Source organism: Brevibacillus sp. FSL K6-6036, from assembly GCF_037964015.1.
Classification (GTDB): domain Bacteria; phylum Bacillota; class Bacilli; order Brevibacillales; family Brevibacillaceae; genus Brevibacillus; species Brevibacillus borstelensis.
Genome location: NZ_CP150173.1, coordinates 3,767,661 through 3,825,191, shown reverse-complemented (window position 1 = coordinate 3,825,191; position 57,531 = coordinate 3,767,661). Strand labels below are relative to the sequence as shown.

The 57,531-nt window shown below is 52.8% G+C and carries 57 protein-coding genes and 1 riboswitch (2 of these 58 running past the window's edge); of the genes, 44 read left to right on the top strand and 13 right to left on the bottom strand.

The genetic code is table 11. The features are described from left to right. Window positions 1–174, top strand: partial view of an aspartate/glutamate racemase family protein gene (locus NST37_RS19195; RefSeq protein ID WP_024983903.1) — the end only. Its footprint begins 531 nt before the window's first position; 174 of the gene's 705 nt are visible here — the last part of the coding sequence; its start codon lies beyond the left edge, outside the window; the stop codon is at window positions 172–174. Between the two features lie 112 nt (window positions 175–286). Here NST37_RS19195 and NST37_RS19190 read toward each other — a convergent pair whose 3' ends face one another. Beyond that, entirely contained in the window at window positions 287–1,204 is a 918-nt protein-coding gene (locus NST37_RS19190) for a LysR family transcriptional regulator (RefSeq protein ID WP_024983904.1), read from the bottom strand. Window positions 1,205–1,348: 144 nt separating this feature from the next. Between NST37_RS19190 and NST37_RS19185 the strand changes: the two genes are divergently transcribed. Further along, entirely contained in the window at window positions 1,349–1,822 is a 474-nt protein-coding gene (locus NST37_RS19185) for a DinB family protein (RefSeq protein ID WP_003388922.1), read from the top strand. Between the two features lie 80 nt (window positions 1,823–1,902). Here NST37_RS19185 and NST37_RS19180 read toward each other — a convergent pair whose 3' ends face one another. Then, window positions 1,903–2,286, bottom strand: coding sequence for a helix-turn-helix domain-containing protein (locus NST37_RS19180; protein ID WP_003388923.1), 384 nt, complete (start codon window positions 2,284–2,286; stop codon window positions 1,903–1,905). Between the two features lie 141 nt (window positions 2,287–2,427). On the opposite strand from NST37_RS19180, the gene NST37_RS19175 reads away from it, so the two are divergent. From NST37_RS19175 to NST37_RS19075, 21 genes are all read left to right on the top strand, one after another. After that, a complete protein-coding gene (locus tag NST37_RS19175) occupies window positions 2,428–2,946 on the top strand; it encodes a DJ-1/PfpI family protein (RefSeq protein ID WP_003388924.1) in 519 nt (172 codons plus the stop codon). A gap of 270 nt (window positions 2,947–3,216) precedes the next feature. Beyond that, window positions 3,217–4,305: a putative 2-aminoethylphosphonate ABC transporter substrate-binding protein gene (locus NST37_RS19170; protein WP_024983905.1), complete on the top strand. Its 1,089-nt coding sequence runs from the start codon at window positions 3,217–3,219 to the stop codon at window positions 4,303–4,305. A gap of 13 nt (window positions 4,306–4,318) precedes the next feature. Continuing rightward, entirely contained in the window at window positions 4,319–5,368 is a 1,050-nt protein-coding gene (locus NST37_RS19165) for an ATP-binding cassette domain-containing protein (RefSeq protein ID WP_031931878.1), read from the top strand. 5 nt (window positions 5,369–5,373) lie between these two features. Next, window positions 5,374–7,206 (top strand): putative 2-aminoethylphosphonate ABC transporter permease subunit, encoded by a 1,833-nt coding sequence (locus NST37_RS19160; RefSeq protein WP_339185662.1) that lies wholly within the window; start codon window positions 5,374–5,376, stop codon window positions 7,204–7,206. A 100-nt stretch (window positions 7,207–7,306) separates the two neighbouring features. Further along, entirely contained in the window at window positions 7,307–8,104 is a 798-nt protein-coding gene (gene phnX / locus NST37_RS19155; protein WP_024983908.1) for a phosphonoacetaldehyde hydrolase, read from the top strand. After that, the gene (phnW, locus tag NST37_RS19150; RefSeq protein ID WP_122957880.1) at window positions 8,101–9,243 is read left to right on the top strand and encodes a 2-aminoethylphosphonate--pyruvate transaminase; all 1,143 of its coding nucleotides are present in this window, start codon (window positions 8,101–8,103) and stop codon (window positions 9,241–9,243) included. Before phnX ends, phnW begins: the two co-directional genes overlap by 4 nt. 268 nt (window positions 9,244–9,511) lie before the next feature. Continuing rightward, window positions 9,512–10,297, top strand: a complete 786-nt coding sequence (locus tag NST37_RS19145; RefSeq protein ID WP_024983910.1) for a DeoR/GlpR family DNA-binding transcription regulator — start codon at window positions 9,512–9,514, stop codon at window positions 10,295–10,297. Window positions 10,298–10,388: 91 nt separating this feature from the next. Beyond that, entirely contained in the window at window positions 10,389–10,772 is a 384-nt protein-coding gene (locus NST37_RS19140; RefSeq protein WP_024983911.1) for a VOC family protein, read from the top strand. A 125-nt stretch (window positions 10,773–10,897) separates the two neighbouring features. After that, entirely contained in the window at window positions 10,898–11,560 is a 663-nt protein-coding gene (locus NST37_RS19135; protein ID WP_339185661.1) for a CoA pyrophosphatase, read from the top strand. Window positions 11,561–11,580: 20 nt separating this feature from the next. Beyond that, window positions 11,581–12,648, top strand: a complete 1,068-nt coding sequence (locus NST37_RS19130; RefSeq protein WP_251237544.1) for a nitronate monooxygenase — start codon at window positions 11,581–11,583, stop codon at window positions 12,646–12,648. A gap of 384 nt (window positions 12,649–13,032) precedes the next feature. Further along, a complete protein-coding gene (locus NST37_RS19125; protein WP_031931873.1) occupies window positions 13,033–13,683 on the top strand; it encodes a hypothetical protein in 651 nt (216 codons plus the stop codon). Between the two features lie 105 nt (window positions 13,684–13,788). Further along, window positions 13,789–15,171, top strand: a complete 1,383-nt coding sequence (locus NST37_RS19120) for an extracellular solute-binding protein (RefSeq protein ID WP_051925342.1) — start codon at window positions 13,789–13,791, stop codon at window positions 15,169–15,171. 107 nt (window positions 15,172–15,278) lie between these two features. Continuing rightward, window positions 15,279–16,163 carry a sugar ABC transporter permease gene (locus NST37_RS19115; protein ID WP_039070491.1) on the top strand — a complete coding sequence of 295 codons (885 nt, stop codon included), beginning with the start codon at window positions 15,279–15,281 and terminating at the stop codon, window positions 16,161–16,163. Continuing rightward, window positions 16,163–16,996, top strand: a complete 834-nt coding sequence (locus NST37_RS19110; protein WP_039070490.1) for a carbohydrate ABC transporter permease — start codon at window positions 16,163–16,165, stop codon at window positions 16,994–16,996. Before NST37_RS19115 ends, NST37_RS19110 begins: the two co-directional genes overlap by 1 nt. A 5-nt stretch (window positions 16,997–17,001) precedes the next feature. Beyond that, window positions 17,002–18,870, top strand: coding sequence for a sensor histidine kinase (locus NST37_RS19105; protein ID WP_339185660.1), 1,869 nt, complete (start codon window positions 17,002–17,004; stop codon window positions 18,868–18,870). Then, window positions 18,842–20,440, top strand: coding sequence for a response regulator (locus tag NST37_RS19100; protein WP_031931871.1), 1,599 nt, complete (start codon window positions 18,842–18,844; stop codon window positions 20,438–20,440). The genes NST37_RS19105 and NST37_RS19100 overlap by 29 nt, the downstream gene beginning before the upstream one ends. Window positions 20,441–20,454: 14 nt before the next feature. Next, window positions 20,455–22,071 carry a glycoside hydrolase family 3 N-terminal domain-containing protein gene (locus tag NST37_RS19095; RefSeq protein ID WP_339185659.1) on the top strand — a complete coding sequence of 539 codons (1,617 nt, stop codon included), beginning with the start codon at window positions 20,455–20,457 and terminating at the stop codon, window positions 22,069–22,071. A 30-nt stretch (window positions 22,072–22,101) separates the two neighbouring features. Continuing rightward, window positions 22,102–22,593: a GNAT family N-acetyltransferase gene (locus tag NST37_RS19090; protein ID WP_122957882.1), complete on the top strand. Its 492-nt coding sequence runs from the start codon at window positions 22,102–22,104 to the stop codon at window positions 22,591–22,593. 175 nt (window positions 22,594–22,768) lie between these two features. Then, on the top strand, window positions 22,769–23,938 hold the full coding sequence (gene nagA / locus NST37_RS19085) for an N-acetylglucosamine-6-phosphate deacetylase (protein WP_243014031.1): 1,170 nt from the start codon (window positions 22,769–22,771) through the stop codon (window positions 23,936–23,938). Between the two features lie 465 nt (window positions 23,939–24,403). Continuing rightward, window positions 24,404–24,901, top strand: coding sequence for a hypothetical protein (locus NST37_RS19080; RefSeq protein WP_141334132.1), 498 nt, complete (start codon window positions 24,404–24,406; stop codon window positions 24,899–24,901). Between the two features lie 36 nt (window positions 24,902–24,937). Continuing rightward, a complete protein-coding gene (locus tag NST37_RS19075) occupies window positions 24,938–25,846 on the top strand; it encodes a hypothetical protein (RefSeq protein ID WP_024983923.1) in 909 nt (302 codons plus the stop codon). A 144-nt stretch (window positions 25,847–25,990) separates the two neighbouring features. Here the strand turns inward: NST37_RS19075 and NST37_RS19070 are convergent, their stop codons facing one another. From NST37_RS19070 to NST37_RS19035, 8 genes are all read right to left on the bottom strand, one after another. Next, window positions 25,991–27,307 (bottom strand): purine/pyrimidine permease, encoded by a 1,317-nt coding sequence (locus NST37_RS19070; protein ID WP_339186799.1) that lies wholly within the window; start codon window positions 27,305–27,307, stop codon window positions 25,991–25,993. A gap of 154 nt (window positions 27,308–27,461) precedes the next feature. Further along, a complete protein-coding gene (locus NST37_RS19065; RefSeq protein ID WP_003388947.1) occupies window positions 27,462–28,412 on the bottom strand; it encodes a nucleoside hydrolase in 951 nt (316 codons plus the stop codon). A 59-nt stretch (window positions 28,413–28,471) separates the two neighbouring features. After that, window positions 28,472–29,410, bottom strand: a complete 939-nt coding sequence (locus NST37_RS19060; protein ID WP_227277824.1) for an ABC transporter permease — start codon at window positions 29,408–29,410, stop codon at window positions 28,472–28,474. Continuing rightward, window positions 29,391–30,461, bottom strand: coding sequence for an ABC transporter permease (locus NST37_RS19055; protein WP_251237547.1), 1,071 nt, complete (start codon window positions 30,459–30,461; stop codon window positions 29,391–29,393). Before NST37_RS19055 ends, NST37_RS19060 begins: the two co-directional genes overlap by 20 nt. Next, a complete protein-coding gene (locus NST37_RS19050; protein ID WP_339185658.1) occupies window positions 30,458–31,996 on the bottom strand; it encodes an ABC transporter ATP-binding protein in 1,539 nt (512 codons plus the stop codon). The genes NST37_RS19055 and NST37_RS19050 overlap by 4 nt, the downstream gene beginning before the upstream one ends. 24 nt (window positions 31,997–32,020) lie before the next feature. Beyond that, the gene (locus NST37_RS19045) at window positions 32,021–33,106 is read right to left on the bottom strand and encodes a BMP family ABC transporter substrate-binding protein (RefSeq protein WP_003388954.1); all 1,086 of its coding nucleotides are present in this window, start codon (window positions 33,104–33,106) and stop codon (window positions 32,021–32,023) included. Window positions 33,107–33,152: 46 nt separating this feature from the next. Next, window positions 33,153–34,085, bottom strand: coding sequence for a ribokinase (gene rbsK / locus NST37_RS19040; RefSeq protein WP_024983927.1), 933 nt, complete (start codon window positions 34,083–34,085; stop codon window positions 33,153–33,155). Beyond that, window positions 34,082–35,089: a LacI family DNA-binding transcriptional regulator gene (locus NST37_RS19035; RefSeq protein ID WP_327956413.1), complete on the bottom strand. Its 1,008-nt coding sequence runs from the start codon at window positions 35,087–35,089 to the stop codon at window positions 34,082–34,084. The genes rbsK (NST37_RS19040) and NST37_RS19035 overlap by 4 nt, the downstream gene beginning before the upstream one ends. Window positions 35,090–35,444: 355 nt before the next feature. Here NST37_RS19035 and rbsK (NST37_RS19030) point away from each other — a divergent pair, with 355 nt between their 5' ends. Further along, window positions 35,445–36,350: a ribokinase gene (gene rbsK, locus NST37_RS19030; RefSeq protein ID WP_003388958.1), complete on the top strand. Its 906-nt coding sequence runs from the start codon at window positions 35,445–35,447 to the stop codon at window positions 36,348–36,350. 79 nt (window positions 36,351–36,429) lie between these two features. Here rbsK (NST37_RS19030) and NST37_RS19025 read toward each other — a convergent pair whose 3' ends face one another. Then, the gene (locus NST37_RS19025) at window positions 36,430–36,972 is read right to left on the bottom strand and encodes a PadR family transcriptional regulator (protein ID WP_003388959.1); all 543 of its coding nucleotides are present in this window, start codon (window positions 36,970–36,972) and stop codon (window positions 36,430–36,432) included. 280 nt (window positions 36,973–37,252) lie between these two features. On the opposite strand from NST37_RS19025, the gene sugE reads away from it, so the two are divergent. The 6 genes from sugE (at window position 37,253) to NST37_RS18995 (ending at window position 42,472) form a co-directional block, all read left to right on the top strand. Continuing rightward, window positions 37,253–37,573, top strand: coding sequence for a quaternary ammonium compound efflux SMR transporter SugE (gene sugE / locus NST37_RS19020; RefSeq protein ID WP_339185657.1), 321 nt, complete (start codon window positions 37,253–37,255; stop codon window positions 37,571–37,573). A 162-nt stretch (window positions 37,574–37,735) separates the two neighbouring features. Then, the gene (locus tag NST37_RS19015) at window positions 37,736–38,719 is read left to right on the top strand and encodes an ABC transporter ATP-binding protein (RefSeq protein WP_003388961.1); all 984 of its coding nucleotides are present in this window, start codon (window positions 37,736–37,738) and stop codon (window positions 38,717–38,719) included. Then, complete coding sequence (locus tag NST37_RS19010) at window positions 38,716–39,570, top strand: ABC transporter permease (RefSeq protein ID WP_003388962.1); 855 nt, start codon at window positions 38,716–38,718, stop codon at window positions 39,568–39,570. The genes NST37_RS19015 and NST37_RS19010 overlap by 4 nt, the downstream gene beginning before the upstream one ends. Continuing rightward, window positions 39,567–40,358 (top strand): ABC transporter permease, encoded by a 792-nt coding sequence (locus NST37_RS19005; RefSeq protein WP_003388963.1) that lies wholly within the window; start codon window positions 39,567–39,569, stop codon window positions 40,356–40,358. Before NST37_RS19010 ends, NST37_RS19005 begins: the two co-directional genes overlap by 4 nt. Before the next feature lie 44 nt (window positions 40,359–40,402). Next, window positions 40,403–41,458: a spermidine/putrescine ABC transporter substrate-binding protein gene (locus NST37_RS19000; protein ID WP_003388964.1), complete on the top strand. Its 1,056-nt coding sequence runs from the start codon at window positions 40,403–40,405 to the stop codon at window positions 41,456–41,458. A 189-nt stretch (window positions 41,459–41,647) separates the two neighbouring features. Then, complete coding sequence (locus tag NST37_RS18995; protein ID WP_339185655.1) at window positions 41,648–42,472, top strand: alpha/beta hydrolase; 825 nt, start codon at window positions 41,648–41,650, stop codon at window positions 42,470–42,472. 74 nt (window positions 42,473–42,546) lie between these two features. Here the strand turns inward: NST37_RS18995 and NST37_RS18990 are convergent, their stop codons facing one another. Continuing rightward, the gene (locus NST37_RS18990) at window positions 42,547–43,437 is read right to left on the bottom strand and encodes a LysR family transcriptional regulator (RefSeq protein ID WP_003388966.1); all 891 of its coding nucleotides are present in this window, start codon (window positions 43,435–43,437) and stop codon (window positions 42,547–42,549) included. Window positions 43,438–43,591: 154 nt separating this feature from the next. On the opposite strand from NST37_RS18990, the gene dat reads away from it, so the two are divergent. From dat to NST37_RS18930, 12 genes are all read left to right on the top strand, one after another. Then, window positions 43,592–44,446: a D-amino-acid transaminase gene (gene dat, locus NST37_RS18985; RefSeq protein ID WP_003388967.1), complete on the top strand. Its 855-nt coding sequence runs from the start codon at window positions 43,592–43,594 to the stop codon at window positions 44,444–44,446. A 77-nt stretch (window positions 44,447–44,523) separates the two neighbouring features. Then, the gene (locus tag NST37_RS18980; protein ID WP_003388968.1) at window positions 44,524–45,447 is read left to right on the top strand and encodes a dipeptidase; all 924 of its coding nucleotides are present in this window, start codon (window positions 44,524–44,526) and stop codon (window positions 45,445–45,447) included. A 28-nt stretch (window positions 45,448–45,475) separates the two neighbouring features. Then, complete coding sequence (locus tag NST37_RS18975; protein ID WP_122957888.1) at window positions 45,476–46,543, top strand: P1 family peptidase; 1,068 nt, start codon at window positions 45,476–45,478, stop codon at window positions 46,541–46,543. A gap of 2 nt (window positions 46,544–46,545) precedes the next feature. Beyond that, window positions 46,546–47,862, top strand: coding sequence for a serine hydrolase domain-containing protein (locus tag NST37_RS18970; protein WP_031931862.1), 1,317 nt, complete (start codon window positions 46,546–46,548; stop codon window positions 47,860–47,862). Between the two features lie 157 nt (window positions 47,863–48,019). After that, window positions 48,020–48,238, top strand: a complete 219-nt coding sequence (locus tag NST37_RS18965; protein ID WP_243014037.1) for a WYL domain-containing protein — start codon at window positions 48,020–48,022, stop codon at window positions 48,236–48,238. Window positions 48,239–48,376: 138 nt separating this feature from the next. Next, the gene (locus NST37_RS18960) at window positions 48,377–48,739 is read left to right on the top strand and encodes a VOC family protein (protein ID WP_003388973.1); all 363 of its coding nucleotides are present in this window, start codon (window positions 48,377–48,379) and stop codon (window positions 48,737–48,739) included. Window positions 48,740–48,886: 147 nt separating this feature from the next. Beyond that, on the top strand, window positions 48,887–49,117 hold the full coding sequence (locus tag NST37_RS18955) for a hypothetical protein (RefSeq protein ID WP_003388974.1): 231 nt from the start codon (window positions 48,887–48,889) through the stop codon (window positions 49,115–49,117). A gap of 270 nt (window positions 49,118–49,387) precedes the next feature. Further along, window positions 49,388–50,458: a ribosome small subunit-dependent GTPase A gene (rsgA, locus tag NST37_RS18950; protein ID WP_003388975.1), complete on the top strand. Its 1,071-nt coding sequence runs from the start codon at window positions 49,388–49,390 to the stop codon at window positions 50,456–50,458. A 192-nt stretch (window positions 50,459–50,650) separates the two neighbouring features. Then, a riboswitch (purine riboswitch) is annotated at window positions 50,651–50,751 on the top strand. Window positions 50,752–50,937: 186 nt separating this feature from the next. After that, the gene (locus NST37_RS18945) at window positions 50,938–51,531 is read left to right on the top strand and encodes a xanthine phosphoribosyltransferase (RefSeq protein ID WP_003388976.1); all 594 of its coding nucleotides are present in this window, start codon (window positions 50,938–50,940) and stop codon (window positions 51,529–51,531) included. A 106-nt stretch (window positions 51,532–51,637) separates the two neighbouring features. Next, window positions 51,638–52,945 carry a nucleobase:cation symporter-2 family protein gene (locus NST37_RS18940; protein WP_122957889.1) on the top strand — a complete coding sequence of 436 codons (1,308 nt, stop codon included), beginning with the start codon at window positions 51,638–51,640 and terminating at the stop codon, window positions 52,943–52,945. 793 nt (window positions 52,946–53,738) lie between these two features. After that, window positions 53,739–54,047 (top strand): hypothetical protein, encoded by a 309-nt coding sequence (locus tag NST37_RS18935; RefSeq protein WP_243014040.1) that lies wholly within the window; start codon window positions 53,739–53,741, stop codon window positions 54,045–54,047. 14 nt (window positions 54,048–54,061) lie between these two features. Beyond that, a complete protein-coding gene (locus NST37_RS18930) occupies window positions 54,062–54,670 on the top strand; it encodes a hypothetical protein (protein ID WP_122957891.1) in 609 nt (202 codons plus the stop codon). Window positions 54,671–54,852: 182 nt separating this feature from the next. On the opposite strand, the gene NST37_RS18925 is transcribed toward NST37_RS18930, so the two are convergent. After that, a complete protein-coding gene (locus tag NST37_RS18925) occupies window positions 54,853–55,722 on the bottom strand; it encodes a LysR family transcriptional regulator (RefSeq protein ID WP_122957892.1) in 870 nt (289 codons plus the stop codon). Window positions 55,723–55,985: 263 nt separating this feature from the next. Between NST37_RS18925 and NST37_RS18920 the strand changes: the two genes are divergently transcribed. Both NST37_RS18920 and NST37_RS18915 read left to right on the top strand, forming a co-directional pair. Next, window positions 55,986–57,158: a PrpF domain-containing protein gene (locus NST37_RS18920; protein ID WP_122957943.1), complete on the top strand. Its 1,173-nt coding sequence runs from the start codon at window positions 55,986–55,988 to the stop codon at window positions 57,156–57,158. A 155-nt stretch (window positions 57,159–57,313) separates the two neighbouring features. Beyond that, window positions 57,314–57,531 carry the start of a tripartite tricarboxylate transporter substrate binding protein gene (locus NST37_RS18915; RefSeq protein WP_170208330.1) on the top strand. 784 nt of this gene lie beyond the right edge of the window, so 218 of the gene's 1,002 nt are visible here — the first part of the coding sequence; the start codon lies at window positions 57,314–57,316; its stop codon lies off the right edge, out of view.

The following is a 57,531-nucleotide window of genomic DNA, read 5'->3' as shown; positions in this document are numbered from 1 at the left end:
TATCTGGAAATAATCCGACGCCTGATCGAGCAGGGGGCCGAGGGAATCATCCTGGGCTGCACGGAAATCGGCCTTTTGATCGGGCAGCAAGACTGTGCCGTGCCCGTTTTTGACACCACCCGGATTCACGCGGAAGCCGCTGTCCGCTACGCTCTCGGGGACGATGCCGAATAAAAAGGAGGGGATGACGCAATCCCCTCCTTTTTTGTGGCAGCCGATTATGGAGAGTCCGCGTTTTCGACCTGTTCGAAAAGCGGCTCAGGCTTTGCTGACCTTATCCGGCAGCTTATGTAACCGATTTGGAGTGTTTTTTGGTATGGGCGATCGCTGTCTGGATATAGGCAGTCAACGTATCGATAAACGTTCGGGCTGCAAATCCCATGTATCTGTCCGAACGATGGACGATACAGATGTCCTGGCAAGGCGTCGGATCCAGAAGCGAGATGATCGCGATCTCTTTTCGGTTGAGATTTTCCAGCAGCAGTCGGGGCAGTACGCATGCACCGATCCCCTGCTCCACCAGTGTGAGCAGAGAGGACAGGGTGGTCGTTTCGATATGCGGCTGCAGACGGAAACCTTCCTGGAGACAATAACGGCTGATCACTTGCCTGACTTGATGATCCGGGGGAAACATCACCATTTTCAAGTGCTGCAGCCCGGCAAAGGGGATCGCTTTTTCCTTGGCGAGCGGGTGGTCTGCACGGATAGCCAAGGCAAATTCTTCGTGAAATAACGGCAGCACGGTCATTCGTTCAGCGGGGGGAGGCGTGGTCGTGACGCCAATGTCGATAGTGCCGCTGATGACCTGCTCCAAAACCTTCGTGGATTCGATGACGGATAAAGACAATTGCGGGTAGGTTCGGTGGAATTCCACAAGCAGAGCATCAAAGAGAAGATCCGCATCTCCGGGCAGAACCCCGATCGTGAGCGTTCCGCCTTGCACATTTTTCATTTCGGCAATGGCGTCGCGGGCATAGGCAAGATGGGAAAAAACATGGCGGCTTTGTTCCAGCAACACTTTCCCTGCTTCTGTCATCGCGATTCTTTTACCCATGCGATCAAAGAGCGGGACGCCTAACTCGCTCTCCAAAAGCTTGATCTGTTGGCTGAGATTGGACTGTGTGGTGCAAAGCTTCTCGGATGCCCTGGAAAAATGCATCTCCTCGCAAACAGCGATAAAGTACTCCAATTGTCGCAGCTCCATGTATCCCTCTCCCCGCAGTTATCATCACTTTCAGTAATCATTATAATCGGAAACTGGCGATTGTAGAGTTTTTTTGAAAAGGGTACAGTTGTTTTGACAGGAAGCACACAGTCAATAACGGAGAATGAATGGAGGAATGGTCTTATGTCTCAAAACATTGTCAACACCGCAAAATCTGTTCGGCAAATCGTCCTGCACCAGGTTCAATCCATCCCCGAGGAGCTGTTCGATGCTCAACCTCCACAGTTTACCAATACGATCAGATGGAATGTCGGCCATATCGTCTTTTGCCTGGAATCCTTTCTCTCCCTGGGCTTCCCGGACACCTCACGCCTTCCGGAGTCGTATGCTGCCTTGTTCAATACGGGGACGAAGCCGTCCGATTGGACCGCTGAGCCTCCAACAAAAGAAGAGCTTGTCGAGCACTTGTCCGAGCAGCTTGCCCGCATCGCAGAGATAGCTCCCGGCAAGCTCGAGGAACCGCTGAAGTCGCCGGTGGAAATGGGACCGCTCCGTTTTACAACAGTCGGCGAGGTCGTGAACTTTGCCATCGTCCATGAAGCGATGCATTCCTCAACCATTTCCAGCTTGCTGAAAGTCGTGCAATACGGGAAATAAACGCAAGAAAACGCTTGGATGGTCTCCAAGCGTTTTTCCATGTCATGTTCATATGCTTCTATAACGAATGGACGTGTTGCCTAGACCTCGGAAGCATGGATCTGTTGCTTTAAATCCGCCATCCGCTTTTTTCCCCATTCATACATCATCTCGACGATCGGCAGCAGCGTCATGCCGAGCTCAGTCATGGAGTACTCGACCTTCGGGGGAACTTCCGGGTATACCTCTCTATGAACGATCCCGTCTTCCATCAGCTCGCGGAGTTGATTGGTCAACATTTTATGGGATATTTTCGGAAACAGCCTCTGGAGGTCGCTAAACCGATGCGGCCCCTCAACACCCAAGTGCCACAAAATGACGACCTTCCATTTTCCGCTGATGATGGACAGTGTAAGCTCCTTTTCACAATTGAAATCGCCATTTTTGAGCTTTTCCTGAATTTCTTTTCGCAATTTGTCTGACATCGCTTCCTACGCCTCCTTCTCCAATAGTAACATTTTTGTAACCATCGAACAAAAAAGTGCATGCTTCCCGCCATGGGCAAATGACGATAGGATGAGAGTATCTTTTGAACACTTGTTCACGATCAAGGAGGACATTATATCATGGCGAAAAAAGCATTGCTTATCATACCACCAGACCGTTTCAACGAGGATGAGCTGTTCAGACCGAAAGAAGAACTGCAAAAAGCCGGTATCGAAGTGACCGTTGCCAGTACAAAAACGGGTGTGATCACAGGAGACAACGCGGGAAAAGCGGAAGCCGAGGTCATCTTCTCGGAAGTGTCGGCAAGCGACTATGATGTCGTAGCGGTGATTGGCGGTTCCGGAACCATCGACCATCTGTGGGGAAACCAGGAGCTGATCAGCTATTTGAAACAAGCGTATGACCAGAACATTCTCGTTTCCGGCATCTGCGCAGGTTCGGTAGTGGTCGCAAAGACAGGCTTGCTTTCCGGGCGCAAAGGTACGTGCTACCCTGTTGACGTGATGATCTCCGAGCTGGCTGCAAACAACGTAGAGTACGTAGCCGAGCACGTTGTGGCACACAAAGACGTGATTACGAGCGACGGTCCAGACGGAGCTGTGGAATTTGGACAAAGCCTGGTGAAAGCATTGGCCTAAGCTGGCTAGTCCAGGTTTGTGTCGAAATCCGGTAAAAAACGTAAAGACTGTCTCTCGAAAACCAGATAAGGCAGCAAGCTATCGGCCAGCTTCAAACATGTTTGTGCATGTTTGGGGCTGGTCTTTCTTTAATTGGTCAACTAAGTTACAATAAAAAACAACAAAAACAAAGTAAAAACAATTTCTTAATACTTGATTCACACGTGATTTACAAACAGCCCGTATCATGAGAGGTGATGAAAGGTTCTGAAAAGAGAGGGAGAGGTTCATATGATGCGTTGGTTCCATCCTTTGCTTGCGTCCTTGTTGCTGCTTCCTGTCGCCGCAGGTTGCGGTCAGGCTTCAGGGACACAAACACAATCACAGCAATCCACAGTCTCTGCAGGAGGTGCAGCATCAGGTTCATCCGAGCTCACCGTCTACACGGCGTTAGAAGATGACCAGATCAAGTCGTATCTGGAATCCTTCAAGCAGAAGCACCCGGAGACAAAAATCAATATCGTCCGCGATTCTACCGGCGTGATTACCGCCAAGCTCTTGGCGGAAAAAGACAATCCGCAGGCTGACGTGATCTGGGGAGTAGCGGCTACCAGTCTGCTGGTGCTGGATCAGCATGGCATGCTGGAAGGGTACTCGCCGAAAGGAATCGAGCGGGTCGCTCCCGAGTTCAAAGACACGCAGGAGCCGGCCCATTGGGTAGGCATAGATGCCTGGGAGACTGCGTTTGCTGTGAATACGGTTGAGCTGGCGAAGAAGAACCTCCCCATTCCGCAGTCCTACGAAGACCTGATCAGGCCGGAGTACAAGGGAATGATCGTCATGCCCAATCCGGCATCGTCGGGCACCGGCTACCTGACTGTTTCCGCCTTGCTCCAATTGAAGGGCGAGGAAGAAGGCTGGGCCTATCTGGACAAATTGCATGAAAACATGGCTGTCTATACCCACTCCGGCTCCAAGCCGGCAAAAATGGCTGCTTCCGGCGAGTACCCGATCGGCATTTCGTTTGGCTACCGCTCCATTACCGAAAAGCAAAAGGGAGCGCCGGTCGAAGTCGTCTTCCCGAAAGAGGGCTCGGGCTGGGATGTGGAAGCAAACGCCCTGGTGAAAAAGCAAACGATCAAACCGGCAGCAAAGCAATTTCTGGACTGGGCGATTTCTGATGAAGCGATGAAGGAGTACAACAAGAACTTTGCCATCGTCAGCGTCAAAGGGGCAAGCAGCCAGATTCCGGAGGGCTATACGGTCGATCCGCTGCAGCAATTGATCAAAAACGACCTGAAAAAATCGGCTGAGAACCGCGACAAGGTGCTGGCTGAGTGGGAGAAGCGTTTCAACCAAAAAAGCGAGCCTGCGAACTAAGAGGAGTGCGAACATGACACAATCCTATTTATCCATCCAGGGCGTGAGCAAGCGTTTTGGATTGTACACCGCGCTCGAGCATGTTTCCTTTGCCATCAGCCAGCATGAATTTATCTGCCTGCTCGGCCCCAGCGGCTGCGGAAAATCAACGCTGCTACGGATTTTGGCCGGACTGGAGCAGCCGACGACAGGCCGCATCGAACTGCACGGACAAGATATTACCACCCGCCCCCCGGCGGAGCGGGGAATCGCGATGATGTTTCAATCCTATGCCTTGTTCCCGAACCTGACCGTTGCCGAGAACGTCGCGTTTGGCTTGCGGGAGAAAAAATGGACGCGGACCGCCATCAAGGAAAAGGTGGCGGAGGTATTGGCGATGGTCGATCTGGAGCAGGCGGGAGGCAAATATCCGGCCCAGCTCTCTGGCGGTCAGCAGCAGCGAGTGGCTTTAGCCCGGGCCATTGCGCTCGCCCCCGATGTACTGCTGCTGGACGAGCCGTTGTCCGCGCTGGACGCCAAGGTCCGTCAAAAGCTCCGCCGCGAGATTCGGCGTCTTCATGAAGAAACAGGCATGACTACGATCATGGTTACCCACGATCAGGATGAAGCTTTGACCATGGCCGATAAAATTGTCGTGATGGACCACGGGGAGGTGGTTCAGATCGGGACGCCGGAAGATGTGTACAATCGGCCGGGCAGCCCGTTTGTCGCCGATTTCATCGGAGCGATCAACTTTTTTGAGGGAACCCGTTTTGTCGGTCATCTCCCGGATGCAAACGCGCTTTTGGCGATTCGTCCCGAGCATGTTCGTCTGCTGGATCACGAGACGGAGTGCGGTATCCCTGCCGTCGTCGAAAGCGTAGAGTTCCGCGGTTCGTTTTACCGCTTGTTTTTGCAAGTGCAGGATGAGCAGGAAGCAACAATTCCTCTTCGCCTGACGATTGATTTGCCTGCCGCATCGGCGCAGCGAATGAGAGTAAAGCGTGATCAAAAGGTACTGCTGGAGCTTCCCCTGGAAAAGCTGCTGGTATTTGAACGGGACGCTTGGAAGGGTGCAGGGTGAGGAAAATGGAGACATGGCTGCACGCAAAAAGGGAAGCGGACAAGGCCAAGCAGGAGGGGACCCGTGAAGACCTGCGCATGGATGTGGACAGCAGCGCCCGCAATAGCGCCAGCAAGGAAACGATCTTCGATGCGGGGAGCCAGGGGGAAGCGATAAAGAGGGGCGGGATCGACAAAGCCTGGCAAAAGGGCGTCCTTGCCTTGCTCGTTATGGTCCTGGGGGTCGTTGTGCTGTGGCCCTTGCTGACATTGTTTGTCCGAGCCTTTTGGGACGAACAGGGACGCTTTGCAGGCCTTTCCAATTTCATCGCCTATTTTTCCACACCGTCGCTCGTCCAGTCTTTTACCAATACGCTGTACATCTCTTGCATGACGACGATTTTGGCGGTTGCGCTCGCTTTTTTGTTTGCCTACGCCTTGACACGCACCAGGATGAAGGGCAAGGCGTGGTTTCGTTCCATTGCTCTCTTGCCGCTGTTTGCCCCGACGATGATGCACGGGATCGGGCTTACCTATCTCTTTGGCAATCAAGGGTTGATCACGACCGGAATTTTCGGGCTGCTGCCGTTTTCCTGGGATATGGAGCTGTACGGTGCCACCGGGATCGTGCTCGCGGAAATCGTCTACGTGTTTCCGCAAGCCTACCTGATTTTGGCCGTCTCGCTGGCCTTTGCCGACTACCGCCTGTACGAGGCGGCAGATACCCTCGGAGCGCGAGGCTGGCGAAAGTTTTGGACAGTTACCATCCCCGGCGTCAAATACGGCTTGATCAGCTCGGCTTTTGTTTCGTTTACACTGTCATTCACCGATTTTGGGGCGCCCAAAGTCGTAGGCGGGCAGTATTCCGTATTGGCGATAGATGTGTACAAACAGGTGATCGGCCAGCAAAACATGACGATGGGAGCGACCGTCGGCCTTTTGTTGATCGCGCCTGCCCTGCTGGCCTTTGTCGTGGACCGGATCGTGCAGCGAAAGCAAAACGCTGCTGTCACGTCCAAGTCGCTGCCCTATCAGATCAAGGAAAACAAGCTTCGTGACACGCTATTCTTTCTCTATTGCCTGGGAGTCACCAGTCTGCTGCTGCTCTTGATGGGAGCGGTCGTCCTGGCGTCGTTTATCAAGGTATGGCCGTACAACCTGACCTTTACTCTCGGCCATTACGACTTCTCGCAGGCAGCGGGAGCGGGGATGGAAACCTTGTACAACAGTGTGAAAATCGCCCTCTGGACGGCCGGAATCGGGACAGTCTTCACCTTTGTCGCGGCTTACGTCCTGGAGAAAATGCAGGTATGGAACAGGCTTCGCCAGGCAGGCTACTTTTTGTCCGTGCTGCCGCTCGCTTTGCCGGGCCTGGTCATTGGGCTTGCGTACATTTTCTTTTTCAACAATCCGGCGAATCCTTTGCACAGTATGTACGGAACGATCTGGATACTGGTGCTGGCCAATGTCGTTCACTTTTTCTCCGTGGCCTTCATTACGGCCACGACTGCACTGAAAAAGCTGGACCCGGAATTTGAAGCGGCTGCGGAATCGATGGGAATTCCCCAGTACAAAACATTTTGGCGAGTCACTGTGCCGCTGTGCCTGCCCGCTATCATCGAGATGGCTGTCTACTTTTTTATAAATGCGATGGTCACGATCTCTGCGGTGGTTTTCCTCTACGCGGCAGACTTCAAGCTGGCCTCCGTGGCGATCGTCAATATGGACGATGCCGGAGACGTTGCCCCGGCTGCGGCCATGTCCGTTCTGATCGTCGTGATCAATATCATTGCCCGCGGCTGCGCAGAGTGGATTTCGTTTCTTTTGAAAAAGCGGACAAACAAATGGCAGGAAAGATAACGTGTAAAAACATGCTGTCCACAAAGGCATTGCATCCAGCAGCGCCGTTCGGTTGACAGGACTTATATGTACGAGATAACGCGAGAAAGCTGGTGAACATGTGTTGAAAGCAGTTGTGTTTGATTGGGCGGGAACGATGATTGACTACGGTTGTTTTGCACCGCTCGCTGTATTTATCGAGGTATTCAAGCGACGGGGGATCGATGTCACGCCGGAGGAGGCCCGCGTGCCGATGGGCTTGCTGAAGCGCGATCACATCCGGGCGATCTGCCGGATGGAGCGGATTTGCACGCAGTGGGAAAAGCTCTACGGCAAGAAGCCGGACGAGACGGATGTGGACGCTCTGTATGCAGAGTTTGAGCCGATGATGGTTACCGTCTTGGAAAAGTATGCGCTGCCGGTCCCGGGAGCGGTGGAATTGGCAGAGCGGCTGCGCGAGCGCGGCTTGAAGATAGGCTCAACGACTGGTTATACCGCCGAAATGATGAAGATTGTGGCAGCAGCAGCCCGGGAGCGAGGATATGCGCCAGATGCGATTGTCGCTTCCGACGAAGTTCCCGCTGGCCGGCCGGAGCCATGGATGTGTTATGAAAATGCAAAGCTGCTGGGAGTCTATCCGATGAGCGCAATGGTAAAGGTAGGAGATACCGTAAGCGATATACGGGAGGGCAAAAATGCCGGCATGTGGACGGTCGGAGTCGTAAAAGGCGGGAGCGAGCTGGGCTGGTCGCGTGAACAGGTGGCAGCAGCCGATCCGGTCTTGCTTGCACAAAAAGCCGCAGAAGCAGCAGAGCGATTCAGACAGGCGGGTGCACACTTCATCATTGATGAAATCGGCAAATTGGACGAGGTGCTGGATGAAATCGTAGATCGTCTGGCGGGTGGTGAAAAGCCATGACAGCCAAGAAAAGCAAACTGCTCGCCAAAACAGAAAGCGGACCGGATAATCCATACCTGCTGCTGACGCCGGGACCGCTGTCCACCTCGCCCAGCGTCCGTGCCGCCATGCTCCGAGACTGGTGCACCTGGGACGACGATTACAACCAATTGGTCCAAAGCATCCGCCGCAGGCTTGTTTCTCTGGCTGCCGCGAAGCCGGACGGCTATACGTCTGTCCTGATTCAGGGCAGCGGAACCTTTTGCGTGGAAGCGGTGATCAGCTCGGCTGTCCCAAAGGACGGCAAGCTGCTTGTATTGACCAATGGCGCCTACGGAGACCGCATCGCCAAAATCGCAAACGTGCACGGGATTCCGATGGCGAGGATGGCCTTCGGGGAAATGGAGCCGGTGAACCCGGACAGCCTCGCGGAAAAGCTGGAACAAGATACGGCGATTACGCATGTAGCCGTCGTTCATTGCGAGACGACGACGGGGATGCTCAATCCGCTTGAACAAATGGCGCATGCCGTGAAGCGTTTCAACAAGATCCTGATCGTCGATGCGATGAGCAGCTTCGGCGGAATACCTCTCGACGCGGCAGAGCTGGGGGCTGATTTTCTCGTCAGCAGCGCCAACAAGTGCATCCAGGGCGTCCCCGGATTTGGCTTTGTCATCGCCAAAACGGCGTCGCTAGAGGCGTGCAAAGGACAGGCGCGCTCCCTCTCGCTCGATCTGTACGACCAGTGGGAAACGATGGAAAAGCAAGGCGGAAAGTGGCGGTTTACCTCTCCGACCCACACCGTTCGGGCTTTTTATCAGGCGCTCGTGGAGCTGGAGCAAGAGGGAGGCGTCGGAGCGAGAAACAAGCGCTATGCGGACAACCAGCGCCTGCTCGTTGAAGGAATGGAGGGCCTCGGCTTTTCCTGTCTGCTTCCGGCTCGCTGGCAGTCGCCGATCATCACCTCGTTTCGCTATCCCGATCACCCGGAGTTCCGCTTTGAAACGTTTTACGAACGCTTGAAACAGGCCGGGTTTGTCATCTATCCGGGGAAAATTTCGCAGGCGGAGACCTTCCGCATCGGGAATATCGGAGAAGTGTACGCCGAAGACATCGACAGATTGGTCCAGGCTGTTAAAACCAGTATGTATTGGCGGTAAGAAGAGAGAGGCGGCCGTGGCCGCAATAAGGTTGGCGAGGCTCCAGGAAATCGGCGGGACAGGGCCAGGAATCCTTGATTGTATCGCCCAATTCCTCTACAATTCTCAGAGAGGGGAAAAATGGAACTGAACGGGTACGATTCAATCGCGAGAGGGCCAAGGACGGAGAAAGGCTGTGCTGGCTTGTCTCGCAGAATCTGATAGAACGGGACAACATACAAAAAGAATTTCCGGATAAATGGTAGAGCGGGGCAGGGGGCGTAACGGCGTGTCGTTGAACGGAGAAGAACGGAAAAAAATCATACTTCAGCTGCTGGATGCACAGGGCAAGGTGCGCACCAATGATTTGGTGGAGGCGCTGCAGGTGTCTTCGGAGTCCATCCGTCGCTATCTGGAAGAGCTGGAGGCGGAAAAGAAGCTGAAGCGCGTGTACGGAGGGGCAGTGAAGCTGCGGCAGGAGAGGGCTGAGCCTTCCCATCTGTCGCGAGAGGTGCTCAGAGCCGAGGAAAAGAAGCGGATCGGACGAGCGGCGGCAGCTCTGGTGCAGGATCAGGATACGATCATTATCGATGAAGGAACGACGCCATTGCAGATGATCGAATTCCTCGTGGATAGAAAGGAGCTGGTCATTATCACCAGCTCGGTCACTGCTCTTTCCATGCTCGTAAGCTATCAAAATCAGGGACTTCTGTCCGCCGAGCTGTTTTTTCTCGGAGGCAAAGTGAACGCCAAGCACCACCGCGTTGCGGGCCCCTTCGCCGAGAGCATGATGAGCAATTTCTACGTGGACAAAGCCTTTTTGTCCGTTGACGGCATCATGATGGACAGGGGGATCACCTGCTACGAGCTGGAGAGGGCTTTGCTTGCCAAGCGGTACATCGAGCATGCCAGTGAAGTGATCGTCATGGCCGACCATTCCAAAATCGGTACGAGCACCCTGTGCCAGGTGTCCGATCTGTCTGCGATCGACATGGTGATCTGTGATGAAGCGGCGCCGGAGGAATGGCTGTCCGACCTTGAGATGAACCGTGTAGCATGGATAAAAGCGGAATAACAGGTAAACGAAATCAAAGAGACGTGGTATCCTGAAACTAGGAGACTTCGTCTTTTTCTTTGGGCCACGAACCGCGATGGGAGGAAGAGAGATGATAGACAGACTGGATCATCTGGTGCTTACCGTAGCAGATGTGGAGGCAACCTGTGCATTTTATGAAAAGGTGCTGGGCATGACGGTTGTGACGTTTGGCGGTGGGAGGTTTGCGTTGCAGTTTGGACGGCAAAAAATAAATCTGCATCAAGCCGGGCAAGAGTTTGAGCCCAAGGCCAACAAAGCTGTTCCGGGTTCTGCCGATCTTTGTTTGATCGCTTCCGTTCCGCTGGAGCAGGTCATGGCACATCTGGAGACGTGCGGAGTCCCGATATTGGAAGGGCCGGTAGACAGAACGGGTGCTGTCGGGAAGATCCGCTCGGTCTATTTGCGCGATCCCGATCAAAATTTAATTGAAATATCGGTTTACATAGAGGCCTAGCTGCAGGTCATTCCGATCACAGCAGGACAGACAGGAAGGAACGGCTTGTAACCGGGGTAGAGTATGATCGTCCCAGCTCTATTACCCATGTTTTTCAGGCTGCATGAAATGGAGGCTTGAATCAAATGGCGGACGGAACAAACAGGAATATGGACAAAACGATTGCCGAAGTGGAAGCGGTACTGGGCAAGCACAGGCCGGGAATTATGGGAGAACAGGATTTCTCCCGTTTCAGCGTACTGGTCCCGCTGGTCAGAGGGGAAGATGGGCAATTGTGTGTGCTGTTTGAAAAACGGGCTGCAACGATGCGCAGACAAGCCGGGGAAATCTGCTTTCCCGGCGGCCGGATCGACCCGGAGGATGCGTCCGAGTGGGATGCCGCACGCAGGGAGACGAGCGAGGAGCTGGGATTGCCTCTGGAACAAATTCATTTCGTCGGCATGCTCGATACGCTGGTCACCCCTGCATCCTGTATATACCCCTTCGTTGGATTTCTGGATTCCCTTGAGGAGCTGCATCCGAATCCTGCGGAAGTAGGCGAAGTGTTTTTGGTGCCGCTGGCAGAATTGCTTGCAACAAGCCCTGATATCTACCAGGCGAAAATACGGGTCGAGCCTGGCCCGGATTACCCCTACCACCTCATACCGGGCGGAGAAGACTACCCGTGGCGGTTTGGCTCTGTATCCCACTACTTCTACCAGCTTAAGGGACGGGTCGTGTGGGGGATGACAGCACGGATTCTGACTCATTTTATCGATTTGCTGCGACAGGCAAAAGAGCAGGAATGACCAGAGAGGAGCGAGCATATATGTGGACCGGCAACGAAGTGACAAGCAGACTCGGAATCAAACTGCCGATCATCCAGGCGGGGATGGCGGGAGGAACGACGACTCCGCAGCTGGTTGCAGCCGTCTCTCAGGCTGGCGGACTGGGCACGCTGGGAGCGGGCTATATGAGCGGCGAGCAGATTCGCACAGCGATTCGGGCCATTCGCGAACTGACCGACAAGCCATTTGGCGTCAATCTGTTCATTCCGGAAGAAGAGACAGGCAAAACAGTCCCGGGCGAAGCAGTCCGGCAGATTATGAATGAAACGAGGCGCCGTCTGGGCATCCCCGAGGACCCGGAGCTGGGAAAGGTAGCAGAGCCGTTTGAAGAGCAGATGGCCGCTGTGCTGGAAGAGCGGGTGCCTGTGTTCAGCTTTACCTTTGGCCTTTTGGACAAAAGATGGATGGCTGCGTGCAAGCAGCGCGGAATCGTCGTCATCGGCACAGCCACGACAGTACGGGAGGGCGTGGCCCTGGAAGCGAGCGGCGTGGACATGGTGGTGGCCCAGGGGAGCGAAGCAGGCGGGCACCGCGGCTCGTTTTTGCCGGATTCGCCGGACAATCTCGTCGGATTGATGGCGTTGGTTCCGCAAATGGCAGACCGGCTTTCCATTCCGGTCATTGCCGCTGGCGGCATTATGGACGGCAGAGGAATCGCCGCTGCCTTCATGCTGGGAGCGCAGGCCGCCCAACTGGGAACAGCGTTTCTGTTGACGGAAGAGAGCGGCGCCCATCGCTTGCACAAGCAGGCGGTGCTGTCGGCCAGTGACGAGGCAACGGTCCTGACCACGGCCTTTTCCGGAAAGGCGGCCCGCGGCGTAACCAATGAGTTCATGCAGCTGCTCGCCCCGTACACGGAAGAAATCCCGGCGTATCCGGTGCAAAACGCTTTGACCCGCGATATCCGCCAGGCGGCATCCAAGCAGGAGAGAAGCGAATTTCTCTCGATGTGGGCCGGGCAGGCCGGGGCGCTGGGCAGAGCGATGAGTGCGGAGGAGCTGGTGCGCAAGCTGGTGGAAGAGACGGAAGAATTGTTGGGGAAGCGGTGAGCCACCCTTTTTTGAGCTGTCAGCCGGCGGCGGATGCAAAATTGTAAGGATGGTGCCGGTGTCCCGAAAGTCTCTCGGGTTCTCACTGTTGGACCTATCGGGCAAGGATTTATCGGACAACGAATACACGAATGGCTTCGCCGATTGACCAGGCGAAGCTTTTTTCTACTTTGTAAAAGTCTAATTTCGCTAACGCGATAGAGGGTGAAAGTATAAGTGCAACTAAGACCACGCCAAAAAGCTTGGCGTAGCCAAGTTTTCTAATTCCCTGCCGGCAAATCCGGCAAACTCTCAGCCATCGGTCAATTGTCTCGCGGATGGTTATTGGTTACAATGGATTCGTTCTTGTGGACAGATTTACGGGAGACAAAGGAGACAAAGTCGATGAAAAAATGGCTCGGACTTATTCTTGTAGCTGGATTGGCCGTTTCGGCAGCGGCTTGCACGCCGGTAGAGAAGGCACCGGAGGCAGCCATGCAAGTGAAGCCGGTCGATTTATTTGCAGGCGATGCGCAAAAATTCAAACCGTTCTTGGGACTGATGTCCGGCGCGGTTCAAGTAAAATATCGCGGAAAGAGCAACGAGATCAAAACTACGCTGGAAGTATGGGAATACGGCAAAAAGACGCAGACCCTCGGAGAGCTTGGGGAAAGCATCAGGGACAAAGATGGAAAAGAGGGCAAAGAAGAGCAATACAGCTTTGACGGGGAAGCGATCTTTTCCGTAAAGGGCAGCCAGGGAGAGGACCCGAACAAGACGCATTATGAAATCACGGTTGCCCTCACCGATAAAAACGGCTCAACCAGCAGTCAGCTTGATTGGGTCGTGGATGCCAAGCAGGTCGCCAGCAGTCCGATCGAGCTGGCAGAAGAGCTGAATTTGCAGGAAGGCGAGCGTGCCGCGGTATGGGGCATGCAGGCGACTGATGAACAAGTCATCAAGACCGTTGATTTTACACCGGAATCATTAAAAAATGCGAAATGGGCATTGCTCGTTTTCATGTCGGCCGGGTCTGAGGAAACACCAGCGCCGTAGAGTTTTTTCCCCCTGTTTGTAAAGAAATTTCGACCTACCTGCCAAAAATTTTCAAATCTATAATGATCGTACAAAGGCAAAATCAGGAAAAAAGGGGGGTCTGAAGTGAAACAGGCAATGAAACATGCATGGAAACAGGCGGGAGCCCTGTTGTTGATGTCATCGATGCTGGTCGTCGCCGCCTGTAGCAGCGGCGGCGGTGCCAGCACAAGCACACAGCCGCAGGCGCCGGCAGGTTCGACGACACCTGCCGACAATTCTGGAAGCGCTGTCAAAAAGGAAGTCACCCTTTCGCTCAGACATACGCAAATCAAGGAGACCAGCAAAACAAGACTGAAGATTCTGGAAGATGTCGTCAAAAAGACAGAAGAAAAAAATCCGGGTCTGAAAATCGAGCTGGAAGGCATGGATGAAAACGTCAACCGCGATCAAAAGCTGAAGGCGGAGATGGCGGCAGGGAATCCGCCGAAAATCTTCGAGATGTTTGGCGGAGCCGATACGAAGCTGTACGTCAAGGCAGGAAGACTGCTTGATTTGACTGACTTTCTGGTCGAATCGGGCTTGAAAGACAAGTTTGTCAACCTCGAAGAGTTCACGGTCGACGGCCGCGTCTACGGTCTGCCGATAGGCGGGTACGCCGAAGGATTTTTCTACAACAAAAAGCTGTTTGCCGAGCTGGGTCTCAGCGTCCCGAAGACATGGGATGAATTTATCGCTGTAAATGAAAAGCTGAAGGCAGCGGGAAAAGTGCCGCTTGCCCTGGCGGCCAAGGACGGCTGGGTCAACGCGATGCTGTTCAACACGATATTGGAACGAAATGCCGGGATGCCGGCCATCGAAGGGCTGGTCAGCGGCACCCACAAGTGGACTGATCCGGAAATGGTGAAGGCACTTTCCGACTATGCCTCCCTGGTGAATGCCGACTACTTTACCAAAGGGGCGCTCGGCTTGCCATACTCCGATCAGGGAGCCCAGTTCCTGCGCGGAGAGGCCGGCATGGTCTTCACCGGAAGCTGGGATGCCACTCGCTACAGCGGCGACGAGGCGGGCGATCTGAAAGGGCAGATCGGTTTCTTCCCCTTCCCGGCGGTCAGCGGAGGAAAGGGCGACCAGACCTCGATCAACGCTGGTTACTCCAACGGCTTCGGCTTCTCCAAAGACCTGACCGAGGAGCAAAAACAGATGGTCTATGCCTTTATCAAGGAGCATTTCAACGAAGAGGTGCAAAAACGGATGCTGGTCGAGGATCGGGTGCTCCCGTCGATGAAGCTGAGCGATCTGTCCGGTGCCGATCCATTGATTACCGAGGTCATCCAGACGATCAACAACGCCAGCAGCACCTGGAGAGCGTATGATGCTGTCGTGCAGCCGCCGGTCAAGCTTGCCGTGGAAAATTCCCTGCAGGAGCTGATCGGCAAGGTGAAAACGCCGGAGCAGGTAGCAGAGCGCCTGCAAAAAGAGCAGGACAAGGCCAATCAGAGCAAATAAGCATTCCAAAAGGCCATAAATCAGCATGAAAAGAGGAGCCACTTCGCCCAGTCAAGTGGCTCCCTCTCTTACCCGATCATGCTTACTGGTGAATATGGAGGCATAAAATGAACAACGTGTTGACAAGGCCGTGGCTTTTTCTTATGTTTTTGCTACCAGCAATTGGGTTGTACGTTGTATTTATGGGAATTCCGCTGGTACAGTCTCTCTATTACGCCTTTTTCCAATGGGACGGCGTGACGGAGATGACCTTTGTCGGACTGGACAACTTCGCCGGGCTGCTCGAGGACGAAGTATTTCGACGCTCCTTTTACAACAACGTGTCTTTCATCCTGTTCAGCACCTTCATCTCCATGCCGATCATCGTGGCTGTCGCTCTGCTCTTGAGCCAGGTGAGACGGTTTCAAACCTTTTACCGTACCGGCGTCTTTCTCCCGACCGTCCTCTCCACGGCGGTGGTAGGGGTCCTGTGGCTTTACATTTACCATCCGGACGCAGGGCTGCTGAACAATTTTCTGCGCCTGCTGAAGCTCGACTCCCTGACCCAGTATTGGCTGTCGGATCCCAAGTGGGCGATGATCAGCGTTTTGGTCGCCAATGCCTGGCAATGGACCGGTTTTTACGTCGTGCTGGTGCTGGCGGCGATACTGGGAGTGCCGCGTGAGCTGACGGAGGCGGCGGAGATTGACGGGGCCAATGCCTGGCAAAAAACGTGGTTTATCACGCTGCCGCTGATCCGGCCCGTCCTGGTGGTCATCTTCTTGCTCAATGTTTCCGGCTCGATGAAGGCGCTCGACATCATCATGGTGATGACAGAAGGCGGACCGTTCCAGACGACCGATGTGCTCGCCACCTACATGGTCACGAAGGCATTCCGCGAATACGAATACGGCTATGGAAGCGCGATTGCCGTCGTGATCTTTCTGCTCACGCTGCTGTTTGCCTGGATCATCCAGCGGGCCAACAAAAAAGAGCAGGAGGTGGAGCTCTGATGCGCACCTGGCTGTACCGCCGGAATGTCATTCCCCACATGCTTTTGACTGTATACGTCCTCGTCACCTTGTATCCGCTCGTCTGGCTGGCGATCTCGTCATTGAAGACGCAGCGGGAAATTACAGAAAGCCCCTGGGGACTGCCGTCGAGCTTTCAGTGGCAAAACTACGTGGAAGCGTGGAAGACGGCGAAAGTGAGCACGTATTTCTTCAACAGTCTCTACATCAGCACAGTCTCCTGCATCTTGATCGTCATCATCGGCTCGGCGGCGGCGTTTGCCATCACGCGGATGAATTTCCCCCGGTTGAGCAGATGGGTCTATCAGTTTTTTCTGCTCGGTCTGGTCGTTCCGGGCGGGGCGCTGCTCATCCCGCTCTACCGGCTGCTGCAGGAGATGAAGCTGATCGACACGCACTTGTCCCTGATTTTGATCAACGCCACATTCGCTCTGCCCGTCACGATCTTTATCCTGTCGGCTTTTATGAAGGCCATCCCGAGGGAGCTGGAGGAAGCGGCGATTGTAGACGGCTTGGGCGCGTTCGGCTTGTTTGTGCGGATCATCCTTCCGGTGACGATGCCGGCGATCGTGACCGTATTTATTCTCAACTTTATCAATGTGTGGAACGAATTCATCATGGCACTGCTGTTTCTCTCCAAGGAAACGCTGCGGACCCTCCCTGTCGGCATGTCCGTGTTCAAGGATGCGTTTCAGACAAACTACGCGCTGCTGTCCGCGGCGGTCATGTACAGTGTCGTGCCCGTCGTGATCGTGTACCTCTTTTTGCAGCGAAAAATCATTGAGGGGGTAACGGCGGGCAGCGTGAAAGGATAAGCCGTATGCTGCGTAACCTGCGCCATAAATTGATTGTCGCGTTTATCGGATTTATCATCATCCCGCTCTGCCTGCTCGGGGCAGTCACGTATGTTCTCTCGCAAAACGCCATTCAGCAGCGCTACGGCGAGCATACGGAAGAGACGCTGAAGGCTTTGGGCAGAAATCTCCAGTACGTTTTATCGGAGATTGGCAATGTCTCCGATGCCGGGATCACCAGCCCTGCCCTCCAGCCGTTTCTCACGGCCAACTCAACCTCGCAGGCCAACGAGCTTCTGGAGACGAACGAGGCGGAGATGGCACTGCGCCGCGTTTTTTTCATCCACCCGGCTGTGCAGTACGTAGCGTTGTACCGGCTCGATGGGCGCATGTTCAAAACGTTTCGCCCGCAGGGGCAGACGATTCCGTACGAGACATTTATCCATCATCCGATTGTCGGGCAGGCCATCGAGAAAAACGGCCACCCCGTGTGGATAGGTCCGTATGAACAGCCTGATCTGAGCGCAAACGACAAGGTATTTACGCAGGTGCGTCTCGTCAAGGACATGAACAACTTTGACGACAGGGCCATTCTTCTGATGGAAGTGAAAATAAACGAGCTGCACCGGATGTTTTCCCAGACGCCGCTGTCCTATCGGCAGAACGGCCGCTATCTGATCGCGAACAAGCAGGGGGCGGTTCTGTACGATTCGCGAACGGAGCTGGGCGGCACCAACCTCTTGAGGTCAGCTCCGTTTCAGCCGGATCTGGAGTATCAGAGCTATCGGGGCATGCTGCAGGACGAGGACAGCCTCTTTTCTGTCTACAAGCTGCCCGCGAGCGAATGGTACCTCGTTTCCGTCGCTTCCTGGGCGACTGTCTCCCACGACAGTACGACGATTGCCCGCTGGGTCGGCGGGGTCTTGCTGCTTTCCCTGATCGCCGCACTCCTTTTCAACATGCTGTTCGTCAACAGAATCACCCAGACGATCATTCAGATCGTGCGTTTGATGAAGCGGGCCGAGCGGGGGGACCTCACCGTTCGGGCAAAGCCGTCCGGGGACGACGAGCTGACGAGGCTGGCCGGAGGGTTCAACAGCATGGTCGGAACGATCCAGCATCTGCTGGAGGAGGTGAAGCGGGAGCAGGAGCGAAAAAAGCGGGCGGAGCTTGCACTGCTTCAGGCACAGATTCACCCGCATTTCCTGTTTAACACGCTGGAGTCGATCAATGTACTGGCGATCCAGAATGAAGGGCACAGGGTAAGCCAGATGATTTACCGGCTGGGCAATATTCTCCGCATCAGCATCAGCGACCGGGAGCACATCCCGATCAGGCGCGAGCTGGAGCATTTGCGCAGCTATCTGGAAATTCAATCGTTCCGGTTTGAAAATCTGTTCTCCTACGAAATTCAGATACCTGTTCATTTGTATGAGTACTCGATCCTCAAGCTAACCCTGCAGCCGCTCGTAGAAAACAGCATCCAGCACGGCTTCGAGGGAATCAGCCGGCCCGGATTCATCTCCATTACAGCGGAAGAGAGACAGGACTCGATTGTTCTCACTGTCCGCGACAACGGCAAGGGAATGACCGCAGACCAACTGGCCCTGCTGGCTGAGTCCGGCATGAGGAAGCAAGCGGAAGGGCAGGCAAAGGGGGCTACAGACGGCCGTCTGGCGAGGGACCGGAACGCGGAAAATGTCTCTTTGCAGGGACGCTCGGACCGCCGGGGCCTGGGCGTGGCCAACGTCGCTGACCGGATACGGATTTCCTATGGAAGGGCGTACGGACTCTTTCTGTGCAGCATGCCGGGCGAAGGGACGACGGTGCGGTGCGTGATTCCGAAGTACAGTCAGGAGGAGTTGCATGAGGCTGAACGTCATGCTGGTGGATGATGAGATTCATATTCTGAAAAATTTGAACATGGTCATCCCGTGGGAGATGCTGGATATGCAGGTCGTCTCCCTGGCGCAAAACGGGGCCGAAGCATGGGCCGCCTTTCAGGAGCATCGGCCTGATCTGATTTTGTCCGACATTCGCATGCCGATCATGGACGGAGTCTCTTTGGTCAAGGAAATTCGCGACGCGGGAGAGGCGTGCGAGGTGATCATGCTGACGGGCTTCACCGATTTTGAGTACACCCGCTCGGCGATCCGCTACGGTGTCAAGGACTACATCGTCAAACCGATCAACTATCAGGAGCTGCATGAGGTGATCGAGAGGGTAGGCGGGGAAATCCGCCAGCGCAAGCAGGCCCGCTTGCTGGAGGAAAAAGTGTGGCGGGAGTTTACCGAGCTGGCCAAGCAAAAGTACTTGTTCGATGCGCTGATGGGGCAAGCGGCAGGGCATAGCCATTACACAATCACGGGGAAAACGCAGACGTGGGGGGAGAAATATGCAGTGTTCGTCGCCGATCTGGACGATTACCCGCAGCTTGCTCGTCACTGGAGCCATGAGGAACGCAACCTGTGGAATTTTTCCGTGCAAAACGTGCTCCGCGACAGCTTTTCCTCGGTTGTGGGAAAAGAGAGTGCCTTGGTCCTGACAATGCGCGAGGGCGAATGGTGTTTGCTGGCGTTGAGAGAAAGTCCACTGGAGGAAGCGGAGATACGCTCCTGGGCAAGCCGCCTGCAAAAGGCCGTCTCCCAACACCTCGCTTTCTCGATCAGCGTCGGCTACTATACGGAAATTGTTGCCGTGCCGGAGCTTTCCGCTGTCTACCAGCAGGTGAAAAAAGCGATTCACTTCGATCTCGCACGTCACGAGAAGGCGATTTTTGCTGTAGAGCCGGAGACATCGCAAGAAAGCGCCACCGGGTACAACTGGTGGAGTCTTCTCGAAGAGCTGCTGTCCGGTTTGAAGCGGCATGACCTGGCCTCGATCAAGCGGACGCTTTCCCGCATGCGAGATGACCTGCAGCCTACGTCCAGATATTCGCTGACGCGGACGGAGCAAATCCTGCGCTATTATCTGCTCCATCTGGTGCGGGAGATGAAGGACATGCAGATTATCACCGGACAGCTTGAGGAGCTGGTCTGGATGAAGCTGGAGCGGGCGCAGGGGATCAGGGAGCTTTTGCAGGTCATTCATCAGGTCCTGGAGGACAGCATCCGGGAAAGCGTAAAAAAGAAGACCGGCGACGTGCTGATGATCAGGGCGATGGAATACATCCAAAAGCACCTCACCCGGGATTTGGGCGTAGAAGAGGTGGCCGGGCATCTCGGCATCAGCTCCAGCTACTTCAGCCTTTTGTTCAAGCAGCATACGCGGCTCACTTTTGTCGAGTATTTGACACAGCAGCGAATGGAGCGTGCCCGTTTTCTCCTGTCCATGAGCGGAAAAACCATTCATGAAATCAGCCGGGAAGTGGGCTATCCGGACCGGCGGTATTTTTCCAAAGTATTTCAAAGGAACATCGGACTTACGCCGTCGGAATACCGCGAGCAGGCAGCACAAAAAGAATGAGGGAGTGGAGCGAAATGAGAACGATCGGAGATTTGAGCTTGCGAGAAAAAATCGGACAAATGCTGGTGTGCGGCTTTGACGGCCATCAACCGACGGACGGGATTCGCGACTTGATCCGGCAATACGGGCTGGGCAACATCATCTACTTTAGCCGCAATGCCGGCTCGGTAGAACAAGTGCACAGGCTTTCAAGCGAGCTAAAGCAGTGGGCGGCAGAGCACAGCGACATTCCGCTGGGCATCGCAATTGATCAGGAGGGCGGGATGGTAACCCGTGTGACGAACGGAGTCACGCCCTTGCCGGGAAATATGGCCATTGGAGCTACCCGGGATGAGTCTGCCGCTTTTGAATTGGCCAGGATTAGCGGAAGTGAACTTCGTTTATTAGGCATAAATATAAACTTTGCTCCCGCAGTGGATATCAACAATAACCCGCTCAATCCCGTGATCGGCGTCCGCTCCTACGGGGAAACGCCGGAGCTGGTGAGCAGGATGGGGGTTGCGGCGGTTCGCGGCTTCCAGTCGGCGGGGATCGCGGCGACGGTGAAGCACTTCCCCGGACATGGGGATACGAGCGTGGACTCGCATTTTGACATACCAGTTCTCCCGCTTGATCGCAAGCGCTTGGAGCAGCTGGAGCTGGTGCCGTTCAAAAAGGCGGTGGAAGCGGGAGTAGACATGGTGATGACAGCGCATATCGTGCTGCCCGAAATCGAGCCGAATAAGCTGCCGAGCACGTTGTCTCCCGCAGTCATTACCGGTATTTTGAGAGAAGAATGGGGCTATGACGGCATCGTGATTACCGATTGCCTGGAGATGGACGCGATCGCCGCTCATTACGGTGTGGGGCCGGCTGCCGTCATGGCAGTCGAAGCAGGAGTCGACCTGATCATGGTCAGCCACCGGTACGACCGTCAGCGGGAAGCGTTTGAGGCCCTGCTGCAAGCCGTTATAGACGGCAGAATCTCTGAGGAGCGCATCGACCGATCCGTCACGAGAATCTTGCGGCTCAAGCAGCAGCGAAAGATGGAGGAGGCCATGCTTCCCTGGGAAGCTGTCGAACCCCGGCTGGAAGCAGCGGAAGAGCGGCGGACTGCCGAGCGGATCAGCGAGCAAAGCATCACGGTCGTAAAGGATGAAGGGAAGAACCTGCCGCTGCGGAGAGGAGCGGACACATGCGTCATCTGGCCGGTGGTCAGGGCGGCCAACGACGCGGACGAACGCTACGCGGACAAGGAGACGCTCGCTTCTTACCTGAGCAGTATGGGGATGCAGATTGTTGAAAACGTCGTAGCGACGAACCCGACACCCGAAGAGATCGCACAGGCAGTCGCCTCCAGCAAAGGCTTCGGGCAGGTCATCGTCGCCACGTACAATGCCGCCTTTTTCCCCGGGCAATCCAAGCTGGTCGACGAGCTGCTCGCCGTCCACGGAAAACGGCTGATCGTCGCAGCCATTCGCAATCCGTTTGATTACTCCCTCTTTCCCGAGGCGGGGACGTATGTATGCAGTTATGAAAGCAGACCGCTCGCCATGCAATCGCTGGCACGGGTGCTCACGGGCCGCGTTTCGCCGACGGGAAAGCTGCCGGTCACGCTGTCGACAAACTTTGCCTTCGGCTGGAGAGGGTAGTTGCGTTACAATAGAGGAGGACAAGGATCGATGAACGAATTTCAAGTCAGAGCGATTACACCGGAAGACAGGGGATGGCTGGCGGGCTTTTTGGAACAGCAGTGGGGCAGTCCGCAGATGGTCTACGGGGATCAAGTGTACCATTGCGACCAGCTTCCTGGTTTTGTCGCCCTGTACGGGGAAAAGACAGCGGGCTTGGTTACGTATACAGAGACAGGGGATGGTTGGCAGATCGTCTCCTTGGACAGCCTCCGCGAGGGAATGGGGATCGGCAGTGCCCTCATGCTCGCGGTAGAGCGGGCGGCTATGCAAAATGGAATAAAGCGGATATGGCTTTTGACGACCAATGACAATCTGAACGCGCTGCGTTTTTATCAAAAGCGCGGCTACGAATTGGTCGAGGTACGGCGAAACGCTGTGGAGCAGGCGAGAAGGCTGAAGCCCTCTATTCCCGTGATTGGCACGGACGGCATCCCTTTGCGAGACGAGATCGAGCTGGAGAAGCCGTTGAAGCTGGAATAACTGGTAAAGCTGGAACAGCTAATGAAGCTGGAGGAACCGTTTAAGCCGGAACAGCTGATGAAGCTGGAATACCCGGCGAGGCTAGGGCAAACCGTTTGCTTCCCCGTCAGGCGCAAGTCGCTCACAAGGCAGAAATCGTCTCAACACTAGCAGCATACGCATGGAGGGATACACAATGTCAGATAGATTTGCCCTGCGGGGAAGGGTGGTAGCGAACGGACAGGACATCCTGGACGGACTGGTCGTGGTGAATGGTACTGCCGTTGAGTATGCCGGAACGGCAGACGGGTACGGAAAGGAATGGCCGGAGCAAGTGGAGCGGGTGGAGAACGGCTTTATTTGTCCGGGGTTTGTGGATATGCATATGCACGGGATTGCCGGCAGCGACACGATGGACGGGACCCCTGAAGCGCTGCAGACGATTTCCCGTGCGCTGGCGGGCTATGGCGTCACTTCGTTTTTGGCGACCACGATGACCGCTCCTTATGCTGATTTGGAAAAGGCGATCCGCAATGTGGTGGCAGTATCTCGGCAGGGAATGGACGGAGCATCCATCGTCGGAATTCATCTGGAGGGGCCGTGGATCAACCCGAGGTACAAAGGAGCGCAAAAAGAGGAAAATATCGCAGTCCCCAAGCTGGAAGATGTTCGTCGTTTGCACGAGCTGGCCGATGGTCTTATGAAAGTAGTGACGATCGCACCGGAACAGCCCGAGGCGACCGAAGCGATTCAATGGCTGAAGGAGCAGGGAGTCGTCGTTTCCGCCGGGCATACCGGCGCCAGCTTCGACCAGGCAGGGAAAGCCGTGGAGAGCGGCGTCTGCCACTTCACCCACTGCTTCAATGCGATGACGGGTCTGCATCACCGTGAGCCGGGAGTCGTCGGCGCCGCCATGTATCACGAGCAGCTGAGCACCGAGCTGATCGCCGACGGCGTGCATGTGCATCCAGCCGTCATGCGGATTTTGTACCGCGTCAAATCGGCGGCGCGGCTCGCGCTGGTCAGCGACTCCATGCGCGCGGCCGCATTGGGCGAGGGCACGTACGATCTCGGCGGACAGGAAGTGCATGTCCGCGGTGCGGAAGCCCAACTGGCAGACGGTACCCTGGCCGGGAGCATCCTGACGCTGAACCGCGCCGTGCAAAACATGGTCGTGCTGTCGGGAGTGCCGCTTGCAGAAGCAGTGGCGATGGCATCGGAAACGCCTGCCAACATCCTTGGGCTTGGCACGCAGAAAGGAAAGCTGCAAGCCGGGTTTGACGCAGATCTGGTCGTGCTTGGGGACGATTTTGAAGTGCAATCTACTTATGTAAGCGGAAGGCTTGTTTATCGGGTGCAAAAGTAGAGTGACTGGGCGCTGTTTCCCTTTCTGCTTGGTAAGAGATTGCAGTCCAGTGATTAGCTTAATAGATAACAGTGAAAGACCGCCTAACTTATTAAGCTAAAGGCGGTCTGTTTTTGGGTAAAAATAAACTTTTAGATTTATATATTAACATTAGTCCAATATAGCCTAACTTCGAATGAGTGAAAAAAACAAGACTTGTGCATTCTTGATTAAGGCTCTATTTCGTTTTCAGACGTAAATTGCAGTAGTGTCTGGGCAAAGGTTTCAAAAATCTTATAAAGGCTACTTTATACTCGGAGGGATGCGCGAAACGACTGAAATTGCAAAGTAATGACCAAATATGGATTATTATGTAACATTCTCTCTTTTGCAACGTTAATGTAAATAGGAGGTGGTATCTACTATGTAATAACAATATGTTAGAGAATTAAAAAATATTAATTACGAAAGGTGGTAGCAAGATTAATGAAAAAATTTTTATCGTTAGGTTTAGCTCTCTCACTTGCGGTTGTTGGTAATTTTACTTTAATTGAAGGTGCATCTGCTAAAATATGTGACAACGACCCTACGTCAAGTTCAGGTTGCACCCATAATTACGATGGTTCTTGGACCTATAAAAGTGGCCAGTCAGGTAGTTATAACAAGGATCATCGCGTAATTTCAGAGCGAGGAGGTACTTGGTATGAATGGGGGATGGGGAGTCTACCAGCAGGACGTGCAACATTAGAAGTATACTTAGCAAATGCTGATTTCACAAATAGGGAAGCTATGTACTATATATTGCACCAAGGTTTGACATATGAGGAATATGTTGGTTCAGTCAATCAATATTCAGCTAGATCGGGTTGGAATGAAGTGGGGACCATGAGGCTAGATTCGGGTAAGACATGGGTTATTTTATATGGTAAGGATGAGAGTGGAAGATCAAATACCCAAACAGGTGCTGACGCTGTTTCTCTGTGATAAAAACGAATATAAATGAAAGGGAGGTTTTAACAGATGAAAAAGAAATTTGTAGCCATTCTTGCAACTTCCTTAGTAGGTCTTGGATTGACTGGATTTTATACACTGAAAGGGACTGCAGCGGAATCTACATCAAACGAAAGTAGTCAACAATACTCTTCACTTGAGGCGAACTCCACTAGTCATTCCTTGGTTTCCGTTCAAAATAAAATGCTGAATGCAATTGATCATTATCAAAGTGCTACAGGTTCTTACAGGGCTATACTGACGCCAATTGGCGTGGATGAGATAGTAGATTTTGAGGTTTATCGGGGAGCAAATCCTCGAAGCCATGTCAAAGTAATGGACAACAAGAGCAAAGTACTTAAGGAAACAGCTTTTGACGGAAACATGTTCATGTCGATTAATCATACCAATAAAACATATTTACAAAACAAAACAGCAACTCAACAGCAGACTGTGGCACTCGGCCAAAACACTCCTCGCTCATATAAAAATGATCAAGGAGAATTGGTATTCGTAAAAAGGCAGGACCCCGCTTTCTCAGGGGTGGCAAATGATGTATTATTCCCTCAAGACTATGCGTTTTGGTTAACACCTGACAATCATAAAGTAGTAGGAGAAGAAAAACTGTTAAATCGTACTTCAATCGTCATTGAAGGGGAGCATGACGATCCAATTTTGGCTGAAAAACATCAATCTACCCATTTTAAAATGTGGATAGATAAAGAAACGGGAGTATTGCTAAAATTAGTAGAGACAAATAGTAAAGATGAAGTTACGAACTCCATAGAAGTCCTTTCTATCGAGTTTGATAAACAGCAAGATGTTTCATCCTTGTCCAAAATGCAAGCTGTTCCTTCTGACTATAAAGATGTTTCGAAAAAGTTGAGGGATCGTGAAAATAGAGAGCAGAAAAAATCCGAGAAGGAAAATGAAAATTGAGTACGGAGATCATTTAGTAGGGCAGTTCCAAAAGTCTATCTGATGTAGACGAAAGGGACTGCCCTTTCTTCAGTGCGTAGGAGCTAGGCTTCCCTAAGAGTAGTTAGCCAGTTTTTTAAATCAAAACTACATACAAAAACACTTTTAATCCACGCTTTGTTTTTTCGTTGATTCACTACTCCTCTCCCTCCAAACCTGCTCCAGCCCCATCACAATCATCGTCCCAAACAACAGCCCGTTGCCCAGCGTATACCGGATGACCGACGGCAGCTCCTGAAAGACAGACGGCGGGAAAAACATCGAGCCTACACCAAAGAGCAGGCCGATCCCGATGATGGTCAGGCGGCGCTGGTCGAGCTGTGTCTGGACGAGCGATTGCAGGCCGATGCCGACCATCTGGACAAAGGAGGCGAGTACCGCCGCATACGCGACCGGGCCGGGAAGCATGGTCAGCAGCCGGATCACGCCGGGGAAGAAGGCAGCAGCAGCCATGATCAGGCAGGCCAGGAGAAACGGAATGCTGCTCCTTTGACCAGTGAGCCGAACGAAGCCGGCCGAGCCGGATAGAGGCACCATTCCAACTGTCGAGAAAAGGGCGGACAGCAGATGGGAAAAACCGCCGACTACCGAGCTGCGGGAAAGCTCCGCAGGCTCCAGTCCGGGCGTTCCCGTTTGCACCTGCTTCATCGCCGCGATGCTGGCGAAGGTGTTGGACAGCAGGATCATGACGATCAATATACTCGATGCGGCCATGCCTGGATCCCACAGCGGAGCTCCCCAGGCGAGCGCTTCGGGAACCTGGAGCAAGGTCTCGGCAGGGGCCGGATGCTTCCATATGCCCGCTATGTAGAAGGCCACGCAGCCCGTCAGGATGCCGATCAGAACCGCATAGCTTTTCACCCAGCCCTTTCCGCGAAAAGAGAGAACGAGGACTGTGGAAAAAACGAGAAGAGCGAGCAGTGCCGACGTCCAATCCGCTTTCGCCGGATTGCCGCTCACACCGGCCATTCCCTGCAAAAACGTTCCGCTTACCTGCAAGGCGAGCAGAAGCAGGTATACCCCCGATACGAGCGGAGTAAACAAGGGAAGCATGCGGCGCACCAGTCCGGTCACCCCGAACAGGATGAGCAGTACGCCTGCCGCGATCATGCCGGATTCCAAAAGCTGGAGCGTTTCGGATACATTGGCGCCGGTACGGACAGCGGTCTCTCCCATGATGATAAAGACGACGAGCCAGGTGCCAGCCGGTCCATCCACGATGGGGAACCGGTGGCCGAGCCAGCCCTGCAAAAAGGAACTGATCCCGACGATAAAAAAGGTCCGCTGCATCAGTCCGGCAATGTCCGGATCGGGCAGATGAAAGACTTGGCCGATAACGATAGGAAGGGCGACTGCATTGGCCAGTAAAAATACCAGCCATTGCAGCGCCCCGATCCCGTGGTTTAATCCTTGTTTGTTCATGTTCACTTTAGCTTATCTCCGTTTAGTTGAATTTGATTATTCGAATCGTTCGGTATGTGATTCAGGGGATCGGGTGAAGAAGAGGGTCAGACGTTATTTGCGATCCGTGAACTTCTCATGAAACACGCTATCGCTTAAAAGGAAGCGTCTCTTGTTAAAAGACGGACAGCAGATGATGAGGAATCTTCTCCGCATCCACGTCTACGCATACTTCGATTTCATGGCCTTCGCTCGGCTTGGTGCGCAGATCGGCCACTACTGAACCGGCGCAGTACACACCCTCAGTCTCGATGCTTACTTTCATCGTTTGCGTGCGAACCACCCATGGCATACGCGCTACGAGAACCGTAAGCGGATCATGCGTCGGGCAAGCGCCCATCAGGTTGTCTACTTGCCAATAGAAGCGGAAATAATGCTGCAGGGCGTCGTTCATGTACTGCACGATCGGCTTGTTTTCCGGGCGGCAGTAGCCTGCGGCTGCATCGAGGTGCTGCTGTGTCAGTCTGACCTTCATCGTAACGTCCAGTCCGACCATGGTGATTTTCAGGCCGGATTTCATAACAGCCGCGACTGCCTCAGGATCGCCGCGGAAGTTGGCTTCCGCTTTCGGCGTCACATTGCCGGGAGCAAAGACCGTTCCGCCCATGATATAGACGCGCTTCACTTTTTTCGGAAGCTCCGGATCGATCTCGAGCGCTTCCGCCAGGTTGGTCAATCGGCCGAGGGTGACCAAGGTCAATTCCCCGCCCAATTCATTTGCCTTGCGGACGATAAACTGAGCCGCCGACTCGGAGAGTGCCTGCTGCTCGGAAGCGGGCAGGTCCACGTCTCCGATCCCGTTGTTCCCGTGAACGTGGGAGACCGGGCCGGCCCATTCGCGGGTGAGCGGCTTGGCAGCTCCCATGGCTACCGGGACTTCATAGCCGGGATTGGCCAGCTTGATCAAGCGCAGAGTGTTGTCAGTTGCCTGCGCCACACTGGCGTTGCCAAATACCGTAGTGATGCCTTCTACTTTGACATCTGGCGCTTTCAATGCGTGAAGGATCGCGAGAGAATCATCAATACCGGTGTCTGCGTCGATGAGCATTCTGATTACGTCTGTCATGGCAAATACCTCCAAAAAGTTCATTCCCCGATCAAAAGGCGATGGGGAATGGAATGAATTTACGTAAATAAAGTTTTGCGATGCTTGCGGATGGCGTAAACAACGAGCGCGACGATCGTTACGATGTACGGCACCATCTTGATGAATTGGCTCGGAATGACATTTCCGGGTGTCGTTTCGATAATCATCGTCATCGCTGTTGCCAGCGCAAACACGGCGGAACCGGCTAAAATTCCAAACGGATTGCGGTTTCCGAAAATGACGACGGCAAGCGCCAAAAATCCGGTACCGGCTGTCATGTCGCGAACGAACATGCTGGTCATCCCCATCGAGAGATAAGACCCTGCCAAGCCGGCGAAGAAACCGCTCCAAACGAGTGCCGAATACTGAATCCGTACGACCGGAATCCCGAGTGAGCGGGCTGCGCCTGGTTCTTCCCCGGTGGCACGCAAATGGGTTCCATAAGGAGTGTGGTACAAAAGATAGTAGCAAAAGACAACTGCGAGAATGGAAACCCAGACCATCAAGTTATGTCCGCTCAACAGCTTCCCGATAAATGGAATTTGATCCAGGAACGGAATGACGATATTGGGAATGGACACTGGATTCTCCGGTACATAGCTACCGTGGGAATCGTACAAAATGCTCATCATCAGTACCGTGATGCCGGCGCCGAAAATATTGACGGCAAATCCGGTGACGATGATGTCCACGTTCATTTTCAGCGAGAAGAACGCCATTGCGTAGCTGACAATCATTGCGGCAAGCACGCCGGCAGCCATCCCGATGATCCAACTGCCTGTAGCAGAACCTGCAGCGACCGAAGTAAATGCGGATACGAGCATCAGTCCTTCGATCCCGATGTTGATTACACCGGCACGGTCGGTCATCAGACCGCCCAATGCCCCGAGCAGAATAGGGGGCATCATCCGCAGGAGGATGACAAACAGCGTTAAGTTAATGGTTTGTTCCCACAGACTACTTAGCAACGCGCTCACCTCCACGGGACGACATCAGTTTGCGCTGTTTCAGGTAAGCGAAGATCGCTTGAGAAGAGACGAAAATCACCAACAATGCTTGAATAATGATTGCCAAATCTCGAGGAACGTCGCTGTTTGCCTGCATGATCTGGCCGCCTACCTGCAAATAGGCATAGAAGAAGGCCGACAGCAAAACAGCGATAGGGTGGTTGCGAGCCAAAAGAGAGACGATGATTCCGTCAAATCCGAGGCCGGCAGAAAAGTTGTCTTTCAACGTTCCGTGAAGGCCGATCACTTCGACGGTACCGCCCAGACCGGCAAGTGCGCCGCTGATGGCGATACTGAGAATCAGCACTTTTTTCGGCTTGATGCCGCCGTACTCCGCAAACAGCGGGTTTTTCCCTACTGTGCGAAGCTCATAACCGGTTTTGGTCTTGTACAGCAGCAGGTATACAGCCAGAGCTGCCAGCAGGGCAAGCAGGAAGCCCGCGTGTGTAGGGAATCCGTCAAACATGGGTCCCAGCTTCGCGCTTTCCTGTACAAACGGAAGACGGGCAAAGCCGCCGCTGTCCGGTGCCTTGAAAACGTAGTTCAGCAAATAAGAAACAAACAGCGTGGCGATAAAGTTAAACATCAACGTAGAAACGATCTCGTCAGCTTTGAAATAAGCCTTTAGCACACCGGGCAAAAAGCCGTATAACGCTCCTCCGATCAGCGCCGCTAGAACTACGAGCGGAATGTGAACCCAAGGAGACATGTCAGGCAGATAGACGGCCACCAAAGCACCGGTCAACGCACCGATATACAACTGACCTTCTGCCCCCATGCTGAACACGCCGCTTTGAAAGACGACGACAATCGCCAGACCAGTGAAGACGAGAGGAATCATCCGGTTGAGAATCGAACCGAAGCTGAACAGCGTCGTGAACGGTTCGATCAGCAATGCTTGCAGCGCCGCGACAGGCTCATCGCTCACGAGAAAGATGACGAAGATACCGATGACCAGCGCCGCGACAATAGCCAATAAGATACCGAGGAGATCGAGGTATACTGCACTTCGCTGATTCATGTGGCACTCGCCCTCTTTTCTTGCTTTTTAACGCCCAACATGTAGAAGCCGATTTCTTCTTCGGTCAGGCTCTCTGAATTTTCCAAAATAACGGCCAGCTCTCCATTGTAGAGAACCCCGATCCGGTCGCTCAGGCTCATCACTTCTGACAGGTCGGCAGAGACGAGCAGGACCGCTGCTCCTTCGTCGCGCTTTTTGACGATCTCCTTGTGGATGAACTCGATGGAGCCGATGTCGACGCCTCGCGTCGGCTGGGCGGCGATCAGCAGCTTGGGATTTTTGGAAATCTCCCGGGCGACGACGATTTTTTGAATGTTTCCGCCTGACAGTGCCCCCGCCAGCGTATCGCGGCTCTGGGTGCGAATATCAAATTCCTGGATCAGCTTGTCCGCATGCTCATTGATTTTCTTTTGATTGAGAAAGAGACCGCGTCGAAACGATTTGTCACGATACAAATCCAGGATCAAATTTTCCTTGATAGAGGAAGTCAGGCAGGCACCTCTGGTCTGTCGATCTTCCGGAATGTGGCCAATCCCGATGTTGCGAATTTCTTCGATGCTTTTTCCTGCCAAATCTTGGCTGAGAAAGGTAATGCGGTCCTTGAAGTTTTTGCGGAAGCCGGTAATGACTTCGATCAATTCAGTCTGGCCGTTTCCTTCCACACCGGCGATGCCGAAGATTTCACCAGCTCGCACCTGGAAGGAAATATCGTTCAACACCTGCTTGCCCGTTTCTGATACATAGCTGACCTCATCGAGTGAGAGAACGGTCTCTTTGGGCTTGGCGGGCTGCTTTTCGACCCGCAACAGCACATCCCGTCCTACCATCAAGCGCGAAATCTCTTCTTTGGAGGTTTCGGAGGTAATCAGGGTAGAGATGGTTTTTCCTGCACGCAAAACCGTGATTCGGTCGGAAATTTCCATGACTTCATTCAGCTTGTGCGTGATAAAGATGATCGTATAGCCTTGTGACACCAGCTTCTTCAAAGATTGGAACAGTTCATCCGTTTCCTGAGGGGTGAGGACCGCGGTCGGCTCATCGAGAATGATGAGCCGCGCTCCACGGTACAAAACCTTCAAGATTTCTACGCGCTGCTTCAGGCCTACGGAAATGTTCTCTACTTTGGCATTCGGATCGACCTTGAGGCCGAACTCTTGAATCAGACGTTGCGTTTCCGCGATGGCTTTTTGATGGTCGGACAGGACACCCTTTGTCGGCTCGGAGCCGAGCACGATGTTTTGGGCGACAGTGAAGGAGGGGACCAGCATAAAATGCTGGTGCACCATCCCGATTTCGTATTTGATCGCATCTTTTGGACTCTTCAGAACGACTTTGTCGCCCCGGTAAAAAATATCCCCTTCGGTAGGGCTCTCAAGACCGAACAAAATCTTCATCAGTGTCGATTTTCCTGCACCGTTTTCGCCTACAAGTGCATGGATTTCGCCTTGTCGGACGGAGAACGAAACGCCTTGATTGGCTTTTGTGCCATTCGGATACACCTTGTGTATATTGCGCATTTCCAGCAGGTCAGCCATGGCGTACCTCCTAATTCATCTTGATTAATCTTGTTTAATCTTGATTTCTCCGCTGACTACTTTTACTTGAAGCTCGTCCATCTTGTCGCGGATTGCTTGCGGAACATGCTCGTTGTACAGATCGTCCTTCGCCAGGCCTACACCTTCTTCGTAAATACCGAGAGACTCGTTTTGGCCGAATGGCAGGTCGCCTTTTTTGTACAAATCGATGGCGCGGTAGATCGAGTTTCCAACGTTTTTCAGCATAGAGGTAAGAACGTGACCCGGTTGTACCATGTTTTGGTTGCTGTTGACACCGATTGCATATTTGCCGGATTCTTTAGCCGCTTCCAGACCGCCGATACCTGCAGGACCAGCAACGGTGAAGATGATGTCAACGTTTTGGGAGTTGTATTGGGCCAGGGACAGCTCTTTGCCTTTTGGCGCATTGTTGAAGTCGCCGACAAAGGAAGAGATGACTTTTACTTCAGGATCGATAAACTGTGCGCCTTGCTCATAACCAGCTTTAAAGTCGTTGATGATCGGAATGTCCATACCGCCGAGGAAGCCGATGGTTTTATCCGGGTTGGCCGCTTTCAAATCTGTGCTCGTAGTTACCATCGCGGCAAAAGCGCCAGCCAGGAAGGAGCCTTCGCGTTGGTTGTATCTCACAGAGTAGATGTTTGGCACATCGGTAATGGTTTCATCAAAATAGATGAACTTTTGCTCAGGATAACGCTTGGCCAGATCGATCGTCGTTTCTTTCATTTGGCTTGTCCCAACGACAATGACCTCGTATTTTTTGCTTGCGACCATGGATTCCAGACCGGTAGGCCAGTCGGATTGGTTAGCTCCGCCTTGAACGGTTTTTACTTCGATGCCCAGCTCTTTTTCCGCTTTGTCCAGTCCTTCTTTCGCGGAGTCGAAGAACCCGCTGTCTCCCAGGTTTCCGCTTACATAGTAGCCGACAGACAATTTCTTTTCTGCCGATGCATCTGTTTTTGCATCGCCTTTGCTCGCCTCTTTCGGCTTCGCAGCGTTGTCAGCTCCGGAACCTCCGCCGCAGCCGGTCAAGGCCATGGACAGAATCAAAAGACTTGCTCCAATTTTTCCCAACAGACTTTTCTTCATGTTGTTTCCCCCATTTTTTATATGAAAATTAGTGAAACCGATGGAATTATTCCGGCTGCAGGAGCTGCAATGCGAACGCTTTCACTTCATCCAGCGTTGGCATTCCAGCCTGTGCGCCAAATCGGGTAACGGCAAGTGCCGATACTTTTCCGGCAAAGCGGACGGCCTTGTCCAGTTCGTAGCCGATTGACAGGGCGTAGCCAAGGCCAGCGTTGAAAGCATCGCCGGCGCCGGTCGTATCCATGACCTGCACATGATGGGCCGGGACGGATACGAGATTTTTCCCCGACTCCTTGTACACAGAGCCTGCTGCGCCAAGTGTAGTGACCACACAGCGGGGACCCATTTCCAGGAGGGCATCGATTGCTTTTTCGAGGCCGTCTCCATAAGGGTCAATACCGGTGAGCAGGTAAAGCTCGGAGCGGTTTGGCGTCATGTAGTCGACAGACTGCATCAGGCCCAAAGGAAGCTTTTGAGCAGGTGCTGGATTCAAAATGACGGTTTTCCCGTGCCGCTTCGCCAGCTGTGCCGAAGCGACTACTGTCTCCAACGGTATCTCCAGCTGGAGGAGGACCAGATCGGCAGCGGCAATTGTCTCCTCGAGTCCTTCGATATTCTCGGGCAGGCAAAGTGCGTTTGCCCCAGGAACGACGACAATGTGATTGTCATCGTGAGCAATCATGATAGAAGCAAGACCAGTAGGAGCATCGGAAGTCTTGGTCACGCGCTTGGTGACGACCTGGTTGTCTGCAAGCGACTGTGTCAGCGCTCCTCCGAAAGCGTCGTCACCAACCATTCCGACCATGACGGTATGTGCTCCCAGCCTGGAAGCGGCTACGGCCTGATTCCCGCCTTTGCCGCCGGGGATGAAGTGAGCCCTGGTGCCTGTAATGGTCTCTCCCACTTGTGGAAAACGGGGAGCTTCGACGACGATGTCCATATTCAGACTCCCGATGACCACAATGTTTGGTTGTCTCATGGTGTTTTCATGTCCTTTCTCGTAGAGCCTCTTGCGATCAATTCCACATCGAATTCATAGATTTGATTGTCAACAGCCACTCCCTCGATTTTTTGAATCAATAAGCGGGTCGACAATGCTCCCATGTCATAAATCGGCTGAGAGATGGTCGTCAACTCCGGCTCGGTAATTACGGTCAGCTCGATGCCGTCAAAGCCGCACAGGGCGACTTGATTCGGAACGGACAAGCCCATTTGCTGCAATTTTTTCAAAGCCCCGAGCGCCATCAGGTCATTGCCGGCAAAGATGCCGTCCACGTCGGGATGACGGGCCAGCAGATGTTCGACGGCCTCCATCCCTCCGTTGATCCGGAAGTGGCCGGGGACCATCAGGCTCGGGGTAAACCACTCAAAATGACGGACGGAGTCCTCGTAGCCGAGCAGTCGCTCTTTTCCTGTCGCCGTTTCCTGCGGTCCGTAGATGTGGGCGATTTTTTTGCACCCGATCTCCAGCAGATGGCGGACAGCCAGGGTCGCTCCCTCGTAATTCTTGGAGCGGACGACATAACAGGAGGCTTTTGAAGGAGCACGATCGAGAAGGACGAGTGGAATGCCGGCTTCGTTCATGGCGCTGATATCGGCCGCCTTCAATGAATGCGTGGCAAACAGAATGCCGTCAACATACCGTTTTTTCAGCACGTTGATATACGTTTGCTCTTTGCCGGAATCGTTGTCGGAGTTGCAGATCAGTACGGTATACCCGTACAAACGAGCGACGTCTTCCACTGCACGGGCCAGCTCGGAAAAAAACGGGTTGGAAATATCGGGCATGATGATTGCGATCGTTTCCGTTTTTTTGCTGGCCAAGCCTCTCGCCACTTTGTTCGGTTCGTAGTTCAACATTTTGATGGCCTGCTGCACGGCCTGTTCCGTTTCTTTGTTGACGTAACCGTTCTTGTTGATGACACGGGAGACAGTTGCTACCGAGACACCGGCGAGCTTAGCCACATCTCTAATCGTTGCCAATCAGCACCATCCTCTTTGTAATCAGGATTGCAATGAAAAACCGATTACATATTGATGAAAAAGGGTGAAAACCTAGATTTTTCAGGCGTTTGCGAGTGTTTTTGATCATTGTGTGTAACCGGTTACACATCGGATAGGTCTAATAGTGAGCGATTAAGGATAATCTTGTCAAACATAAGATTCAGAATTTTTTGTTTCCATTATTTAGAAAATTTATGTAAATCTCTCCTCTGGCAAGGATGGAGTCCGACAGGGAAAACGATCGGACTGATCGGAATCAAAGGAAACGAAGGGATGAGAAGCGAAAATGGAGAGAATGAGAAACAGGCGATGTTAGAAAGCGGGGAAATCAGAGATGAATATTGTTGTTGTCGGCAGTCTCAATATGGATCTCGTATCGCACGTCCCTCGCTTGCCGAAAGCGGGGGAAACGATTACGAGCACATCGTTTCAAACCATTCCGGGAGGGAAGGGCGCCAATCAGGCTGTAGCCGCGGCAAGGCTGGGCGCTAACGTGCATATGATCGGAAAGGTGGGCTGCGATACATATGGGGACATGCTGCTGGAAAGCTTGGCTGATTCACTCGTAAATACAGGAGGCATCGGGAGGGAGGGGACGACGGGAATGGCCTTGATCAACGTCAGCGGCCGCGGCGAGAACAATATTGTGCTTGTTCCGGGCGCCAATGGCATGATGGGAAAGGCGGACATTGATCGGCACATACGGCTGCTGGAGGGCTGTGACGTTCTGTTGGTTCAACTGGAAATCCCGCTTGCAGTCGTGGAATATGCAGTCAAACTGGCGCATGATAGGGGCAAACTGGTTGTTTTGAATCCGGCTCCCGCCCAATCGCTGTCGCCTTCGTTTTTGCGGCATGTCGATACGGTCACTCCCAATGAAACGGAGCTTGAGCTTTTGTCGGGAATGCCCGTAGAGACGCTGTCCGAAATCGAAGCGGCTGCGGAAAAGCTGCTCGGACTAGGTCCGAAGCGTATCGTTGTGACGATGGGAGAGAAGGGGGCGCTCATCGTCAATGCGGATGGAGCGACACACATCCCCGCCCTTAAAGTGCAGGCGGTGGATACGACGGCTGCGGGGGATTCCTTTACGGCAGCCTTTACCGTCGGAATGGCAAAGGGGATGACCGACGAAGAGGCGGGCACATTCGCCAGCAGGGTTGCGGCGATTGCCGTGACCAGGCACGGAGCGCAGCCTTCCCTGCCGACCCTCGCGGAGGTGGATGCCCTGCAGGCAGAATAAACATGAAAGACAGGGAACGGCTGCAGCGGCGCCACCACAATGGAACGCTGCAGCCAGGTCCAAGGACAGGCAGCGTAAATTAAGCCTGCTGATCCAGCAGCTCCATCACCCAGCGGCACCAGTTCAGCTCCTCGCGCATACTGCTAACTCCCCTGCTCAAGAGGATGTATTCGCCGAAATACGGTGAACCGTGGTCTTGAGGCGTACCGTCGCAAGCAAGCTTCAGCTCTTCCAAAAAGGTTTCATACATGTTCAGTTGTTCCAGGCAATGGGCTTCTCTTTCTTCAAACAGCTTTCGAGCGGTGTTGCGGTCAGTCAGCCAGAGGCAATACGTTTTCAGAAACAGCTCGTCGCGCAGGACCGGCTCGGAGGTGGACTGGGTCAGCCACTCGCGAAGTGCAGTCCGCCCTTTTTCTGTAATGGAATACACTTTCTTGTCTGGCCGATCTGTCTGCGGAACCCGCGTAAATTCCAAATAGCCCTCCTGCTCCATCTTGGCCAGCAGAGGATAGATTTGACTGTGTTTGGCCTGCCAGAACGGTTGCAGTTGGAGCATCAGGTCATAGCCGGAGCTGGGTGTACGCGCTACCAGTCCAAGCAATCCATACGCCAGAGTGTTCAAGGGTGTACCCTCCTGATTCCTATTAATAGCGTAATTATATAAAGAGAGGACAGGGGTTTCAACCGAGCCTTGAGCTGTTGAAAGCCTCTTTTTTTGACGTTTCGCTAAATTGCTGGTAGTAGTGTGTGTAAAGAATGGATAGGTTATTTTCAGCAGGTGGGCCGCAAAGGTCACTGAGCATGCTCTCTCGCGTTCTTGCAGGCCGAAATATAACCCTGGCCGGGTATCAGTTCCTTCGGTGTTTGAAACAATAAGGGGGAACATCAGGAGGGATGGCAGCATGGCTTGGGTTTATTTGGTGATTGCGGGATTGTTTGAAGTCGTTTGGGCGATCGGGTTGAAATACAGCGAAGGGTGGAGCAAGCTGGTGCCGAGTGCAATTACTGTAGTTGGCATGGGCATCAGCTTTTACTTTTTGTCTATGGCACTCAAAGCGCTTCCAATCGGGACGGCATATGCGATTTGGACGGGCATTGGCGCTGTTGGAACGGTCGTTGTCGGCATGATCGCATTTGGGGAGCCGAGCAATATCATGCGGATCGTCTTCTTGCTTTGCATCATTGCGGGGATTGTCGGATTGAAGCTGACAGCCGGAGGGTGATTGAACGGTCGGGAAGCATTTTTCTTCAGGAGCAGCAAGGTTTTCTCCTGTCGGCAAAAAAAGTTTGCGCAACCTTTCGAAACTGTTTACAAAACGTGTCATACACGATATATTTACCTAGATTGGTATGAGCAAATAGACATATTGTGAGAAGATGACCGAATGAAAACGATGATAAATCTGGAATCAATTGAAAAACACTTTTCCGGTTCTGTCGTGGTTCCGCCACTCTCCCTTTCCATCCAGGAAGGGGAATTTCTAACGCTTTTGGGGCCAAGCGGCTGCGGGAAGACGACACTGCTCCGCATGATTGCCGGCTTTGAGCAGCCGACAGCGGGGGAAATTTACCTGGACGGCAAGGCGCTGACCAGCATTCCTCCCTATCAGCGGGACATGAACATGGTTTTCCAGCAATACGCCCTGTTCCCCCACATGAATGTCGAACAGAACATTCTGTTTGGACTGAAGATGAAGAAAGTAGAGGCGGCGGAGCAACAGCGGAGGCTGGAGGAAGTGCTGCAGTACACGCAGCTTGTCGAGCTGCGCAAGCGTACGCCGAAGCAGCTCTCCGGAGGGCAACAGCAGCGGGTGGCGATCGCGCGGGCGATCGTGAACAACCCGAAAGTGCTGCTGCTTGACGAACCGCTGGGAGCACTGGATTACCAGTTGCGAAAAAGCTTGCAGCTTGAGTTGAAAAATTTGCAGAAAAATTTGGGCATTACATTTATTTACGTAACGCACGATCAAGAAGAAGCGATGGCTATGTCTGATCGCATCGCCGTCATGAACAAAGGGCGGATCGAGCAAATTGCCACGCCGGCAGAAATCTACAATCATCCCAAGACGCTGTTCGTCGCTACCTTTATCGGGGAGAACAATATTTTCAGAAGCGGCGATGCCAGCATTGCGGTCAGACCGGAGAAGATCAAGATCTATCCGAAAGATTCCGAGCTGGACAAGCATCGCAAAAACGGCACGATCACCGATATGGTTTTCCTCGGCAACATGAGCAAGCTGTTTATCCGCCTCGAGAGCGAGGAGATGACGGTGCTGGCTCATGAGTACGCGACAGAGAGCCGGGGCTGGCAGGCAGGGGATCAGGTGGCGATCGGATGGTCGCAGGCAGACGAGGTGATGCTCACTTGAAAAACGGAAAGCAGTTGAAGATTTTGGCGCTGCCGGCTTTCGTTTGGCTGGGGGCGCTCTTCGTCTTGCCGATGTTGATGATTACTGCGCTGTCTTTTATGAAGCGCGGAACATACGGGCAGGTCGTCTATGAGTTTACGCTGAACAACTACGCCCGGATGATCGATCCGCTCTACATTCAGATTTTTTTTGACACCTTTCTCGTAGCGGTGCTGACAACGGCCATTTCTCTCGTGTGCGCCTACCCGATGGCTTACTACATTTCCCGCATGGATCGGTCTGCCCAGAAGATCTGGCTGCTGCTCGTCATGATCCCGTTTTGGATCAACTTTCTGGTCCGTTCCTACGCCTGGGTCATCATCCTGCGTTCGCAGGGAGTGATCAACACGTTCCTGCTCTCGACCGGATTGATTCAAGAGCCTTTGCCCTTGCTGTACAATTTCGGCTCGGTGATGGTAGGGATGGTGTACACGCTGCTGCCGTTCATGGTCCTGCCGATTTACGTTTCGCTGGAGCAGCTCGACAGGCGGAAGCTGGAAGCCGCCTACGATCTGGGCGCAACGCCGTGGAAGACGTTTTGGCACGTAACCCTTCCCTTGACGAAATCGGGTGTCATTACCGGCTCGATTCTGGTCTTCGTCTCCTCGATCGGGATGTTCGTCGTGCCCGACGTGATGGGCGGAGCGAAGTCCGCGCTGATGGGAAACGTCATCCAAAATCAGTTCTTGTCAGCTCGTGACTGGCCGTTCGGGTCTGCTCTCTCGATCGTCCTGATGCTGCTGTCCATGGTGTTGATCTACCTCTACTACCGCGCGGTCAACGCCGCCGAGGCAAAGGAGGGGACGGCATGAAAGCGCTGAGACATCGTACAATGGCCGGATATTCCTGGGCCATGCTCGTCTTTTTATACTTGCCGATCGCTGTATTGATGCTGTATTCGTTCAACGACTCGCGGATCAATGCTGTCTGGTCGGGCTTTACCTGGAAATGGTACGTATCCCTGTTTGACAACAGGCAGGTCATGGAGGCTTTGTGGAACAGCCTGAGCATCGCCTTGATCAGCAGTGTGCTGGCGACTGTGTTTGGCACCGCTGCCGCGCTTGCGATGAAGCACTACTCGCTCAGATGGAGAAGCGTGTTCAACGGGCTGACCTACTTGCCCATCGTTATCCCGGAAATCATGATGGGTCTGTCTCTGCTGGTCTTGTTCAGCCAGATTCATCTCGAGCTGGGCAAACTGACGCTGATCATGGCTCACGTCACCTTCAGTCTGCCGTACGTGATCGTCATCATCAACACGCGGCTGGCCGACATGGGCAAGGAGCTGGAAGAAGCGGCGCAGGATCTGGGCGCGACTGCGTGGGAGACCTTGCGTCACATCACGCTGCCTTTGATTTCACCCAGTATTATCGCCGGGTTTCTGATGTCCTTTACCTTGTCGCTGGACGATTTTGTTATCTCGTTTTTCGTAGCGGGTCCCAATTCGACGACCTTGCCGCTGTACATCTACGGACTGGTCAAACGCGGTGTATCTCCTGAGGTAAACGCCCTGTCGACGCTGCTGATCGTCTTTACTGTACTGCTCGTTGTTGCGGCTGAGTTGTTCCGCCGCAAAGATTCCAAGTCGCTCACTTTTTAAGTGGACATACACCCAAACAAAAGACTGGAGGTTGAAAAAGAAAGATGAAAAAGTGGAAATCCCTGATGATTGGCGCCGTGGCCGCCGCTCTTGCCGTTACTGCCGCAGGCTGTTCTTCTTCTTCTACCGAAGAGGAGCAGGTGCTGAATATCTACAGCTGGGCAGACAACTTCAATCCTGACGTGATCAAGGACTTTGAACAGAAGTACAACGTCAAGGTAAACTACGATATTTACGGCAGCAACGAAGAAATGCTGGCGAAAATCCAGGCGGGCGCATCCGGCTACGACCTGATCCAGCCGTCGGATTACATGGTAGCCACCATGATCAAGCTGGGGCTTCTGGAAGAACTGAACAAAGAAAATATCCCGAACGAAAAAAATATTGTTTCTACCTTCCAAACGCCGCCGTTCGACCCGGGCAACAAGCATTCGCTCGTCTACACCTGGGGAATTACGGGAATCGCGTACAACAAAAAGTACGTGAAAGGCGAGATCACCAGCTGGCAGGACCTGTGGAATCCGGAGTACAAAGGCCGTGTCATCATGCTCAACGACCCGCGTGAGGTCATGGGCGTCGGGCTGATCAAAAACGGGTTTTCCAACAGCACCAAGGACAAGGGCGAGCTGGAAAAAGCATTTGCAGACCTAAAAACGCTTTTGCCGAGCGTAGTCGCTTTTGACACGGACAACATCAAGCAAAAAATGATCGCAGAGGAAGCGTGGATCGGTACAGTCTGGTCCGGCGACGCAGCGATCATCAACGGCGAGAACCCGGATGTCGAATACGTCGTGCCGAAAGAGGGCGCAACGATCTGGGCAGACACCCTGGCAATTCCGAAAGGCGCCAAGCACAAGGAGCTGGCGGAGAAGTTCATCAACTACCTGATGGACCCGGAAGTAAGCGTGAAAAACTACGAGTGGATCGGCTACAGCAATCCGAACGAAAAGGCCTATCCGCTGCACAGCGAAGAATACCGCGCAAACAAGATGATCTTCCTGGATAAAGAGGACATGGCTCGCGCAGAGTGGCTCGTTGACGTAGGGGATACCCTCCAGGAGTACGACCGCTACTGGACAGAGATGAAGAGCGGCCGCTAAGAGACGAGTGGCTTCGTTGTACAGGATGGGACATAAGGTTTGACAACAGCAGCAGCCGAGCAGAAAATTTGTTTTCTGCTCAGGCTGCTTTTTTCGTTGCGCGATAAAATTGTGAAAAATATATGCTCCTTCGATATTTTCTGGATATTTAACGGCATCTGTGAGATAGTGAAAGGGAGGTGACAAAAAATGGGAAAAACTTCAGGGAGAGCAGCGGGGTTTATAGAAGCAAACGGCACGTCTTTTTACTATGAAGCGTGTGGCGAAGGAGAGCCTCTTCTATTGATTCACGGTCTCAATTTGGACACGCGGATGTGGGCCGAGCAGCTTTCCGCCTTTTCCGAGCGGTATCGGGTCATCAGCTTTGACCTGCGAGGGATGGGACAGACACCGAATGCAGAAGAGCCGTTTACCCTCTACGATGATGCCAGAGCAGTGCTGCAAGGACTCGGGTTAGCCGCGGCTCACGTTGTCGGCCACTCCTTTGGCAGTGTAGTCGCACAGGAGCTTGTCCTGGCCTACCCGGAGATGGTGAAAAGCCTTGTGCTCGTATCTCCGACCTTGACAGGGTATCCGCGGTCTGAGCGAAGGATGCAGGATTTTGCCCGCTTTGTCGAAATCTATGAAACAGGTACAAAGGAAGAGACCGTAGAAATGTCGGCCCGGATGTGGTTTGACGGGCCAGGACAAGCAGCACGGGATGAAAGCCAGCAGGCGAGAGCAAAGTACCTCCAAATGACAGCGCACGCTTACGATCTGCCGCAGCTGAAAAACCCGCCGCTCTGGCTTGCACCTCCTCCGATTGAGCGACTTGAAGAGATCGCTGTGCCTACGCTGGTGATCGCTGGGCAGAAAGATTACGAAGACTTCCAAAAGATGGCGGAGGAGCTTGAAGCGCGGATTCCAAACGCTGAAAAAATCCTTCTTCCAGACTCGGCCCATCTCCCGCCAATGGATCAAGCCCCTGTATTTAACCGGATTGTCCTGTCGTTTTTGGAACAGGCACGACAGTAATGAGCTGTTTCAATCGGCCTATCTGCAGCGTTTTGCAGGCCGACAAGCATGCAGTCAGGCAGTCAAGCTTGCCGTCATCCTTTGGTCCGGTTGGCAATCAAAAAGTCAATAAATGTCTTTGTAATTCCGTTTATCGTCGCGTCTTTGTGGTAAATCAGCTCAAAATTCCGATTGATATGCGGCAGGCTCAGCACTTCCACTTCCTTTAAGTCAGCCGCTGCTACTTCCTCCTGAATCGAGAAACGCGGCAAGAAGGCGATTCCTAGTCTCTGCTTCACCATGCGTTTGACCACTTCGATATTGTCCGCTTCCATCACAACATTGTTCTCTAGCTGATAATGGCTGAACGCTCCATTGACCAGCGTCCAGTCCAGAGATCCCCTGTTAAACAAAATCAGCTTTTCTCGCGACACGTCCTCAAGCGTAACTTGTGTTTTGTTTTGAAACGGGTGATCCGGGTAGACAGCCAGCACCATTTCGTCAGGCATAAGCTGGACCCGCTTGATTTGGGGATGATTCACTGCTCGCGCGATCCCGAACGACACCTCATGGCGCAGCACCATCTCCAGGACTTGATGGGAGTGACCCGTGAAAATTGTCAGCTTGATCTTGGGGTAGAGCTGCGTAAATTTTTCCACCAGCTCTGGCAAAATGTAAAAAGCGGCCACGAATACAGCGGAGATGACCAGCTCGCCTTCCAGACGGCCGAATGAACGCTGGATCGCCATCTGCCCGTCCTGCAGCGATTGCAGTACGCTCTTGGCGTATGGGAGAAAAACATCCCCCTCCCGCGTGAGAAAAACGGTATTGCCGGAACGCTGGAACAACTTGCAGCCCAGTGTGTTCTCCAGCGCTTTGATCCGCATGCTGACGGTCGGCTGTGACAAGTACAAAAGATCGGCTGTTTTGCTGAAGCTGCCGGTTAGTGCGACAAAAATAAAAGCTTCGATTTGCTCCGCATTCATGTTGAACCCCTCATTGAAAATGTTAATAACGCATATGGCATTATTCTATTGGATTCGTGCGAAAAAATACATTACTTTGAAAGGGAGGATGGCTGCTTGCCGCAAGCGGCCAGGGAAACACCGTTACTTATCTAACTGAAGGAGGATAATTGAGATGAGCGTAGCTTATTTTAACGGTACATTTGTTGATTCAAACGATCCGGTGGTTCCAATAGATGAGAGAGGACATCAATTTGGCGATGGCGTCTACGAGCTTATAAGGATCTATAATAGCAAGCCGTTTATGCTGGAAGAGCATCTCGACCGGCTGTATATGAGTGCAAAAGCGATCGCATTGCCGTTTGACCAGGAGCGCGAGAGCTTCAAGGAGATCATCTTTCAGTTGATCGAGCGAAGCGGTCTGGACAATTTGGATGTCTATATGCAAATTACAAGAGGCATGGCTCCGCGCAATCACCTCTTCCCGGATGCGCCTGTTTCAATTTCGATGACAGCCAAGCCTTTTCGCAGCATCCCGCCAGAGCTGAGGGAGAAGGGAGCAAAGGCAATCCTGCATCCAGACGAACGCTGGATGAATTGCTATATCAAATCGCTCAACCTTTTGCCGAATATTTTGGCGAAGCAGGAGGCGCACAAGGCAGGCTGTCTGGAGGCGATCCTCCATCGGGATGGAAAGCTGACCGAAGGAACCAGCACCAATGTATATGTCATCAAGGATTCCCGTATCCAGACCACGCCGCTGTCCCGCCATATTCTCGCAGGGATTACACGAATGGCTGTTCAGAAAATCGCTATGGAGGCCGCAATACCCTTTGAGGAGAAGCACGTGGACATCGAGGAGCTGTACGAGGCAGATGAAGTGTTCATCACCAGTACAACCAACGAGGTGATGCCAATCGTCCAGGTTGGCGACAAGCTTATTGGAGATGGACAGCCAGGGCCGATGACCCGGTTGCTCCAGCGGCACTTCCAGGAATTGACGACGACAACGGTGTCTGCTGACGCATAACGATCTAAACGAAGCACTCCGGATGGTCGATTTGTTGAAAGAGCCTGATATACCTGCTCGGAAAGGAACGATAAGCGATGAACATCGTAGATTTTCACTGTGATGCCCTTTATAAAATGTGGAAAAGCAAGGAACCTCTTTCATTCAGGGATTCTGCTGAGCTGCACACCAATCTGGAGCGTTTGAAGCAAGGGAGGGTAAAGCTTCAATGCTTTGCCCTCTACGTGCCGCCGCAATTGAAATCCGAGCAGCAATTTCAAGCAGTGCTGGACCAGATCGACTACTTTTACGAGGAGGTCCTGAAGCAGCCCGAGATGAAGCACGTCAAGGAATGGGCCGACCTCGACACTCTGGGGGACGGCGAGATCGGGGCGATGCTGACGCTGGAGGGCGTGGATGCGATCGGCAATGATTTGAAAAAGCTTCGCATCCTGTTCCAACTCGGCGTGCGTTCTGTCGGGCTGACCTGGAATTTTGCCAACCTGGCCGCCGATGGCGCATTGGAAAAGCGAAATGCCGGCTTGACAGCGTTCGGTAAGGAAATCGTCCGCTTAAACAACGAGCACAAGGTGCTGACCGACGTTTCCCATCTGTGCGAGCAGAGCTTTTGGGATGTCATGGAGCTGGCGGACTATCCGATCGCCAGCCACTCCAACGCCAGGGCGATTTGCGACCATCCGCGCAACCTGTACGATGAGCAGGCCAAAGCGATGTTTGACAAGGGCGGGATGATCCATATCGTCTACTACCCGCATTTTGTCAAGAAGGGCGGGCAGGCGACGATCGACGACCTGATCCGCCATATCGACCACTTTTGTTCGCTGGGCGGTGTCCGCCAGATCGGCCTTGGCTCCGACTTTGACGGGATTGAAAGCTTTGTGGAGGGGCTGGAGCATGCAGGGATGATTGACAACCTGCTCAACGAACTATTGAAGCGGTATTCAGAAAGCGAAGTGCGGGGCTTTGCCAGCGAAAACTTCCTGCAGCGGCGCCCGCGTTAACGAAGAGCAGACAGAGGGGCTTTTGGATATGAATCGGAAAAAAATTCGCGATCGCGGCATCGTCATCGGGAAGCTGCCGACCGGCAGGAAAAATTGCTTGACGGATGTGGAGGGCGTCCTGGTAGGACATGTGACGCTTGATTATCCGCTGGAATCGGGCGAAGGGGAGTACATCTGTACAGGAGTGACAGCGATCCTTCCGCACAGCGGCAGCCTCTTTCGCGAAAAGGTGACAGCAGCAAGCTATGTGTTCAACGGCTTCGGGAAGACGACCGGACTGGTTCAGGTAAACGAGCTGGGGGTACTGGAGTCGCCGATCATGCTGACCAATACGTTTTCCGTACCGGCTGTCACCCAGGGGACGCTCAGCTACATGCTGGAGCAAAACAGCGAAATCGGCGATACCACGGGGACGGTCAACATCGTCGTGGGAGAATGCAACGACGGCCATCTCAATTCGATCAGGGCGTGTGCAGTAAAGCCGGAGCATGCGATCGAAGCGATCAGACGGGCGTCGGCGGAGCCAGCGGAGGAAGGGGCCGTCGGCGCTGGAAAAGGAATGGTCTGCTTTGGACACAAAGGCGGGATCGGAACCTCCTCGCGGCTTATCCGGACGCAAGAGGGGGAGTACACGGTAGGCGTACTCGTGCTGAGCAACTTCGGCAAGCCCGAAGACTTCCAGTCTGAGCGGTACGAGTGGCTCCGTTCGTCAGGGGTCCGCCCGCTGGACAACCCGCCGGACGGATCGATCATCATCGTGCTGGGCACGGACGCGCCGCTCAGCGACCGCCAACTGCTCCGCGTGGCCAAGCGGACGGGCATCGGACTGGGCCGGACGGGCAGCCATTACAGTCACGGCAGCGGCGACATTTGCATCGCCTTTTCAACAGCGCATAAAATCCCCCATGCAGCGGAGCAGATAACGGAAGCGAGGACCCAGCTTCGCGAGGACCACCCGGTAATGAATCAACTGTTCGCCGCAGCCAGTGAAGCGACGGAGGAAGCGATCCTCAATTCTCTTTCTCAGGCCGTCACGACGACAGGGAGAGGCGGCCGGACGATTTATGCGCATCCATTCGCCGAACAGGGGGAATAGCCGTGAGTGCAGGCCAGTGGCCGCTTTTTGAGGAGTATATGTCCCGCAAAATGGAAGAGGAGAGAATCGCAGGGGCGGCGGTTGCCGTCTCCCGGCATGGAGAGCTGCTGTTTCAAAAAGGCTTCGGCGTGCGCGATCTGGAAACGAAGGAACCGGTCACGCCGGATACGGTATTTGGCATCGCATCCGTGACGAAGTCCTTTACGGCGATGGCGGTCATGCAGCTGGCAGAGGAAGGGAAGCTGTCCATCGAAGATCCGGTCAACGCTTATTTGCCGGAATTTTCTCTGGCATCGCTAGAGGACACCTCCAGCGTCTGCATTCATCATTTGCTGAGCCACACGACCGGCCTTGCGCCGATTCGCCGCAGAGAGGAATTGTGCAGGCTGTCGGACCATCTGGAGTACCTGGCCGGGGAGCCGCACGAGCTGCTGGGCAGACCGGGCGAGTATTTCAGCTACTGCAACGACACTTTTTTGCTGCTGGGGCTGATTGTCGAGAGAGTGACAGGGCGCCTGTTCCGCAGGCATGTGACCAGCAGGCTGCTTGACCCTTTGGAGATGAACCGCTCCACCTTTAGCCTGGAAGAGGTGAAACGGCTGTCCGACGTATCGGTTCCTTATGTCAAGGATTCGGACGGCAATGGCCTGAAGAGGGCGGACTGGCCCCTGCTGGGCAATTATGAGGTAGGGGGAGGCATCCGCTCCAATGTCCGGGATTTGCTCAAATACGGTCAGCTTTACATAAACGGCGGATATTGCCAGGGGGAAAACATCGTCAGCGAGGCTTCGCTCAGACGGATGTGGCACCCGGTCCACAAGATCGGCAGAAACACGTACTACGGGTACGCGCTGAAGTCGACTCTAGGCCGGGAAGGAATGACGCTTGTCGAGCACGGGGGCTCGCAGCCGGGCGTTTCGTCCCACTTCGGCTTTGTGCCCGAAGAGGGAATTGTCGCGGTCGTCTTGACCAATGTCGCGGATGTGCCCGTCCGGGATTTGTGGCTCGCTGCTGTCCGCAACGCCCTGGGCCTTCCGTTGGAGCAGCAGGAGAAAGAGCCGGAATACGAGGCATCTGTCGAGGAGCTGGAGCGCTTTGTGGGCACCTATGCCTGCGCGGAAGGCAGCAGCGTACGTATAACCTTTGCAGGCGGAATGCTGCAAGCGGAAATGGCCGGCGAACAGTTCGCGCTTCGGGCGAGTGACAGCCGTACGCTGGTCATCCGGAAGCACGAGATGCCGCTTCCGTTTTTCTGGAAAGAGGGAGAAAAAGCATGGGCTGTTCTCCTTGGTTCTCGGATGTTGACGAGAAAGAAATAGCGGTTCGCATGGGCTTGTTCGCATGCGGAAACAAGACCTCTTTGGAGGGCGAATGCAGGCACGAATGCTCTGTAGTCCGCTCTTTGAAGGGGTTTCTTGCTTTTATCAGGCGTGTTCGTTATAATGGGAACAAATGTTCTTGTGTGGTGGTGACATCATGAGAAGCGAATTGGAGCGATATTGCCAGCGGCAGCAGACGGTCGAGCTGATCTACTTGAGCCGCTCCGGCGAGACGACCAAGCGAGCTGTAAATATTATTGCGGTAAACGGAGACCGGATAAAGGCGTACTGCTATACCCGCCGCGCATACCGGGTGTTTTGTCTGGCCAACATCCTGGCAGTTGCACCTCGCGACGATCAGGCAGCGGGCATGTGAGGAGGCCTGTCTGTTTATTCTGGGGAACCTATGCGTAGGCACGGTCATCCGTGTGCAGAATGTATGGTATATGGTATGGTAAATACGGCTACATTCATCTTTGCGACTACATTCATTTACTACAGGAGGCACATCGTTATGATTAAAAAAATTGCTACAGTGGCTGTTTACGTGGAGGATCAGGCGAAGGCTCGCGAGTTTTGGACCGAGAAGGTGGGGTTTGTCGTACATCGAGACGAGCCGATGACCCCCAATGCCTCGTGGCTGGAAGTCGGTCCAGAGGGAGCCGAGTCGCATCTCGTCATCTATCCCAAAGCGATGATGCCCGGATCTGAGCAGATGAAGGCCTCGATCGTATTCGAATGCGAAGACATCGACAAAGCCTATCAGGAAATGAGCCAAAGGGGCGTAATCTTTTTGGAGGAGCCAAAGAAAATGGCCTGGGGCAGCTTCGCCCGGTTCAAGGATGCGGATGGAAACGAATTTCTCTTGAAAGGCTGATACCACTGTTGCTCTATCGTTCTGTGACTTGCGGCAGCATGGCGGGTGCGGGCATTGCGTAAACCAGCATTGCGTGAACCAGAACTGCAACTCGTGCTATACTGTTAGGACAGGTAGAAAATAACAGAACGGAAGGAGAGCGATGGAGTGGAGATCTTTATTGGCGTACTTGTCGCATTTGTGCTGCTCATCGGATTTATGTCGCTAGCCTTTAAGAAAGAAGGACCTGGAAGACGTCATGCCTCCGGAGGAGACTCAGGCGGAGCCACGTCGTTTTACAATGACAACGACAGAACCCGCGATTCCGACAGCTCCTGGGGAGACGGAGGGTCCAGCGACAGCGGCGGGGGAGATGGCGGCGGCGGTGGCGGAGATTAGGCCAGTGAAAAAATTTATGGCTGCCGATGGAAGCTGTCAGGCATCCGTGTTACAATGATTGGGAAATCATGACGTACGGATCGGGGAACCGGTCTGAAAGGAGAGATGTTTTATGGTATGCATGATGATTGTCGAGAAGAGCATTGCAGCAAGGGTCACAGGAAAGATCCTCCTTTCAGTCGGGCAGTAACCGTTCTTTAAGTGAGGATTTCCTGTGGCCGGTTTTGGAAAGACATCCAAATCAAAACCGAATGCAGGAGGAATCCGCACGTGAACCAATATCTAAAGTCTTTGGGCTGGAACGATTTTTTTGCCGGCCATGTTTCCCCTTTTATCGAGCAGGGATTTGAAGTAGGGCGTATCGCTCTTGAACATAAAAGGCTGTATCGGATTTTGACCGAACACGGCGAGCTGTTGGGCGAGGTTTCCGGAAAGCTTCGCTATGAAGCCGCTGGCCGAGAAGACTACCCCGCTGTGGGCGACTGGGTAGTGATCAGCGCCCGGCCTCATGAACAAAAGGCCACGATTCACGCGATTCTGCCGCGCAAAAGCAAGTTTTCCCGAAAGGCTGCCGGCGAAGGCGTCGAAGAACAGATCGTCGCCACCAACGTGGATACCGTTTTTCTCGTGAACGCTCTAAACAACGACTACAATTTGCGCCGCTTGGAACGCTATCTGATTTTGGCTTGGGAAAGCGGAGCCAGTCCCGTGATTGTACTGAGCAAATCCGATCTGTGCGACGACCTGGAAAACAAGATCGCCGAGGTAGAGTCAGTGGCAGTCGGAGTGCCGGTCCATGCGATCAGCTCGGAGCAGGGAGAGGGGCTCGATGCCTTGGCACCGTATTTGGGAGAGGGGAAGACAGTCGCTCTTCTCGGCTCTTCTGGTGTGGGGAAATCCACCTTGATCAACCGCCTGTCCGGAAGGAATGTCCAGCTCGTCAAAGAAGTACGCGAGGGAGATGACCGCGGGCGGCATACGACGACCCATCGCGAGCTGTTTCAGCTGCCTGGCGGCGGCCTGATGATCGATACGCCGGGGATGCGCGAGCTGCAGCTCTGGGAGGGAGACGAAGGCTTTCGCGATGCCTTCGACGACATCGAGACGCTGGCCGCCCAGTGCCGCTTCAGCGATTGCCTCCACGCCAAGGAGCCCGGCTGTGCGATTCGGCTGGCGATCGAAGAAGGCACACTGGATCGTTCCCGTTTTGACAGCTACCGAAAATTGCAGCGAGAGCTGGCCCATCAGGCGCGCAAAGAGGATGCCAGGATGCGGGCAGCCGAAAAAGACAAATGGAAAAAGATCAACATGGCTCTCCGGCAAACGAAGCCGAAGCGGTAGTTGTCTGCCGCGTCTGCAATCACAATCGGATCGGTGCCTTTTACACACCGGATCACATTGGCCCCCTTTGCAAGGCAAGGGGGTTTTTTCTATGTATGGCCGTTTCATTTTCAGCACGGGCTGGTGCTTTTCCTGAATCCAAAAAAATACGCTTGCCCCATTCATAGCGGATATGATAGATTTGTCAGTATCAATTGAACATAGCTGATGACTCGTATAATTTTGGGAATTGGCCCATGAGTTTCTACCGGGTGACCGTAAATCGCCTGACTACGAGTGAACGAGCGACCAGGAGTTAGTCCTTTACCCGTAGCGGGAAACAGCCTCCTGCTGTCGCTTGCACGTTTTCGTGACCCCTGAAGGGATGTGCCCGGAGGGACAGGTTTCACTTGGAGTCGGTTTGAAAGACCGGCGAGTGGACTGTCTCGTCTGGGCTTTTTTGTTTCCATATAGATGAAAAATGGATAGGAGGAAATCGTGTGAAAGAATTGCAAGAGCGAATCATTCGGGACGGGCGAGCGCTGTCCGAAACTGTATTAAAGGTGGATGCTTTTCTTAATCATCAGGTTGATGCGGAGCTGACGATGAAAATTGGGCAAGCATTTGCGGATCTTTTCCGTTCGGAGAAAGTGACCAAGGTCCTGACGGTGGAGGCGAGCGGTATTCATTTTGCTCTTGCAACGGCGTATGCGCTGGGGGTTCCATTCGTTTACGCGAAAAAGAAAAAAGCGGTGACACTCTCCGATGACGTGTACTCTGCGCCTGTCTATTCCTTTACCCGTAAGGAGAACTACCAGATCAGCATCGCCAAGCAATACCTCAGCGCAGAAGAGCGCGTCCTGATCGTGGATGATTTTCTGGCGACAGGAGCAGCTTTGGTTGGACTGACACAAATCGTCGCAGATGCCGGCGCTCACCTCGTCGGCGTGGGTGCTGTCGTAGAAAAAAGCTTCCAGGAAGGAAGAGGATTGCTGGAGAAAGCAGGCGTCCGGGTGGAATCGCTGGCACGGATCAAGTCGATGAAGCCGGGAGAAATTCATTTCGTAGAGACAACGCCGGTTCACACATCCTAAAAGCACCACATGATACATGCTGCTGTCGTGATCAATCGCGATTTACAGGTACTGTATAGCAAATCAACATATCCTGCGCAGTCAATAAAGGAGAGGAGTTACGTTCATGTTGTCCAAACAAAAAACGCTCACGCTGGGCATGCAGCATGTGCTGGCGATGTACGCCGGAGCGGTCATCGTTCCTCTGATCATCGGGGATGCGCTGAATTTGACCCCGACGCAGATTGCATACCTGATCGCCGCCGATTTGTTTACCAGCGGGATTGCGACACTGCTGCAGGTGATCGGTACGCGCTATACCGGCATCAAGCTTCCTGTCGTTCTGGGCTGTACCTTCACAGCGGTCGGACCGATTATCGCCATTGCGTCGTCCAGTAACCTGGCCACGGCCTATGGAGCCATTATTTTATCCGGATTATTTGTCGTGCTGGCCGCTCCGCTGTTCGGCAAGCTGCTTCGGTTCTTTCCTACCGTTGTACAAGGTTCCGTGGTTACGATTATCGGGTTGTCGCTGATTCCTGTGGCAATGAACAATGTGGCCGGAGGAGCGGGCAATCCCGATTTTGGACATCCGCGCAATCTTCTCTTGGCACTGGGGACACTGGTTGTCATCCTGCTTGTCAATCGCCTGTTTAGTGGCTTTATTCGCGCTATTTCAGTGCTGATCGGACTTGCAGCAGGCACGCTGGCCGCGTACTTCATGGGAATGGTCAGCTTTGAAAGCGTGGCATCCGCTTCCTGGGTGAGCGTCGTTCAGCCGTTTTATTTCGGCGTACCTGAATTCAATATCGTTGCCATCGTGACGATGATTCTCGTCAACATTATCAGCATGGCGGAATCAACAGGAGTTTACTTCGCATTGGGCAAGGTGACCGATAAAGAAGTGACGAAGCAAGATGTCGTCAAAGGGCTGCGCGGGGAAGGCGTGGCGATTGCGCTCGGCGGTATTTTCAATGCGTTCCCGTATACGGCCTTCTCGCAAAACGTAGGGCTTGTCTCGCTGACTGGCATCAAAAGCCGCGACGTCATGATCGGTGCTGGCGGAATCCTCGTTGTGCTTGGACTTTTGCCGAAGCTGGCCGCCCTGACGACGATCATTCCCGATCCGGTGCTCGGAGGAGCGATGATCGCGATGTTCGGGATGGTTGTAGCGTCCGGCATCAACATCCTGTCCCGCGTGGACTTGCGCCAAAACGAAAACCTCCTCATCGCGGCCTGCAGCATTGCTGTAGGACTCGGTTCTGCAGCAGTTCCAACGATGTTTGACCAATTGCCGAACATGCTGAAAATGCTGATGCAAAACGGCATTGTCACCGGTTCGTTGACCGCGGTTATTTTAAATATCGTGCTCATTCATACGAAGAAAGAGAACAGGCAGCCTGTTCCGGCAGCCTCGACTGTTCCAGAGGTGTGAATTTATGGTCGGTTTCGTTTCAAGAAAAAAAGATGCTCCCATGGTTTTACCAATGAGGAGCATCTTTTTTTCTTGGGACAGAAGAACGTGTGAAATTGGGAAATTACCCAAAAAGGGAATTCTTGGAGGTGAATTTAGGGCTAAATAAGTTCGACATTTTTTGTTCATTGCTCGAAAACCCAAACAGAAATAAATACCGTAGCATATTATCTTCTTAATAACAAATAACCCGTAAAGTAGCACTGTTTTTGATTGCCTTAAAATCAATGATAATTTAGTCAATTTCCATTAATGTTACTTTTTTGTAACCAAACATTACCTTTATTTTACTATTATGGGTTTTGGATATAGCTCACAAAGAATTGTCGAAGTGGCTTACTTCTTAGGTTATTACATCAGCTTATTAAATACAAATGGTAAGGAGATGGCCATCTGGAAATATATCTAGTTAGGTTTTCTTGTTTTCAGATATCACCAAGTGAAACTAATGGCAAAAAAGTAAGGGACCATCGATCAAGACTTTTTAGTAGGTTATTTGTGTAAATAGGTAATTGCCTTAGGGTTAAGTAGAAAGGGGATTGTTAAAATGAAAATTGGAAAAATTAGTTTGACGATACTACTTACCTCATTTTTTGTCTTAATATTTAGTTCATCAAGTTTTGCCAAAACAAAATAAGGCGGAGATTCTTTTCTATCACACTTTTACCATCCAGACTGGGGGTACAAAAATATCTATTATACAGTACATACTATTGAGGAATATTATGTCTATACAAAATATGATGAAGTTGAGTTGGATCATCATCATGCAGTAGCTATCGGCAAAACTAGCGGATACCCCTATAGTCTGGAACTTTATGTTTCAGGAGTATACAAAGATGACGCTGGAACAATTGGAAAAATTAATGCTTCTGATTGGAGATGGAGAGATCGGTTAACAGATTATATAACCGATCGTGGTGAAACAGTATATGGCGGGGGGAATACAAAAACTTTTTATAGTACCGTAACCGACAGGCCAAAAGTTACTTTTACCAGTGGTGCTGTTGCAGATGGAATCTATTATGGCAGTACAGATGAAATAAGAATGTCGTTATATTAAAAGGAGTGACAAGTATGAAAAAGACGTGGGTTTTGCTCTCTGTGGTTGCCGTTGTGTCGCTAGGCAGTATCTCATATTCATTAGCAAACATTGAATTAAATGACCATGATAAAGGAACTGAATTCGCCAAGTATTACAAAAAAGCTTTGGAGAAAAATAATGATAACAAAATCACTATAGATACCGAATCCGAAAAAATCAGCCAAGATGAACTAACAGATAAACTAGCAAGGTACCAAGCATATTCAAAAGCTTTTGGCATCAAGCTAACTGAAGAAGACGCTATGAAGAAATTAGAAGAAAGAACAGTTCTTGCGGAATATGCAAGAGAACATGATATTTACCCTACAGAAGAAGAAATTAAAAAGCATATCAAGGAAATGGCTGATTCCTATAAAGAGCATAAATATGATGTTGTTGCTGGTATCATTGAAGGACTGGATATTACCGAGGATGAGTTCTTCTTTGAATTCTCAAGAGACGGTTATGAAGAGGAGTTGGTACGGTTGAACATACTCAACAAAATAAAGTCGGAGAATGAAATGTTAGATGGGGAGGATGAAATCGAGTATCACAAAAGGATGTTAAGTAAACTTAATGATTTGATAGAAGAATTAAAATAGATCATAATGCGAAGCCCCTTAGAACAAGGGGAGCAATCAGTATGTGACTTCAACAGTTTCAAAGGTGTAAACGGACAACGCTCCAATTGGATAAGCAGAAACAAATACGAACACACAAAAAAGATACGAAGGGTGCCCCGCCGTGAAAACACGGATGGGCACCCTTTTTTTTTTTGAGCCTTTCATCTGTATGGATGTTCTCTCTCCTCCAAGAAATTTACAAACGCTTTGACCACGGAAATCTCCAGGGATTCGTTGCGAAAGATCATCCAGGTTCTGCGGACGACGGGGACGCCATCCTTCGTCGTGCAGCGGGTGACGTACAAATCTTCGTTGGGGTCCAGCAAAATGCTGGGCAGGATCGCATAGCCGAGGCCGTTTATCACCATTTCTTTGCAGGTCTCCATTTTGTCTACCTCCATGGAGATCAGGGGCGGGTCAGAATAGCGTTCATGCCACCAGTTGTCGATCAGCTTCTTTAAGGAAGTATCCGTGTTGTAGTAGATGCGGGACAGATTGGGCAGGTCCTCGATGTCGATTTCGTGCTTGGAAACGATGAAAATTTCTTCGTCCATCAGCAGCTTGCGCTGATCGGGCCAATTGTAATCGCCGCGAATGATGCCGAGATGCACTTTTTGCTTGTAGACGGAGTTGATGACCTCCTCACTCCATCCGGAGGTAACGTTAAATTCTACATCGGGATACTGCCGGTGGAAGTCCTTCAAGATAGATGGAAGCTTGTAGCGGGCAAAAATGCTGGAAACGCCCAATCTCAAGGTTCCTTGCACTTTGTCGCCCATGTTTTGCAGGGCTTCTTTTGTCTTGCGCAGATGAAGCGTCATGTCGCGGGCGTATTTGACCAAATGCTCACCCTGCGGCGTGAAGGTAACGCCTCTTCTGCTGCGATAGACGATGGTAATGCCAAACTCCTGCTCCAACTGCTGCAGCCGGTAAGTAAGCGCCGGCTGCGAGATGCGAATTTTCTCCGCAGTTTTGGTGATATTCTTTTCGTCGTACAGCGTCGTTAATATGACCCAATCTCTGTCATCCATATGGTTCCAACTTTCTTTCAATAAAAAAAGTAGTGAAATTGGCTAAAAACGGAATGGAAAAACTTATCGTTAATTGTACAGAAAAGTCATGAATGATCAACATTCTTTTTTCAAACGAAAAACAAAAACATAAAAAATACTTATGGATCTTTATAAAAAATAAGTATTTTTTTTATTGCTTTTCTTTGGCTACTATTGTTGTAGAGTTAAACGAATATTCATTCTCTTTAATCTGTACTATCATGAAGGAGTTGGAACAACAGATGTACGTTTATGGGCAAATCTATCGAATCCCAAGCACGTTGGTGCGCGGGGGTACCAGCAAGGGGCTCATCTTGCGTACGGTTGATCTCCCCAAAGACCCGGTTGCCCGCGACCAGGTGATCCTGAAAGTGTTCGGCAGTCCCGGAAACAACCAAATCGACGGGATCGGCGGGGGAACGCCTCTGACGAGCAAGCTTGCGCTCATCGGACCGCCTGCCAGCCAGGATGTTCACATCCATTACACATTCGGGCAGGTCAGTCTGGAGAAAAAAGTGATTGATTACCATGTCACCTGCGGGAACATGGCGTCGGCAGTCGGGCTGTATGCGGCTGAAGAAGGATACGTGGAATTGCAGGAGCCGTTTACACGAGTTCGCATCTTCAACACCAACACGAACAGAGTGATTGAAGTGGAGGTCCCGGTCGTAAACGGGCAAATCCAGTACGAGGGGGACTTTTCCATCGCAGGAGTGTCTGGCACCGGAGCGAAAATCATGGTGAATTTTCTCGATACGGGGGGAACCTTTTCCGGCAGGACCTTGCCCACCGGAAATCCGATAGACACCATCGCATTGGATGACGGCAGAAAATTCCCGGTGACGATCATCGATGCGGCCAACATCCTCGTGTTTGTTTTGGCACAGGATGTCGGAGCGACCGGAACAGAGCTGTCCAAGGACCTAAACGGAAATGCCCGCTTGCTGGAAACGCTAGAGAAGATTCGCGTAAAAGCCGGAGTGATGCTCGGAATCATTGAGGATGAAACGACGGTCACCCCTGCGACACATGCTCTGCCCAAAATCGCGATGATATCCGCAGCCTGCGATTATCAGACCGAGGACAAGCAAATGGTACGGGCGGACAGCCTCGACCTTTTGGGACGCTATCTTTCCATGGGGACGCTGCACAGGGCTTTTGCAGTCAGCGGTTCCATCGCTTTGGGAGCGGCCGCGAACATTCCGGGCACCCTGCCGAACCGGTTGGCGAGGGGCACGGAAGCCGGCCTTCGGATCGGCCATCCCACAGGGACTTTGTACGTAGAAGCGCAGGTAGAACGAGAGGGGGAGGACTGGAGTGTGAAGCGGGCCGCCGTTGGACGGACTGCGAGAAGGCTGATGGATGGGTATGCCTACGTTCCGGTCTCGTCTTTGACAAGCGTGGTTCAAGCGTAGCGGCGAAGGGACGGGGGTTTCCCCGCCTCCGCAGAAAACAGTCGGCTCTTTGCAGACGACTGGAAGCGGTTTCAGCATGATCGGTTCAACCCCGATTAGTTTCATTATGATTCATCAATACCCTTATCCCGATTTGGTTTATGAGGAGGACTGACATGAAACGAACAGCGATCTGTTTATCGCTTACACTTGCTCTTGCCTTTAGTCTTATCGGCTGTTCCAGCCAACCGTCGTCTACGGCTGGCGGTTTGACGGAAGGCTACCCGAAACAGCCCATCGAGATGGTCGTTCCTTTTGGCGAAGGCAGCGCAAGCGACACATTTGCCAGAAAATTCGCCGACTTGCTGAACAAGCAAACGGCTCAGCCGGTTCA

What these genes read in the sequence shown, in the direction of transcription:
- NST37_RS19130 (WP_251237544.1), top strand. Translation starts at nt 11,581, where the DNA reads ATGTGGACCGGCAACGAAGTGACAAGCAGACTCGGAATCAAACTGCCG.
- NST37_RS19105 (WP_339185660.1), top strand. Translation starts at nt 17,002, where the DNA reads ATGCTGCGTAACCTGCGCCATAAATTGATTGTCGCGTTTATCGGATTT.
- NST37_RS19115 (WP_039070491.1), top strand. Translation starts at nt 15,279, where the DNA reads ATGAACAACGTGTTGACAAGGCCGTGGCTTTTTCTTATGTTTTTGCTA.
- NST37_RS19190 (WP_024983904.1), bottom strand. Translation starts at nt 1,204, where the DNA reads ATGGAGCTGCGACAATTGGAGTACTTTATCGCTGTTTGCGAGGAGATG.
- NST37_RS19160 (WP_339185662.1), top strand. Translation starts at nt 5,374, where the DNA reads ATGGAGACATGGCTGCACGCAAAAAGGGAAGCGGACAAGGCCAAGCAG.
- NST37_RS19050 (WP_339185658.1), bottom strand. Translation starts at nt 31,996, where the DNA reads ATGGCTGACCTGCTGGAAATGCGCAATATACACAAGGTGTATCCGAAT.
- NST37_RS19090 (WP_122957882.1), top strand. Translation starts at nt 22,102, where the DNA reads ATGAACGAATTTCAAGTCAGAGCGATTACACCGGAAGACAGGGGATGG.
- NST37_RS19065 (WP_003388947.1), bottom strand. Translation starts at nt 28,412, where the DNA reads ATGACAGACGTAATCAGAATGCTCATCGACGCAGACACCGGTATTGAT.
- NST37_RS18960 (WP_003388973.1), top strand. Translation starts at nt 48,377, where the DNA reads ATGATTAAAAAAATTGCTACAGTGGCTGTTTACGTGGAGGATCAGGCG.
- NST37_RS18975 (WP_122957888.1), top strand. Translation starts at nt 45,476, where the DNA reads ATGAATCGGAAAAAAATTCGCGATCGCGGCATCGTCATCGGGAAGCTG.
- dat (WP_003388967.1), top strand. Translation starts at nt 43,592, where the DNA reads ATGAGCGTAGCTTATTTTAACGGTACATTTGTTGATTCAAACGATCCG.
- NST37_RS19075 (WP_024983923.1), top strand. Translation starts at nt 24,938, where the DNA reads ATGAAAAAGAAATTTGTAGCCATTCTTGCAACTTCCTTAGTAGGTCTT.
- NST37_RS18995 (WP_339185655.1), top strand. Translation starts at nt 41,648, where the DNA reads ATGGGAAAAACTTCAGGGAGAGCAGCGGGGTTTATAGAAGCAAACGGC.
- NST37_RS19110 (WP_039070490.1), top strand. Translation starts at nt 16,163, where the DNA reads ATGCGCACCTGGCTGTACCGCCGGAATGTCATTCCCCACATGCTTTTG.
- NST37_RS19185 (WP_003388922.1), top strand. Translation starts at nt 1,349, where the DNA reads ATGTCTCAAAACATTGTCAACACCGCAAAATCTGTTCGGCAAATCGTC.
- nagA (WP_243014031.1), top strand. Translation starts at nt 22,769, where the DNA reads ATGTCAGATAGATTTGCCCTGCGGGGAAGGGTGGTAGCGAACGGACAG.
- NST37_RS19015 (WP_003388961.1), top strand. Translation starts at nt 37,736, where the DNA reads ATGAAAACGATGATAAATCTGGAATCAATTGAAAAACACTTTTCCGGT.
- NST37_RS19180 (WP_003388923.1), bottom strand. Translation starts at nt 2,286, where the DNA reads ATGTCAGACAAATTGCGAAAAGAAATTCAGGAAAAGCTCAAAAATGGC.
- NST37_RS18940 (WP_122957889.1), top strand. Translation starts at nt 51,638, where the DNA reads ATGTTGTCCAAACAAAAAACGCTCACGCTGGGCATGCAGCATGTGCTG.
- NST37_RS19175 (WP_003388924.1), top strand. Translation starts at nt 2,428, where the DNA reads ATGGCGAAAAAAGCATTGCTTATCATACCACCAGACCGTTTCAACGAG.
- NST37_RS19055 (WP_251237547.1), bottom strand. Translation starts at nt 30,461, where the DNA reads ATGAATCAGCGAAGTGCAGTATACCTCGATCTCCTCGGTATCTTATTG.
- NST37_RS19100 (WP_031931871.1), top strand. Translation starts at nt 18,842, where the DNA reads ATGAGGCTGAACGTCATGCTGGTGGATGATGAGATTCATATTCTGAAA.
- sugE (WP_339185657.1), top strand. Translation starts at nt 37,253, where the DNA reads ATGGCTTGGGTTTATTTGGTGATTGCGGGATTGTTTGAAGTCGTTTGG.
- NST37_RS18930 (WP_122957891.1), top strand. Translation starts at nt 54,062, where the DNA reads ATGAAAAAGACGTGGGTTTTGCTCTCTGTGGTTGCCGTTGTGTCGCTA.
- NST37_RS19125 (WP_031931873.1), top strand. Translation starts at nt 13,033, where the DNA reads ATGAAAAAATGGCTCGGACTTATTCTTGTAGCTGGATTGGCCGTTTCG.
- NST37_RS18990 (WP_003388966.1), bottom strand. Translation starts at nt 43,437, where the DNA reads ATGAATGCGGAGCAAATCGAAGCTTTTATTTTTGTCGCACTAACCGGC.
- NST37_RS19080 (WP_141334132.1), top strand. Translation starts at nt 24,404, where the DNA reads ATGAAAAAATTTTTATCGTTAGGTTTAGCTCTCTCACTTGCGGTTGTT.
- NST37_RS19140 (WP_024983911.1), top strand. Translation starts at nt 10,389, where the DNA reads ATGATAGACAGACTGGATCATCTGGTGCTTACCGTAGCAGATGTGGAG.
- NST37_RS19170 (WP_024983905.1), top strand. Translation starts at nt 3,217, where the DNA reads ATGATGCGTTGGTTCCATCCTTTGCTTGCGTCCTTGTTGCTGCTTCCT.
- rbsK (WP_024983927.1), bottom strand. Translation starts at nt 34,085, where the DNA reads ATGAGACAACCAAACATTGTGGTCATCGGGAGTCTGAATATGGACATC.
- NST37_RS18920 (WP_122957943.1), top strand. Translation starts at nt 55,986, where the DNA reads ATGTACGTTTATGGGCAAATCTATCGAATCCCAAGCACGTTGGTGCGC.
- NST37_RS18965 (WP_243014037.1), top strand. Translation starts at nt 48,020, where the DNA reads ATGAGAAGCGAATTGGAGCGATATTGCCAGCGGCAGCAGACGGTCGAG.
- NST37_RS18980 (WP_003388968.1), top strand. Translation starts at nt 44,524, where the DNA reads ATGAACATCGTAGATTTTCACTGTGATGCCCTTTATAAAATGTGGAAA.
- NST37_RS19135 (WP_339185661.1), top strand. Translation starts at nt 10,898, where the DNA reads ATGGCGGACGGAACAAACAGGAATATGGACAAAACGATTGCCGAAGTG.
- rbsK (WP_003388958.1), top strand. Translation starts at nt 35,445, where the DNA reads ATGAATATTGTTGTTGTCGGCAGTCTCAATATGGATCTCGTATCGCAC.
- NST37_RS19070 (WP_339186799.1), bottom strand. Translation starts at nt 27,307, where the DNA reads ATGAACAAACAAGGATTAAACCACGGGATCGGGGCGCTGCAATGGCTG.
- NST37_RS18925 (WP_122957892.1), bottom strand. Translation starts at nt 55,722, where the DNA reads ATGGATGACAGAGATTGGGTCATATTAACGACGCTGTACGACGAAAAG.
- NST37_RS19165 (WP_031931878.1), top strand. Translation starts at nt 4,319, where the DNA reads ATGACACAATCCTATTTATCCATCCAGGGCGTGAGCAAGCGTTTTGGA.
- NST37_RS19005 (WP_003388963.1), top strand. Translation starts at nt 39,567, where the DNA reads ATGAAAGCGCTGAGACATCGTACAATGGCCGGATATTCCTGGGCCATG.
- NST37_RS19095 (WP_339185659.1), top strand. Translation starts at nt 20,455, where the DNA reads ATGAGAACGATCGGAGATTTGAGCTTGCGAGAAAAAATCGGACAAATG.
- NST37_RS19045 (WP_003388954.1), bottom strand. Translation starts at nt 33,106, where the DNA reads ATGAAGAAAAGTCTGTTGGGAAAAATTGGAGCAAGTCTTTTGATTCTG.
- phnW (WP_122957880.1), top strand. Translation starts at nt 8,101, where the DNA reads ATGACAGCCAAGAAAAGCAAACTGCTCGCCAAAACAGAAAGCGGACCG.
- NST37_RS19000 (WP_003388964.1), top strand. Translation starts at nt 40,403, where the DNA reads ATGAAAAAGTGGAAATCCCTGATGATTGGCGCCGTGGCCGCCGCTCTT.